This is a genomic window from Paenibacillus sp. lzh-N1 (genome assembly GCF_002872435.1).
GTDB classification, from domain to species: domain Bacteria; phylum Bacillota; class Bacilli; order Paenibacillales; family Paenibacillaceae; genus Paenibacillus; species Paenibacillus polymyxa_C.
The window spans coordinates 3,172,672-3,230,342 of the sequence record NZ_CP025696.1; the positions used below are offsets into that span (position 1 = coordinate 3,172,672).

Consider the following 57,671-nt stretch of genomic DNA (forward strand, 5'->3'; position numbering starts at 1 on the left):
TTATTTATAACCGTCTTCAACAGGATAAAAAGCTGGAAATTGATGCTACAGTTCAATATATGCTGGACAAGCAAAAGGAACGACTGTATTACAAGGATTTGGCTGTAGAAAGTCCTTATAATACGTATATACATCAAGGACTTCCACCAGGACCGATTGCAAGTCCCAGTCTGAAATCAGTAGTGGCGGCTCTACAGCCGAAATCTACAGATTATTTATTTTATGTGACCAAAAAAGATGGAACACATAAACATTTGTTTGCCAAAACGTATAAAGATCATTTGCATAACATTCAGGTAAGTAACCGTAAGACAAATTAGGAGGTGAGCCTATGGCTTACAAACCCGAACTGCTGGCAACTGCCAGCTCTCCGGAGGATGCCCGCCATATGCTGGAGGCTGGAGCTAATGCATTGCTGATTGGAGATGACCGCTTTGGCATGCGGTTGCCAGGAAATTTTACACCGGACCAAATCCGTGAGGTTGTGGAAGAAGCACGGAAGCATGCCGCACAGGTATATGTATCTATGACGAATTTGATGACGAACGAGCTATTGCCACTTCTTCCGAAGTATGTGCAAACCATAGCTGAATGCGGCATAGACGCCATTGAGTTTAACGATCCAGCAGTGCTCATGGCGGTGAAGGAACATGCTCCTCATCTGAAACTTTTCTGGAACGGAGAGATGATTTCTACCAACTTCGCAACCGCCAACTATTGGGGCGAAAAAGGGGCATCACGTGTCATCTTGGCTCGTGAGCTCAGTATGGATGAAATTACGGAAATGATTCCAAAGTTGAATATAGAAGCACAGGTTCAGGTACATGGAATGACCAATATTTATCACTCCAAGCGTAAGCTTGTTCAAAGCTATATGCTGCACCAAGGTCGCACGGTAGAAGGCGATCTCGGCAGAGGGCGTGGCTTGTTTCTGATTGAAGCAGAGCGGAAGGAAGAGAAGTTCCCCATTTACGAAGATATCAACGGGACACATATTATGAGTTCGGATGATTTTTGTATCATGGAGGACCTGCAAATTCTGATGGAGGCGGGTGTGCACAGCTTTAAGATCGAGGGCTTGTTGAAACCCACCGCTTACAATGAGGCAGTTGTCCGTGCTTATCGCAAAGCAATAGACAGCTATACAGCCGACCCGGATGCTTATGTTTATGATGAAAGCTGGCTGGATGAGGTTCGCCGTCTTCAAGACCCTGAACGGGAACTCTCCTTCGGATTTTTCTACAAAGAGCAGGTTTATTAATTACAAAATGAATTTACAGAGGGGGGAACGTCATGGGAACGATCACCAAAACGAGAAAATATACAGGTAAACGGAATCGTCTGGATAAGCCAGAGCTGTTGGCTCCTGCCGGAAATCTAGAAAAGCTGAAGTTTGCCGTTCACTATGGCGCAGATGCTGTATATATTGGTGGACAAAAATACGGTCTGCGTTCTAACGCCGATAATTTCAGTTTTGAAGAAATGCGTGAAGGTGTGGAATTCGCCAACAAGTACGGTGCTAAGGTGCTTGTGGCGACTAATATCTATGCTCACAATGAAGATATTGCCGGAATTGAGGAATACTTGCGCAATCTGTATGAAGTAGGAATTCATGCCGTTATCGTCGCTGATCCGGCCATTGTATCCGTGGCATTGCGGGCAGTTCCCGGATTGGAAGTGCATTTGAGCACACAGCAGTCCACGCTGAATTGGCAAGCGGTAAAGTTCTGGAAAGACGAGGGACTGCCGCGTGTGGTACTTGGACGTGAAACCAGCTTGGAGGAAATCGAAGAAATTAAAAAGCATGTGGACATCGAAATCGAAGCTTTTGTCCATGGTGCGATGTGCTCTTCATTTTCCGGTCGCTGCGTGTTATCCAATCACTTTACAGACCGCGATTCTAATCGTGGAGGATGTTGTCAGTCTTGCCGCTGGAAATATGATTTGTTTGAGGATGCCCGTCCAGGTGAGGTTTGGATATCTGAGGAAGAGGCACAGGATAACAATGTACTAAAACAGTTCCAGCTTGGCGTTAACCAACTTCCATTGTTTGAAGAAAGCGATAATGCTTTTTCTATGGGTTCCAAGGATCTGTGTATGATTGAAAATATTCCTGATCTGATTGATGTGGGTGTAGACAGCTTTAAAGTGGAGGGACGTATGAAGTCCATCCACTATGTAGCTACGGTCGTGAATGTCTACCGTCAAGCGATTGATTCTTATATGGCTGATCCGGAAAATTATGTACTCAAACCAGAATGGATTGAAGAAATTAACAAGGCAGCCAATCGTCCGTTAAATACAGGATTCTTCTATGATACACCGGATCATGAGGATCATATTTATGAGCCGGAAGAAAAAGCAGTCCCTTATGATTTTGCCGGACTAGTCATGGATTACGATGCCGCAAGTGGCATCGCAACGATTCAACAACGTAACCATTTTAAACCAGGGCATGAAATTGAATTTTTCGGGCCGAACGGAACGTTTTTCAAGCAAACGGTCGGAACGATCTGGGATGAGGAAGGCAACGAATTAGATGCTGCACGTCATCCGCTTCAACGAATCAAAATGAAGGTAGATCAGCCTGTATCGTATTTTGATATGATGCGTAAAAAGAAGTAAATAAGCCTTAAGTCACAGGTGAAAAGATTCAAAAGCCTCTCCTATCGGTTGGAGAGGCTTTTTTTTGAATAGTTTTCTAGGAAAAAAGTTTCACAAAATTTAGTTGATACTCAAAGGAAAGCTACATTCCTTGTCGAATAGTTCCGATAGAGATTATATAGATAATAGATACATAAAGGATGACGTGGAATAAGAAACTAATTATATGGTGGTAGGTGAGAGGAATGGGTTTTCGGAAAAAAGAGAGAAATGCAGCAAAAAGGCAACCTAAGAAAACGGATCCAATGAAAGGCTTGAAAGGAAGTAAAGTAACAACGGATAAAGGGGAGGAGACGGTTGTGATGTCTTCGAAAGATACTCCCTGGGTAGCTAAGGCCTTACGTAAATGCACATACAATTTAAAGCGTTTACTTAAGCCTGAAAGATACAGTAAGGATTTTATGCATTTGGTCAAAAACTATAATCCGATCCGTTCGGTTGGAATGAAGTTGTTTCTGATCTTTTTTGCAGCCATTATGTTATTCGTGGTCAGCCTGGGGATGCTCTCGTACTACAAAGCTAAAAGTACGATTGAACAAAATGCAGCTACAGCGTATCAACAAACAGTTCAGCAAACTTCGGAAAAGCTTGATATTATTTTAGAGCGCTTTCAAGACACATCGACACAGGTATTTTTCGATACTGAATTAAGTGATCAGTTGCAAAAGGCTGTAAAGCAAGATAAAAATCCCTTTGCATCTTTTGTTGCTATGGGCGAAGTAAACAAGAAATTAACGAATATTGCTTTTACAAATAAAGCGATTGATTCATTGTACCTGTACCCGGAAGAAACCAGTTTAGCTGCAATGGGTACCGGAACACAAAAGGATGTACGGCAGGAAGCATGGTTTAAGGATATTTTGAAAAACAAGGGAATGTTTTGGCTACCTACGCAGGTGAATGACAATGGCAGCAAGACCTTTCGTCTGGCACGCTCCATGAACAGCATGTCCGGGTTGGGAGGGACTTATGTTCTGGTTATGGATTTAAAGGCCAGTGCGGTGGAGGACGAGTTGAAAGGTGTTAATTTGGGCTCAGGCAGTATGATTAGCCTTGTGACAGATAAGGGTGAGTTTGTAGGCTCTAACAATGAGAGTTTGGCAGGAGGAAAGACAAAGCTGGATTACGTTTCCAAGCTTGAAGGGATCGAAGGGAATCAAATTATGGAGCAGGTAGCAGACGGAAAAGAGCAAAGTGTGCTTGCGGTTCATAATACACTGGGAACTTCCAAATGGATTCTCGTGGGTGTAGTGCCTGTATCTGAACTGGTGAGAGACGCCAGGGGAATACTTACCACAACCTGGGTATTTGCTGCGGTAGCGGCACTCATTGCATTGTTCATTGGTCTGTGGATGGTACGTCTTGTGGCTCGTCCATTGACACACCTGAAGGATTTAATGATTGAAGGCGCCAAAGGCAACTTGCAAATCCGAACGAAGTATAAGGCACAGGATGAGATTGGACAGTTGTCTGAAAGTTTTGATACGATGATGGAACAAATTACACTGCTGGTAGAACAGACGAATGCATCAGCACAGGAGGTACTGAATACAGCGACGGAACTGAGTGATGCCTCGAAGAAGACAGCCGTTTCAGCCAAAGAAATTGCAGCCGCAACGGAAGAGATTGCTCATGGTGCCACCAGTTTGGCAACAGAGGCGGAACGTGGCAGCGGGTTAACCGGGAATATATCCCAGCAAATGGATACGGTTATGACTTCTAATCATGAAATGAGTCTGGTCGCACAAGAAGTTGAACAGTCCAGTGAAAAAGGGACAGTTCAGCTGAGAAATTTATTGAGCAAAACTAAGGTTACGGAAGAAACTACGCATGCTTTGGTAGGCAAAGTAGATGAACTGAAGCAGACAACTTCCGATGTCTTTAAGGTGCTGGACGTATTACAGGATATTGCTAAACAAACGAACATTCTATCACTGAATGCGACGATTGAAGCGGCACGAGCTGGGACAGCCGGGCGTGGTTTTATGGTGGTTGCAAATGAGGTTCGTCAGTTGGCAGAGCAATCACGTCAAGCCATTCGTACGGCTACAGGTATTACCAATAATATCGTCAATGAGATGAATGAAACGGTACAGGCGTTATCTGAAGTGTACCCGCTGTTCCGGGAGCAGATGGGAGCCGTACAAGAAACGACGGACATTTTCCAATCGGTGCAGCAGCAAATGGGAGAGTTCGCGCTTCGGTTGGGAACAGTCACCGCATCCATTCATCATCTGAGTGAATCGCAGACTACTTTGTCCGAAGCAATGACCAATGTAAGTGCGGTAGCCGAGCAATCCTCGGCTACTTCGCAGGAAGTCGCTTCTCTCAGTAATGAACAGGCCAATATCGGTAATCAGCTGGTAGGCTTGTCTGATAAGCTGGAAGGAGTATCGGTGAATTTGAAAGAACAGCTTTCGAGGTTTACAGTGTAGGTGTTCTAAAATCAGGGGTATCAGGAGCGCAAATTATGAATACAAACACAAAGTTGGCTTGGGCGGTTCTAGCCATTACTATTTTTATAACGGTCTATTATTCGTTAGACGAAATTTTAGGTTGGAGCCCATATTCCTCACTAGATATCCCATAAATTCGGTAACCCATTCGACATTACATGTTGAGTGGGTTTTCTTTTTCCATCACCGGACATACTACTGGAAAAATGATGAAAGGAGGATAAATGTGTCTAGGCGTCATAGCAGTTTCATTCGTCAACGTCGAATTGCATATATAGCCCTGGGGATCATGGTATTACTACTGATTTTATGTTTCCGACTGGCTTGGATTCAGGGGACAGCGGGTATTCATTTGTCACTTTATGGGGGGCATTCGCTTAAAGAAATGTCAGTACGTCAGCGACAGGAAGGAATCGCTATTGATACTGGGCGGGGACAGTTTACAGACCGACACGGGCAGCCCTTGACTGGAGGAGTCGTATGGACGCCAGTGCTTTTTCCCGATGTAGATGGCCAAGCTGCTTTGCATGGACAAGAACTGGCCAAGCTACTGCATACGAGTAAAGGGCAACTGTTGACGCGATGGAAGGAACTGCAATCTCCACTCATATGGCGGGATGGACGCGGAGAGCCTGTACAAATCCATCCGAATGAAGCGGGCAGACTGCTGAAGTTAGCCCCTTCACTCATAGAGCTTGTACCGTATGCGCAGCGTTATAGGGATATGCCCAATGGCAAACAATGGCTTGGTTTTCTGTATGAACGTGGTGAACGAGCAAGTGAACTGCCGATGGGGGCAGCTGGCCTGGAAAGAACGCTCGAGCCACTGCTAAGCGGCGTTGGTGAGACGTTCGTCTCTCGGTCTGTAGATGCGCAACGTCGTCCATTGACTCATGTCCCGCTTCGTGTCAGTGCTCCATCCAATAGTCACTATCCATTACAGGTGCAGACTACAATTGATCTCCCGTTGCAGGAACAGATTGAGAAGCTGACAGAATCTAATCATTTGACAGAAGGTGCAGTGGTTGTGCTTGATGCAGGCAACGCGGATGTTATGGCGATGGTGTCTCGGCCTTTTTATAATCCCATTCATGTTGATCCGCAGCAAAAAACAGACTGGTCTAATCGTGCCCTCAAAGCGGTAACGCCTGGTTCTATTTTTAAGTTGGTTACGGCTGCGGCTGCACTTGAATCTGGTGTGGTTCAACCACAGGAGCAATTTCATTGTCATGGAGCCTATGGCAAGTACGGATTGTCTTGCTGGAAAGAAAAAGGACACGGAACCCTGAACCTGGAGGAAGGGCTTGCCGTATCCTGTAATAGTGTGTTCGCTCATCTCGGCGAACGGCTTAACGCTGAGCAAATTCAGTCCGCAGCCTCTGCACTGGGATTGAGTCGAACCGTGGGCTGGCAGGACCGGAATCTTGCAGGGCTACCTCAATTCAGACCGCTGGATCACGAAGAAAAGGGAGCCGTATTCGGCTCCCATACGAATGCATCTGATCCAGGCGTACGTGTGCAGACAGCTATCGGCCAGCGTGATGTGCTGGTGACGCCTCTCCAAGCAGCCAACCTCATCGTCACCTTGCTGCACGATGGTCAAGTACATGCACCGCGTATCGTAAAACGCATCAGCTACGCAGACGGAAGCACCTTGCTGGAGCTACCTGCTCACGCTGCTCCTTTACCCCAAGGCAGCCGCTCGATTCGCACATCCACGGCTCATACGCTGCGTGAAGCAATGGAACAGGTTGTGACACACGGTACAGGTGTCTCCTTGCGCAATAAAACCTGGAAGCTGGCCGGTAAATCGGGTACGGCCCAAGCTTTAAAAAACGGTCACCCTATAAATCACCAGTGGTTTATTGGTTACGGTCCGGTAGAGCGGCCACGTTATGCGGTTGCCGTCCTAGTGCAAAATGCTTCAGCGCATGCTGCAAATCAGGCCACAGTACTGTTCGGTCAAGTCATGGATCTGCTAGCTCAATCCTCCTGAGTTCCGCGAGTAGCTTCACGCTCTTCCTCCTGAATTTTGACGATAAACGGAGGCTCGTCAAATTCCTCAGTCGGAAACCGAATCCATTGCTGCAAATAACCTTGCTGCCACAATTCCTTGAGCAAAATGATCAGAATGGGGGATAGGATTAATCCAGCCAATCCGAAGATGGATAACGATATAATGGCAAAGGAAAGCATTAGATAGGCAGATGAAACGCCGATAGAATTACCAGTAATTTTGGGCTCTGCCAACTGGCGCACAATCACGGTGACAGCCATGACAATAAGCAAGCCTACAGCCAAGCCGGTATTGCCCGTGATGAACAAATACACTGCCCACGGAATAAAGATAACAGGCACACCCAACAACGGCAGAATATCAAACAAAGCTGCTACGAGCGCCAACGATAGGGCATTATCCACTTGTAAAATGAGTAAACCTATAAACACAAGCACGAAGGTAATTCCTACCAGTAGGGCTTGAGCCTTGAGAAAGGCGGAAATGGCTTTAAGTACATGATTTTTTAGAAAAAGGTACGCCGTTTTTAGTGTCTTCGGTGTTTTACTGCGGGCAATTCCTTTCCAGAGATTAATTTCCATACTCAAAAAGAACGCTAAAATGATGGCAACCGCAAAGTTGCCCATAAAAACAGTGAAAGAGCTGAGAAATTGAATGAAAAAAGATAACCCTAGCTGTGCCCATTTCGTAGCAATGGTGGTAGCAGTCGCAAAATAATCATTTACACGTTCGGTAACACCCGGAGGCAAGGCAGCAATTTTATCTTGAGATAGATGAAGAATCCGCGTGAATTCCGTTTGGATAATCTGGGTATAATGTGGGAGGTTTTGCGCGACTTTTGTAAATTGAGTAACCAGGATCAGGCCCAATCCGAAAAAAATAGCCAGTAATAAGATGATAAACAGCAATACGGAGAGTGCGGAGGCAAAGGGTTTTTTCATGCCTTTGCGATGAAAATAACGGGCAGCAGGTTCAATGCACCAAAACACAACGAATGAAAGGAACACAGGTGCTGCTAGCTGATACAGCTTGCTGGATACGAACATAATTAAATACACGGTTAATACGATCAGACCGATATCAAAAACAGTACGCCAATATTTTTTGTACAATGGAAGCATATGTATACAACGACTCCTTTAAGATTTTTATTTATTGTACACTAAATTGAATCTCAATGCTGACCATAAGCAAGGGCGAAATCTCGGCATGCTTACGTCATTGTGATAACATATAAGTAAGTGAGTTTTACTCAGGAGGCCTGCTTGGAAGTTCAGAATAGAAAAGTGGGGATAAAACGTGCAGACTTTGCTGTTATGGATGTTTTACATTTCAACTTTTTATGCTTTTATTCCGGCGCTGGTTAGTCGTATATTTGGTTTCCGGGTGTTTAGGCGTGGCAAAAGTGACCAAGAATATGCGCTAACCTTTGATGATGGTCCTGATCCAGTCTATACACCACAGTTGCTCGATTTACTCAAGCGTTTTGATGCCAAGGCTACTTTTTTTGTTGTAGGTATGAATGCCGAAAAACACCCTGAGCTTCTGAAGCGCATGCATGATGAAGGTCATCTGATTGGTATCCACAATTATGTGCACAAATCGAATTGGCTCATGCGGCCTGTTACGGTTAGAAGACAAATTACCCAGACAGAGTCAGTCATTCGTCGAGTAACTGGCGAAGGAACGACCTTTTATCGTCCACCTTGGGGGATTGTGAACTTTTTTGATATTTCCAAAAACAATGGTCGTCGAATCGTATTATGGTCCTCCATGTTTGGTGACTGGAAGGCCAGCATTGGAGCGAAACAACTAGCGGAAAGAATGCTCAAAAAGCTGAGGGGTGGCGAGGTGATGCTGCTCCATGACTGTGGTACGACATTGGGGGCTGACGCAGAAGCGCCACAGAACATGCTCATTGCACTAGAGAAGCTATTGAGGGTCGCCCAGAAACAGCAATTACGCAGCGTCCGCGTGGACACATTGTTTTGCCGTCAGTCTGGCAATCAATCCACTGTCTCTAGCTTGTCCAGTACAGATTGGATTAAAAGAACGATGGTATTCGGATGGCTACAATACGAGCGACTTTTTCATGCCTTGTTCCGTCTTCGTCCTGTCAGCAAGGATAATACGATCTTTTATTATCGTCGCCGTATCTATCATGGACCAAATATAAACATGGAGAACGGTAGGTGGCTGGAAAAAGGGGACCCTATAATTGAGCTTCATTTTGACAATAAAATGTTGTTTCAATTGGGAACGACGGCAAAGTCCTTGGTACATCTAGCGATTCAATTGATTCGGGTTGTGAAAAGACAACTGCCTGATCTTACCCAACGGGTTGTACATGATTCTGGTATGAAGGGTGTAAAGGCGATCTATGCAGTAAGTATGATTCATCGAGGGCCTGAAAAACTAGGCTTTCAAATTCAGGAGCTTCCCCAAGGACTGTTTAAGCATGTGGCTACTGTATATTTAAAGCTGTTATTTCGTATTATCCATCCTTCGGGTTCAGAGCAATTGAGTGAAAAAAAAGAGGTCATGGTACCGAAACTAATCGTGATGCCCATTGATACCTTGTTTGAACGTTTTCAACCGGGAGATTCGCACCGGTCAGACCAGGTTTTTGAACCAATTGATCAAAGGAATGTGGTTCATACACTCAACAGTGAAATGACCGAAGAAGGGGAGCCTATGCATACTTCGATTAGGGCTTCACAAACATCGGATACAGGATCAAGCAGTTGACCTTATAAAAAAAGCCTCTCGATCCTTTGTAGGAGTCGAGAGGTTTTTAGTGGTTCATACCATAATCTATCTTGGCAAAGCACTTAGATTTTCATAATTCCGCCGTTACTTGCGTTCGTCACCAGCTTGGAATAACGCGCCAGGTAGCCTGTCTTCACTTTCGGCTCGAAGCCTTTCCAGTTGGCACGACGACGGTCGAATTCTTCGTCCGTAATGTGAAGCTCAATCTTACGATTGTTCAGGTCCAGCTCAATGATATCGCCGTCCTCAACAAAAGCGATAGGTCCGCCTTCTGCTGCTTCAGGGGAAATATGACCGATGGAGATACCACGGGAAGCACCTGAGAATCGTCCGTCTGTAATCAGACCAACCTTGGCACCAAGCCCCATGCCCACGATTTGTGAAGTTGGAGCGAGCATTTCAGGCATACCAGGTCCGCCCTTAGGACCTTCATAACGAATAACAACAACATGTCCTTCGGCGATTTTACCGTTAGCAATGCCAGCCAGCGCATCTTCTTGTGAATCAAAGCAGATGGCAGGACCTTTGTGATAACCGCCAACAGAAGGATCAACCGCACCGACTTTAATAATGGAACCTTGTGGTGCCAAATTGCCGAATAATACAGCTAGACCGCCGCGCTCGGAATAAGGGTTGTCCAATTTGTGGATGACGTTAGTATCCAGAATTTCCTGACCCTCTACATTTTCACGAATGGTTTTTCCGGTTACAGTAATACAGTCACCATGCAATGCGCCTGGTTTCTTCAATAGTTCATTCAGTACTGCGCTTACGCCGCCTGCATTATGAACATCCTCAATGTGATAGTCGGAGGCAGGTGCCAATTTGGACAAATGAGGTACACGGTTTGCGACTTCATTGATGCGTTCAATAGGGTAGTCAACTTCAGCTTCATGGGCAAGTGCCAATGTATGCAATACTGTATTCGTAGAACCGCCCATTGCCATATCCAGTGCAAATGCATTATCAATAGCTTCTTTAGTCACGATATCACGTGGTTTCAGATCGAGCTTAATCAATTCCATCAATTGGCGTGCAGATTGTTTAACGAATTCTTTGCGCTCTTCTGCTACGGCGAGGATGGTGCCGTTACCTGGCATAGCCAGTCCCATCGCTTCTGCGAGACAGTTCATGGAATTCGCTGTGAACATTCCTGAACAGGAACCGCATGTTGGACAGCCGTATTGTTCTAGCTCAAGCAAGCTTTGATCATCGATTTTGCCCGCTTGGAATGCACCTACGCCTTCAAAGACGGAAGTCAGGGAAATAGAGCGTCCGTTCTTGTCTTTACCAGCTTTCATAGGACCGCCGCTGACGAAAATAGTCGGAATGTTAACACGCAATGCCCCCATCATCATACCAGGGGTAATTTTATCGCAGTTAGGAATACATACCATGCCATCAAACCAGTGAGCGGAAACGACAGTTTCCAGAGAATCTGCGATAATTTCGCGACTTGGCAAAGAATAACGCATACCGATGTGTCCCATGGCAATGCCATCATCTACACCAATAGTGTTAAATTCGAAAGGTACACCGCCTGCTTCACGAATGGCCTGCTTGACAATTTTGCCAAATTCCTGTAAATGGACGTGGCCCGGTACGATGTCAATATACGAGTTGCATACCGCAATAAACGGTTTGTCGAAATCTTCTTCCTTGACACCCGCTGCGCGCAGCAAGCTGCGGTGAGGAGCGCGGTCAAAGCCTTTTTTAATCATATCGGAACGCATTTTCGTCTTAGCTGTCATGATGCTGGTTTCCCCCCAAAGTATAAAAATGGTATGGCGTTCAATGAACGCCGTAATAGCGCAGATGTTTTCTAAAGAGTCTATCATAGTTGTGCGCATTTTTCTACATATATGAGGATTTTGAAAAAGTATTGAAGTGTTCTGTAAGCAACAATATATAGATATGAACAGTTTTATTTATCTATATATTGCATCTCCGAGGATTTGAATTGGATGCTTCGAAACTCTGATATTCTGATATGTTAGCTTATCGGATAAATAGGAAAAGCCCATTCCGCAATAAAGCGGATGGGCTCAGGATTGTTTTTATGTTAAAGGAGGGGGATATGAAACTATATTTTAATTTCTGCCACCTTTACGACCGATGTCTCTGTAGAAATTTTTGTCATGCGACTCAGCTGTAGCATCGCCGCCCTTTTTGCCGATTTCCTGATAAAATTCCTTATCATGTGAGTTTGCGGTTGCTTGTCCGCCTTTTTTTCCAATCTCCTGATAAAATTCCTTGTTGTGCTTCTTGGAAGTAGCTTCTCCACCCATACGGCCTGCTTCTTCGCGACTCATTTTACCCTGATTTTGATTACGTGCCATGACAAATCACTCCTTATGAAAAAGTTGTTTTTTGTTGCGCGTATCTTTTACTTACCACAACTTGCCTGTATGAAACAGGTACTATGCGTGAAGTAAAGAGGGGGAGACCCACTTCCATTTTCGTCAGTAAGCGGGTTGTCGCGTGCTGATTGTGAAATATAAATGGATAAAAAATTACGCAGACCGTCTAAAAAGATAAGGAGCTGGCTTCAACATCCACTCTACTTGTGGCTCAATCAGAGGCCGTGTTGCAGTTCGAACCCAAGGCATGGTCAACAGACAGCACAGACCTGTGGCGCACACTAGAATCAACATGACTTCCACAGGAGTATCTATATACTCGTAGACTCCTTTTGCAACAACGGAACGGACGATTAAGCCATGGAGCAAAAAGACATATAATGTACGCCGTCCCATCTCGGTTATACGCCCTATGACGGCTGGAACAAAGCTTAGAAACGCCATAGATGCTATCCATTGAACTCCATAAATGCCGATACGGTAAATCCCTGCGTACCATTCGGTATGGCCCAGTTCACCATAAGTCATGTTGCCATATAGCCAGCCAGCCGGGATGCCAAAATACGACGTTCCCGCCAGTACCATAAGCAAAAGAGATACAATGCCGGCGATTATACGGACAGGTGTTGTGAAGAAGCGTCGAACGTCCGCATAATTCAAATGATAACCTGCTACAAAGTAAGGCAAATAAACAAAGGTTCTGCATACGCTTAGCCATATACCGTCTACGGGGAGATATCCGACAAGAATACCCAGTAGCACGGATATACCCAGTTGGAAGACTGGTGGTATTTTCTGAAAAGACAGCATTAACAGTCTCCAGCAGATGTGGCTGGCAAGGAACCAAAGCAGCAGATAAGGAGCAAAAAAAGAATGATGGATATGGGGAACGTGAAAGATTACGACATCCAAGATTGAATAAAGGGATTGGAAAATCAGATATTGCATACCGATCTGAAGCAGAACTTTTTGTCCTGCGAGACCTGTCAAAGTGGTTCTGGCAAAGTAGCCTGTAACGAGTACAAACAACGGCATATGAAACATGAATATCCAGCTGAACCATTGTTGGGCAAGATGAAGTGAACCGACTAATGGCTCCAGGGCGTTTCCTGCAAATACGCATATAATCAACAGAAATCGCAAATTGAGAAAGAAGCTTTCCCCTTGTACATCATGGCTTGTCGTCATGTGTTTCCCTCCGAACGGCTTCTGCCGATTAAACTATTTAAAAAATAATTCTTTACAAGGAACAAGGTACGATACTCTGGACCTCAACATTGTGATTTTATTCACAACAGTAAGCGCTGTCATGTCCTTTTTATGTGGCGAAAGCTTGAACACGGAATAAAGATGGGCTCATGTCTGGAAACGTGTGCTCATTTGACCCTGTATGTGCAACGATGTTACCCTAACAGGGTTATAGCTATGCTATCGAATACAGCGAAACCTTTTATATTCAAGCTAAGAATTACGAGGTACGAAAGACGAAAGGAACTTTTATAATGAGAAGAAGAACAAGAAGATCATACAATTCTTATGGGACACGCGGTTCTCGGAAAATATGGAAAATTCTTTTAGGCATCCTAATTGTCATCGTGCTAATCGCGGGTTGGGGAGCATGGAAGGTATTTACGCCTTATCAGCCTGACGAGACGGCTGCTGCTGCATTAGCCGAAATAGCGGATACTGTGAAAGTAAATGAGCAAGAGCATTGGTTAAGTTTTGAGCCTGCCAAAAGAAGTGGATCAGGAGTCATTTTATACCCAGGGGCGTTGGTTAAACCCGAAAGTTATGCGCCCTTGGCACGCCGTTTGGCAGAAAAGGGACATCATGTGATTATTGCAAAAATGCCACTAAACCTTGCATTGATCTCACCGGATTTGGCGAATGAAGTGCTGAAGGCGTATCCGGAGGAAGCCTTTGTTATTGGCGGTCATTCGTTAGGTGGTGTGATGGCGGCCCGATATGCAGCTGCACATTCTGATCAGATCAAAGGTGTATTTTTCCTTGCTTCCTACCCGGATAACAAGGGTAATTTAAAGGATAAAAATCTGCCAGTTATTTCTCTGTTAGGAAGTGATGATGGTGTCATCCAGATGAAAAATGTCCAAAGTGGGAGAACTTATTTACCTGCCAACACGCTGTATTTTACAGTCGAAGGGGGGAACCATGCCCAATTTGGCAGTTACGGTGCCCAGAAAGGGGATAATCCTGCGAAAATTAGCGCCGTTGAGCAATGGAACCAGACGGTAACGGCTTTACAGGATTGGATGAAAGAGAGTGTGGATTCAGCTTCTAAGAACCCGTAAAGGAGGTGTAATGCATGTCTGAGCTGATCGTGCAGGGGAAGCGATACCCATGCCGTGGCATCTTATTCGATAAAGATGGCACGCTGCTGGATTTTATTCAGTTGTGGGGCCCCTGGGCTCGTTCTATACTGGATATGATGGAGCAGCATCTTGTCGTGGCGGGAGCCGGTTTTACAATGGAAAAAGGCAACGTTCTAGGTACTGTTCACGATCGGGAGGGACATGTGATCGGTTACGATCCTTCTGGCCCGCTGGCAATGGGAACGGTGGACGAAAGTACGGGTGTACTGGCTTGGCAGCTTTATACTGCTGGTGTTCCGTGGAATGAAGCTGTGCGGCTTGTCCGCGAATTTAATAAAACAGCGATGGCTGACGTCCGCCGACATCGGGCAGCGAAGGTGTTTCCGGGGTTACGGACCTTATTGGAGCAAAGTCGCCATGCCGGAATGAAGCTGGCGGTTGTGACCTCTGACAGTACAGAGGCTGCACAAGAGCATTTGGAGTGGATGGGGCTGACATCCTATTTTGACGAAATCATCGGACATGATAGGGTTACATACGGCAAGCCTGATCCGGAAATGGCTGAAACAGCTTGCGCGTTACTAGGACTGTCGCCGGCGGACGTGGTAGTGATCGGAGACAGTAATGGGGATATGCAGATGGGCAAGCGTGCTGGAGTACGGCTAGCCATTGGATTTGCGCCGGCATCGGAACGTTCCAGTCATTTGCTGGATGCGGATAAGGTGGTTCGTGGATATGAAGAGCTGGAGGTGCGTAGAGCATGAAAGTTAATACATTGGCGGAATGGATACAGCAATCACAGAATATTGTTTTTTTCGGCGGAGCAGGGACATCAACGGAAAGTGGTATTCCAGATTTTCGTTCGGCAGCAGGCTTGTATCAGAGTGAGGAAAAATTGCCCTACTCTCCTGAGGTTATGCTTAGCCGCTCTTTTTTTGTGAAGCATCCTGAAGTATTCTTCGATTTCTATCGCAGCAAAATGCTGCATCCCGATGCGAAGCCGAACGGCTGTCATCATTTTCTCGCGTCTTTGGAAAAGCAAGGCCGTCTTAAAGCGGTTGTGACGCAAAACATTGACGGATTACATCAGGCTGCAGGCAGTAGAAATGTACTGGAGCTTCACGGCTCGGTACATCGCAACTACTGTATGGAATGCGGCCGCTTTTACGGGCTAAATGAAGTGATGAACAGTTCCGAGGTTGTACCTAAATGTCCGGTAGATGGAGGGATTATCAAACCTGATGTCGTTTTATATGAGGAAGAGTTGAATCAGGATACCCTTATTCAATCCATTCAGGCCATTTCTCAAGCAGATCTGCTGTTAATTGGAGGAACGTCACTGACAGTTCATCCTGCGGCGGGCTTGATTACTTATTTTCATGGTAAACATACAGTGCTGCTGAATACAGACCCCACCTCGTATGATCACAAGGCGGATCTTTTGATCACTGAACCGATCGGTAAAGTTATGGAAAAACTTGCTCATCAATTGGGCTTGTAATCGTTTTCTTGTCAACGCCCGGATAAAAGCGCTATGATGATGGTTGTAATGGACATAACAATGTTTCGAGAGAGGCTGTGATAGCATGGTTTATTTAGCTGGCGAAGATCGTTATGAAAGTATGAAATATAACCGTACAGGGAGATCAGGTCTTAAACTGCCCGCTATTTCGCTAGGCTTGTGGCACAATTTTGGCGGGATTAACAACGCGGAGAATGGTCGCAGCATGATTACTCGCTCCTTTGATCTGGGCATTACGCATTTTGATTTAGCTAATAACTATGGTCCTCCCGCAGGTTCAGCTGAGGAATTTTTCGGACAAGTGTTAGCCAGTGATATGAAACCGTACCGGGATGAATTGGTCATCTCTACCAAAGCAGGCTACCATATGTGGGCAGGTCCTTATGGTGACTGGGGATCTCGTAAGTATATGATATCCAGTCTGGATCAGAGTCTGAAGCGATTGGGACTGGACTATGTCGATATATTCTACTCTCACCGCTTCGATCCGAATACGCCGCTGGAAGAAACGATGGGAGCACTGGATCATATCGTACGTTCCGGCAAAGCACTGTATGTGGGCGTGTCTAATTATAGTGCAGAGCAAACAGCAGAAGCAGCTCGCATTTTGAAGGAGCTTGGAACACCGATGTTAATCCATCAGCCGAGATACTCTCTGCTTGACCGCTGGATTGAAAATGGATTACAAGATGTACTGGACGAAAACGGGATAGGTAGCATTGCCTTTTGTCCACTGGCTCAGGGACTGCTAACCAATAAATATTTAAACGGAATTCCCGAGGATTCACGCGCGGCAAGCACATCGGTATTCCTGAATGAGAACCATGTGACGCCCGAAACTCTGCGCAAGGTGCGCGCCTTGAATCAGATGGCTGCTGCACGTGGACAAAGTTTGGCTCAATTCTCACTGGCATGGGCTCTACGCGGTGAACGTCTGACCTCTGTCCTGATTGGGGCTAGCCGTGTAAGCCAAATCGAAGAAAATGTTGAAGCTTTATCCAATCTGGAGTTTTCACAGGAGGAGTTGGATCGGATTGATTCGATTCTAAATGCCGGGAACGGACAAGACGGCGGCACAGCCTAATGACAAAAGATATTCCAGAGTTATCGGCCTAATTTCACATGCTCTTATAAATATATACTTAACAGCCCGCATCCATTTGAAGGATGCGGGCTGTTTGCGTTATGGCTGGGAGCAGGGGAAACCAATGCCCTGTCCAGCATCCCCTGTAAAAGAAGATCAACCGTCTGTTGGAAGCAGCAGCTTCGTAAAGCCTCTTAAAGCTTACTTTACGACTGTGGATACTGCTTAACCTTGCTTCGGTACTCGGTTGGAGACTGCCCACAGAAGCGTTTGAATTGACGTGAGAAATATAGAGCATCGGTTAATCCTACAGATGCAGCCACTTGTTCAACCGACAGCTCAGGACGTTCGCGCAGCAGTTGACGTGATTTGTCGATCCGTAGCTTAAGCAGATAGGTGACGGGGGAGATGCCCGTTTCCTTTTTGAATATCCGTGATAAGTATGCACGGTTATAACCAAGTCCTTCAGACATTTGCTCAATGGAAACGGGGTGTGCGTACTGAGTGGACATGTATTGAACCATCTGCTTGACTGTACGTCGAATTTGCGAATCCGCCCCAGATGGATCAGTCCAGTCACTAAGGTAATTGCTTGCTTCTCCCATAATCAGGTACAAATAGCCCAAGGCTGAAAGATGAGAACTAGATTTTCTGCTGTAAAAGGCCAATTGCATTTGCTCCAGATAACCGGGAATGGGACTTTGATCAGCAGCATGGAAAACAGGCTGATGAACACGCAGTCCTGCCTCCTGCACCACCTGCTCCGTATGGTGTCCGGTAAAGGCAGACCAACGATAACGCCACGGTTCCTCTTCATCAGAGGTGTAGCTCACCAGCTGACCGGGATGAATAAGGAAAAAATCGTTTTTTTTAAGCTGATACGTGTGCTGTTCTGTTCGAAAGATGCCTTTGCCCGACTCTACAAAGTGAAGCAGGTAATAATCATAGATTTTCGGTCCCACGGCATGGCCGGATTTGGTCTGGCTCTCTCCTGCAAAAAGCACATGCAGCGGGCTATTTTCATAAAACACCGGATTAGAGGCGACAGCATAACTATATGAATGCGCTTGCAAAATAGGGTCATCCTTCCTGCATTTGTGAATAGTTTAGTGGATGCGGTATACTTACATTGTACATGTCCAAGTCACATTTATCCATAGCTTAAACACATGGATGCATTACATTGTGTGACGCTTTCATTTATACTGAAATCATAAGAGATGTCAACCTGATTAAGATATTACAGGGAAATCAGGGAGACTTTTACTAACGGTGAATGAGGTGGAAGCGGGTATGAACTCTACTGAATTAAAGAAACATTTTATTGAAAAATATGGTGAAAGCAGCAATGAACTGCTGATATTTCATGCACCTGGCCGTGTCAATCTCATTGGAGAGCATATCGACTATAATGGTGGTTATGTACTCCCGGCTGCGCTGGAATTTGGTACGACGTTGATTCTTCGTGCACGCAATGATGATCAAATTCATTTTGCTTCGACAAACCTGTCGTATGAAGTGTCTATCCCCCGCGGAGAGATAGGAAAAAGCAAAACGGATGAGTGGGTGGACTATCCGGTGGGTGTACTGGTGGAGTTGGCTGAAAAGGGTGTTTATCCGTCTAGAGGATACGACCTGCTCTATCATGGAGAAATACCGAACGGAGCCGGATTATCCTCCTCAGCCTCGATTGAGGTCGTGACAGGCTACGCTTTCCTGACTACCGAAAAGCAGAAAACCGACACAGTCGAAATCGCTTTGTTGTCCCAGCGGGCAGAAAACAATTACGTGGGTGTCAATTGCGGTATTATGGACCAGTTCGCTGTAGCGAACGGAGCGGCTGATCATGCAATCCTGCTGATGTGCGATACGCTGGAGTACCGTAAAGTGCCATTCCGCACAGGAGCTTATAAGCTTGTAATCGGCAATACAAATAAGCGCCGCGGTTTGGTGGATTCAGCCTATAACGAGCGTCGCAGTCAATGTGCGGAAGCACTGTCCATTTTGCAGCAGCAGGAGCCGTCACTGGAATACCTCGCACAGCTGGATGAGGCTCGGTTTGGAGAGCTTCAGCATCATATTGCTGATGAAACAGTCCGTCGCCGGGCACAGCATGTGGTGGAGGAAAACGCTCGTGTGCTGGCCTCTGTCGAAGCTCTCGCGGCGAATGAACTTGCAGCTTTCGGTCAGTTAATGAACGCTTCTCACGATTCATTACGTGACTTGTATGAGGTCAGCTGCACTGAGCTAGATGTTATGGTCGAAGAAGCACGACGCATTCCTGGCACGCTGGGTGCTCGTATGACAGGGGCTGGGTTTGGAGGTTGTACGGTTTCATTGGTTCATGAGGATGATGTGGATCGTTTTGTAAAGGAAGTCGGTGAAGCTTATCAGACCCGTACAGGGCTGGAAGCCAGCTTTTATGTATGCAAGGCAGGGGACGGAGTTAAAGAACTGAAGGAGGACGAATAACATGGCCATTTTAGTCACAGGTGGAGCTGGATATATTGGTTCACATACCGTAGCAGAATTGTTGGATTTGGGAGAAGAAGTTGTTGTGCTGGATAACTTGCAAACCGGACACAAAGGAGCATTGCTTGGAGGCAAGTTGTATGAAGGCGATTTGAGGGATAAAGAACTTCTATCCAAACTGTTCTCTGAAAATAATATCGACGCAGTTATTCATTTTGCAGCCAACTCGCTGGTTGGGGAAAGCATGCAAAATCCTGGAAAGTATTATGACAACAACGTATTTGGTACGTTGAGCTTGCTGGAGGCGATGAAAGATGCTGGCGTAAGCAAGATCGTATTTTCCTCGACTGCGGCTACCTACGGCGAACCGGAAAAGGTGCCGATTGAAGAAGGTGACCGTACAGAGCCAACCAACGTATATGGTGAAACAAAGCTGATGATGGAGCGCATGATGTCCTGGTTTGATAAAGTATTAGGCATCAAATACGTATCTTTACGGTATTTTAATGCGGCTGGTGCGCATGAGAGTGGCAAGATCGGTGAAGATCACCGTCCAGAAAGCCATCTGATCCCATTGGTGCTCCAGACAGCGTTAAAACAGCGTCCACATATCGCTGTATTTGGTGAGGATTATGCGACACCGGACGGAACGTGTGTCCGTGATTACATTCATGTAAGTGATTTGGCGGATGCTCATGTGCGCGCAGTGAATTACTTGCGTGAAGGTAATGACAGCAACATATTTAATCTGGGCAACGGGCAGGGCTTCTCTGTAAAGGAAGTTATTGAAACGGCACGCAAGGTCACTGGGCTCGACATTCCAGTTGTTACAGAACCCCGCCGTGCAGGCGATCCAGCAATATTGGTTGCCTCTTCTGACAAGGCCCGTTCGGTGCTGGGCTGGAGCCCAAAACGTACCCAACTGGAGGATATTATTAGCGGAGCATGGGGATGGCATCAGTCACACCCTCAAGGCTACGGCGACGAATAGACGGGAGACGATGACATATGAGCGAGCGCCAATCCGTAGATAAAGACCAAGACCGGGAACTTTCCCGGCACTTGGCCCATGACATCGACGAAACTGTACAGCAATCGGCTCTATATGCGGTGGAACAACTGGTTGCATTCGCGCAAAAAAAGGGCTTGATCGGTCTGCAAGATACAGATTACAGCCGTAATCTGTTATTAGAGCAGTTCGGGTTTTCGGAGCCTTATTCTGGTGGGGAAGCAGGGGGCATTATTGCCCCCGAAGCTCTCCAGCCTGTGCTTAATGTATTGATAGATTATGGTTTTGCCATAGGGCTTATCCCTGAAAACACGGATACGTATCGTGATTTGCTGGATTCCAAAATCATGGGGCAGCTAATGGCGAGACCGTCTGAAGTCATCCGTGACTTTCATCAAACGGAGGCTGAACTTGGTATAGAAGCGGCTACAGATGCTTTTTATCAATTATCCATTGATTCGAACTACATTCGTATGGATCGGGTAGCCAGCAATGTGTACTGGAATCAGTCAACACCTTACGGAGATATGGAAATTACGATTAATTTGTCCAAGCCAGAAAAGAGTCCTAAGGAAATTGCAATGGCGAAGCTTTTGCCGCCGCCTGTTTATCCCAAATGTCAATTGTGCCGTGAAAACGTTGGATACGCGGGGAGGGTAAATCATCCGTCCCGTCAAAATTTGCGTATCATTCCGGTAGAATTGAATGGGGAACCGTGGTTTTTTCAATATTCACCTTATGTGTATTACAACGAGCATTGCATTGTGTTCCATCATGATCATGTACCCATGAAGCTTACAAAGGATACGCTACGGCGGTTGCTGGCCTTTACGAAAGCGTTTCCGCATTATTTCATTGGCTCTAATGCGGATCTGCCCATTGTCGGAGGGTCGATCCTGACTCATGATCATTTTCAGGGTGGTCGTCATACATTCCCAATTGAAAAAGCGGGTGTGGACGGCGTATACCATAATGAAGCATTTCCGCAGGTTACGGCAGGTATTGTAAACTGGCCAATGTCGGTCATTCGTTTTACGTCAACAGATGCCGAGGCACTGTTGGAGGCGGGGAATGCTGCTTTTGAAGCCTGGAAAGGTTATAGTGATCCATCGGTAGACGTTCTCTCTCATACCGAGCTGGAGGGGGAAACGATTCCGCATAATACAGTAACTCCGATTGTGCGACGGGATTCCGAAGGAAGATATCAGATGGATCTCGTACTGCGCAACAATCGAACGAGTGAAGAGTACCCTGAAGGTATTTTTCATCCCCATCGCGAGATGCATCATATCAAAAAGGAAAATATCGGTCTAATCGAAGTGATGGGGCTTGCCATCTTACCAGGGCGACTCAAGGATGAACTGGATGGAATTGCTGATATTTTGTGTGGGAACGATGAATTGGCTGTGGCTATGCAGCAAGAAGAACATCCACTGTTTAAGCATGCAGACTGGATTTACCAGTTGAATACCCGGTTTGGTCGTCTGTCTGACAAAGAGACGGCTGTCCGTATCGTGCAAAATGAGGTCGGACTGAAATTCAGTGAAATTTTAGAGCACGCAGGAGTGTATAAACGGAATCCATCCGGTCAGCAAGCGTTTGGCCGTTTTATGAAACAATTGGGATATACCTTGGGAGAATAAAGTAGCTTGTGTTGCTACATAATACAATACGAGAACCCTCCCAAGATGTGAAATATAACCATACTCCTTAAGGAGTATGGTTTTTTTTCTGAAAACAAAGCAATTTGTTTCCTGTAACCATAAAGGTTATAATAGAGTAGTTTCTTAACATTAAACTTTAGAAATATTGGAGGCGAGCGTTTGCGATGAAAGCATTCGAATTTTATAATCCTACACAATTGATCTTTGGTAAAGGACAATTGGAGGCTCTCAAGCGTGAAGTTCCTAAATACGGTAAACGTGTACTGCTTGTATATGGCGGCGGCAGTATTAAGCGCAGCGGTTTGTACGATAATGTAATAAAATTGCTTGGTGAAATTGGTGCAGAGGTAACAGAACTGGCTGGTGTAGAACCGAATCCTCGTTTGTCTACGGTACATAAAGGCGTTGAATTGTGTAAAACAAATCAAATTGATCTTGTACTGGCTGTAGGCGGTGGTAGTGTACTGGATTGCTCCAAAGCTATTGCTGTCGGTGCAAAATATGATGGCGACATGTGGGATTTTGCAGAGCGTAAAGCGGCTCCACAAGCAGCCTTGCCATTAGGTACGGTTCTGACCATGGCGGCAACCGGTTCTGAAATGAACGCAGGTTCTGTTATTACAAACGAAAAAACTCAGGAAAAATTGGGATGGGGCAGTGTACATGCGTTTCCTGCGTTTTCCATTCTTGATCCGGTGAACACATACTCTCTGCCACAAAATCAAACGGTTTACGGAATTGTGGATATGATGTCACATACGCTCGAGCATTATTTTCATTTGGAATCCAATACTCCGGTTCAACTGGGCTGGTGTGAAACGATTTTGCGTACGGTCATAGATGCGGCTCCGGGACTGGTCAACGATCTGGAAAACTACGAGCTGCGTGAAACGATTATGTATTGTGGTACGATGGCACTAAACGGCTTCCTGAACATGGGGCTGACAGGTGACTGGGCTACTCACAATATTGAGCATGCTGTGTCTGCTGTTTATGATATTCCGCATGGTGGAGGACTGGCTATTCTGTTCCCGAACTGGATGAAACATAACTTGCATGTGAAGCCTGAACGTTTCAAACAGCTGGCTGTGAATGTGTTCCATGTGAACCCAGAAGGCAAGAGTGACGAAGAAGTAGCGCTGGAAGGTATTCAAGCATTGCGTGATTTCTGGAAATCGATTGGTGCGCCAAGCCGTCTGGCTGATTATGATATTGATGCGTCCAAAATTGATGTAATGGCTGATAAAGCTGTGAAATTCGGACCTTTCGGAGGCTTTAACAAGCTCAATCGCGAAGATGTAGTCGAAATTTACAAAGCATCCCTGTAAACAGCATTTGGATCATAATAGGCACGTTTGTGCGTCATTAGACGTACGAACGTGCTTTTTTGGGTTTAATTTGGAATATTGGAGGTAAATTTTGAAACTTTTTAAGGTTGAATACGTAAACATAGTTATAGACTGGAAACCAGACTGAAAAGTACGTGGAAGGAGGAGTCGCATGGAAACCTTATTTTGGTGGTTGTTGGCAGGAGGCGCAATCTTTACTGTGGTTAGTGTGTTGATCGGGGATGTACTCGGTAGCTGGCTGGATGGGGCGTTAGAGTTGCCGGGCCTTGATTGGTTCAGACCTGTCGTTCTACTTGGGGCTATGACTGCTTTTGGCGGGGCTGGAGTACTACTGACAAAGTATACTGGGCTGACCATGGGCTGGGTTGTTGTGCTAGCTTTAGGGATTGCACTTGTTATTGGAGTGCTAGTGTTTTTTGCATTTATCAAGCCCATGGCGAATTCAGAGGTATCCAGCGGCTTCTCGATGCGTGAACTAACTGGCAGAATCGGTGAGGTTACCATTCCTGTACCTGAGGTTGGTTACGGGGAAGTTATGATCCGCTTGGGTGCAGGCAACACCATACATACAGCATCTAGCTTTGATCACAAACCGCTAGCTGCGGGAACCCGTATTGTCGTGGTTGAGGTCGCAGAGGGCGTCGTCCGCGTAGCGTACCTGGACACATAGACGGCGCATTCGCTTAACTTGAAGGGAGCGTGATCGGGAGTGTCAAATTTGCAAGATATTGTGTTGGTCCCTGGAATTGTTGTCATTGTTATCGTCATATTAGGGATTGCTTTTTGGGCCCGTTACAAAACGGTAGGACCGGATGAAGGAATGATTGTGACAGGTTCTTTTCTGGGAAATAAAAATATTTCCGAGGATGAATCTGGTCGCAAGATTAAAATTGTACGTGGTGGGGGCGCCTTCATTTGGCCTATTTTCCAGCAGTCCGAATTTATCTCTCTGTTGTCTCACAAATTGGACGTAACCACACCGGAAGTATATACAGAGCAAGGAGTGCCCGTGATTGCGGATGGTGTAGCGATTATCAAGGTCGGCAGTTCCATTGAGGATGTAGCCACAGCAGCCGAACAGTTCATCGGAAAGCCACTGGAAGCTCTTAGGGGAGAGGCTCAAGAAGTGCTGGAGGGACATTTGCGGGCAATTCTCGGCTCCATGACAGTAGAGGAAGTATACCGCAATCGGGATCGGTTTGCGCAGGAAGTACAGGGCGTGGCTGCGCGCGATCTGAAAAAGATGGGCTTGCAAATCGTTTCATTCACTATCAAAGACGTGCGCGATAAACATGGGTATCTGGATGCGCTCGGTAAGCCGAGAATTGCTGCTGTGAAAAGGGATGCAGAGATTGCAGAAGCCGAGGCAGTGCGGGATGCCCGAATTCAGAAGGCACGAGCAGAACAGGAAGGACAGAAGGCCGAGCTGTTGCGGGATACGAATATTGCCGAGGCAGCCAAGGAGAAGGAACTGAAGGTGGCTTCGTTTAAGAAAGAACAAGATACAGCCAGGGCAGAAGCCGATCAGGCTTATCACATTCAGGAGGCCCGTGCCAAGCAGACTGCCGTCGAGGAACAGATGAAAGTCGAGTTGGTACGTAAGGAACGGGAGATTGATATTCAAGCCAAGGAAATACAGGTACGTGAAAAGCAATATGATGCGGAAGTGAAAAAGAAGGCGGAAGCCGATCGGTATGCAGTAGAACAAGCGGCGGAAGCCGACAAATCGCGTAAAATGCGTGAGGCGGAATCGCTGCAATACTCGATTGAAACACAGGCTAAAGCGTCAGCTGAACAAAAACGTCTAAACGGGCAAGCAGAAGCGGATGCAGAACGGGCCAAAGGTACAGCCGATGCAGATGTCATCCGTTTGCGTGGTCTCGCGGAAGCTGAGGCCAAAGAAAAACTGGCGGAGGCGTTCCAGAAGTTTGGAGAGGCTGCCGTGCTCGATATTATCGTGAAAATGCTGCCGGATCTGGCAGGACGCATTGCCGAACCGATTGCATCCATTGATAAACTGACTGTTGTGGATACGGGTAAAGGGGAAGGAGCAACGCGTGTCAGCAATTATGTCACCGAACTGATGGCGACGGCTCCTGAGATGCTTAAGAGTGTATCCGGTATTGATGTAGAGCAGTTGATCAAGGGACTAACCACTGGAAAAAATGGTCTTCATTCCGTACCGTCCTCCGGTGATGCGAACAAGCTACACAATCCAGCCTCGGTTGAGGTGGCACTAACGGATAAAGAATAACGATAAGCCTTTGGGGAACAGATTCTCAGCCCCCAAAAGACCGCTTTTCATCACAGCATTTCCTGGAAATTGTGATGAAAAGCGTTTTCTTTTTATTGACCTTTAGCGGAATATTTGGTACTTTAACGTGGATTCCTCTGAGCTTCATGCTATAATTCTTAGGATCAAGGTTCTGATAAAAGAGGTGCGGATGTGAGCAGCCTAAAAGTGGCCAAAGCGCTGAATAACAATGTGATTATAGGGATGCATCCCGAGCATGATGAGGTTGTCGTGATTGGAAAAGGAATCGGTTTCAATCGCAAACCCGGCGATCTAATGCCGTTGGATTCAGTTGAAAAATTATTTATATTAAAAAGCCATGAAGAGCAGGAGCAATACAAACGATTGCTTCCTGAGCTGGATGAAAAGCTCATTGAGGTCATCGGTGAGGTGCTTCATCTTGTTCAGCTTCAAGCCAAAAAGCCTCTTAATGAGCACATACTAATTGCTTTAACTGACCATATTGCCTTCTCCATCAACCGTCATAAACAGGGGATTACGATTCATAATCCGTTCTTGTATGAAACTAGGGAAATATATCCTCAGGAATACAAGATGGCTGAGCAGGCTGTTGCTTTGATTAAGGATAAGATGGACGTGGATCTGGGAGAAGATGAAATCGGATTCGTAGCTCTGCATATTTATAGCGCGATGACAAACCAGCATATCTCCGAGGTTAGGAAAGATTCTCGTCTGATTGCTGACATGGTTCAGGTCGTCGAGACGACGCTGGATTACCGAATTCCTCTCCAATCCCTTGATTATTCTCGTCTGTTGACTCATCTGAGATTTGCGATTGAACGTGTACGTCGAGGAGAGATTGTGCAGGAGATTTACCGATTGGACAAGCTTTTGAATGAAGAATATCCAGAAATGTATATGCTGGCCTGGAAACTTACGAAGATTATGGAGAAAAGGCTACGTAAACCGGTGTATCCAGCTGAAGTTAGCTATTTGACGATGCATCTGCAGCGTTTGTCCCAACGCAAGCAGGGAGAGCAACAAACCGTGATAAAGCCCGAATAAAAAAGTATTGCCTCGCATTTAGCGTGGTGCTATAATCAATTTTGCAATGAGGAAGACAACAACTAAACATTTTAACGTGTTACTGATTCGATCAGGCATGAGTTGTTTTAAGTTATGATTGTTTACAGCCTAGTGGGGTAAGCTATATCCCAAGGTTGTGTTCAAACATACTTAAATCGGCTCATGCCTTTTTTGTTGTTTTACCTCTGTTCTAAATTTCAGAGAAGGATGTGGAAGGTATGTTTAAAAAGCTTTTCGGCGTTTTACAGCGTGTCGGTAAAGCGTTAATGCTTCCGGTAGCCATTTTGCCAGCTGCGGGGCTTTTATTGGGTATCGGCAACATGCTGGTCAACCCTGATTTTCTCCAGTACATCCCTGCATTAAATGCGGGCTGGGTTCAATCGGTAGCGACCATCATGATGAATGCCGGACAAATTGTTTTTGATAATCTGGCGCTGTTGTTCGCAGTCGGCGTAGCCGTCGGTCTGGCGGGCGGCGAGGGTGTAGCAGGTTTGGCTGCGATCATCGGTTACCTCGTAATGAACATTACGCTGGGTACAGCTGTGGGAGTCACACCTGGTCTGATTGCTCAAAAAATACCGGGTTATGCGAATGTGTTGGGTATTCCTACACTGCAAACCGGGGTGTTCGGCGGGATTATCATCGGTATACTGGCCGCTGCTATGTACAACCGATTTTTCAAAATCGAGCTTCCTTCGTACCTGGGCTTTTTCGCGGGTAAGCGCTTCGTTCCAATTGCAACGGCAGTATCTTCACTGATTGTTGGACTGGCACTGGTTCTGATCTGGCCTCCAGTTCAGCAAGGGCTTAACGCAGTATCTCACTTTATGGTGTATTCCAACCCGACCTTGTCGGCGTTCCTGTTCGGGGTTATCGAACGTGCGCTCATTCCATTTGGTCTGCATCACATCTGGTACTCACCGTTCTGGTTTGAGTTTGGTGAATATGTAAACAAAGCAGGTCAAACCGTTCACGGTGACCAGCAAATCTTCTTTAGTCAGCTTCGCGACGGCGTGGCACTGACAGCAAGTACGTTCCAAGTAGGTAAATTCCCATTCATGATGTTCGGATTACCGGCTGCAGCACTTGCGATGTATCATGAAGCAAGACCAGAACACAAAAAATATGTAGCAGGTATCATGGGTTCAGCAGCCTTGACTTCGTTCCTGACAGGTATTACGGAGCCACTGGAATTTTCCTTCCTGTTCGTAGCTCCATTGCTGTTTGCAGTACACTGTGTATTTGCAGGTTTGTCATTCATGACGATGCAAATTTTGAATGTTAAAATCGGCATGACGTTCTCTGGTGGATTTATTGACTTCCTGATTTTCGGGATTATTCCAACCCGTACGCCATGGTGGTATGTAATTATCGTCGGTCTGATTTTGGCGGTTATTTACTACTTCGGATTCCGATTCATCATACGGAAATTCAACTTGAAGACACCAGGACGTGAAGAAGCTACAGAAAATGTGGATGGTGCAGCAAGCGGTAGCAGTGACGAGCTTCCACATAACATTTTGGCTGCTTTCGGTGGTTCATCGAATATCAAGCATCTGGATGCATGTATTACACGTCTTCGGATTGAAGTTAATGAGAAATCAAACGTTGACAAAGCTCGTCTGAAACAACTTGGCGCCTCGGGTGTCCTGGAAGTGGGTAACAATGTACAGGCGATCTTCGGTACCCGTTCTGACACCATTAAAACTCAAATGGCTGATATCATGGCAGGACGTACACCTGCACCTGCGCCTTCAGAACCAGCTCCACAAGAGGAAAAGGAAGCCGGAGAACAAAAGCAAACGATTGTTGTGGAAGATATCGTGATGCCAGTTAACGGCGAATTGGTTGACATTTCGACAGTTCCCGATCCAGTATTTGCAGAACGTATGACAGGTGATGGCTTTGCAGTTGTGCCTAATGATGGAACAATTGTTTCTCCTGTCTATGGTAAAGTATTCAATGTTTTCCCAAGCAAGCATGCGGTTGGTATTCAATCCGATGGTGGTAAAGAAGTGCTTGTTCATATCGGGGTGAATACTGTGAAGCTTAAAGGTCAAGGATTTGACGTTTTGGTGAACGAAGGCGATCTTGTGTCAGCCGGCCAACCGATCATGAAAGTAGACCTGGAATATGTGAAGGCCAACGCTAAATCGATCATCTCACCTGTCATTTTTACCAACCTTCCAGAAGGTTCTTCGGTAACTTTAAATAAAACTGGAGTATTGAAGGCTGGCGAAGATGGTATAATTACGATAAAATAAACTCTATGTGTTTCGGATTAGTTGAATAGGCGGCTTAAGCCGCCTGGTCATCTGCCCGGTATACTGCGTGTAAACAAATATTATCTTTAGGAAAGTGGGAGGAACAAATTATGCAAACAACTTTTAGAATCACGGATGAAGACGGTATCCATGCACGTCCTGCAACTGCGCTGGTAAATACAGCTAACAAATTCAGCGGTGCTGAATCTTTCGCCGAAGCTAACGGTAAAAAAGTAACTTTGAAATCCATTCTGGGTGTATTGTCTCTGGGTCTGGAACAAGGGGATACTATTAACATTATCTGCGAAGGCGCTGAAGCTGCTGAAGCATTGAAAGCTCTTGAAAATGTAATCGTTAACGAAGGGCTGGGCGAAGTTCATGCTTAAAATTTCCGGGATTGCCGCTTCGGCAGGCATAGCCATTGCCCGGGCGTTTATCTTGGAGCATCCGAATTACGCTGTAGAGAGACGCGCGGTTGGTGATGTTGAAGCTGAAATCGCAAGATTGGATGCGGCTTTGGCAGAATCTCAAACCGAATTGGAATCGATTAAGGAGAAAACGCTTCGGGAACTGGGTGAGAAAAAAGCAGAAATTTTTGCATCTCACTTGCTCATCCTGAATGATCCTGAATTGATCGATCCGGTTAAAGCTAAAATCAGAGACGAGCAGCTCAATGCTGACTATGCTTTGAATGAAGTAGCTACACAATTTGTTTCCATGTTTGAAAACATGAAAAGTGCATATTTGCAAGAACGCGCATCGGACATGCGTGATGTAACCAAACGGGTGCTTAATCATCTGCTTGGTGTTCATTTTGTCAGTCCTGCAGAAATTGCCGAAGAAACGATTGTACTTGCAGAAGATTTGACACCTTCCGACACAGCTCAGCTGAACCGTGAATTTGTTAAAGGCTTTGCAACGAACATCGGTGGACGCACTTCGCACTCGGCTATTATGGCTCGTTCATTAGAAATTCCTGCTGTTGTAGGAACGAAAAATATATTGTCTCAAGCTAAAAGCGGCGATTTGATTATCGTCGATGGTCTGGATGGTCACGTATTCGTGAATCCTACCGAAGAAATCGTTGCGGAATACCGCGCTAAACAGGTGGCATATGACAAGCAACGCGAAGAGTGGCGTAAGCTGCGTGGCGAAGCTACGGTTTCCGTTGATGGTGTCCATGTCGAACTGGCAGCCAATATTGGTACGCCTAACGATGTAGCTGGTGTTCTGGACAACGGTGGAGAAGGCGTTGGCTTGTACCGTACGGAGTTCTTGTACATGGGACGCGACAAGCTCCCATCCGAAGATGTACAGTACACAGCTTACAAAACGGTTCTGGAAAGAATGGAAGGCAAACCGGTTGTAGTTCGTACTTTGGACATCGGTGGAGATAAAGAACTTCCTTATCTGGATCTGCCGAAAGAAATGAATCCGTTCCTCGGATTCCGTGCTATTCGTCTGTGTCTGGATCGCCAGGATATCTTCCGCACTCAATTGCGTGCTTTGTTGCGTGCAAGTGTACACGGTAACCTGCGCATTATGTTCCCAATGATTGCTACGCTGAACGAATTCCGTGAAGCTAAAGCTGTTTTGTTGGAGGAAAAAGAAAAGTTGGTAGCCGAGGGTGTATCCGTATCTGAAGAAATTCAGCTGGGCATCATGGTAGAAATTCCTTCCACAGCGGTATTGGCTGACCAATTCGCAAAAGAAGTGGATTTCTTTAGTATCGGTACTAACGATCTGATTCAATACACCATGGCAGCAGATCGTATGAACGAACGAGTTTCTTACCTGTATCAACCATATAACCCATCCATTTTGCGTCTGGTGAAAATGGTTATTGATGCCGCTCACCGTGAAGGACGTTGGGTTGGTATGTGTGGTGAAATGGCAGGAGACACCACAGCAATTCCGTTGCTGCTGGGTCTGGGACTTGATGAGTTCAGCATGAGCGCAACTTCCATTCTGCCAGCACGTAGTCAAATCTCTAAGTTGTCCCGTGCGGACATGGAGAAATTGGCTGCAAAAGCTCTGGATATGCAAACAGCTGAGCAGGTTGTTGAATTGGTTCAAAGCATCGAAGCATAAGGAAGGGTATCACATTTTTCAAAGGTTATATCTTTTTCCAACAAAAATTGCTGTATACATACAGCAGCCGGTATCTCAACAGATACCGGCTTTTTTGTATGCTTTGAATTGTTGGGTTGAATTTAATCTTAACTACATGCGCAATTCAGCACAGGTTTACGGGCTGCAGTGGTTTCATCCAGGCGCGTGACTGGAGTGGTATAGGGGGCATTGAGCACCAGCTCAGGGTTCTCCTCGGCTTCGCGCGCAATATGAATCATAGTGTCGACAAAAGCATCAAGCGTCTCTTTACTTTCTGTTTCCGTCGGCTCGATCATGATGCATTCCTCTACATTCAGCGGAAAATAAATGGTAGGTGGATGGTAACCGAAATCAAGCAACCGTTTGGCTACATCAAGCGTGCGCACTCCAAACTTCTTCAAGCCTCGCCCCGACATGACAAATTCGTGTTTACAATGCCCGGGATAAGGCAGGTCAAAATACGGAGCCAGCCGATGCATCATGTAGTTGGCATTGAGTACAGCACATTCGGACACTCGCTTCAAGCCATCAGGGCCGTAGCTACGGATATAGGCATAGGCACGGACGAGAATGCCGAAGTTGCCATAAAAGGCTTTGACCCGCCCAATAGAATCTCGCTGCTCCCGATCCCAGCGGTACATACCCTGCGGATCACGTACGACAAGCGGCTTGGGCAGAAAGGGAATCAGTCGCTGCTTTACGCCGACGGGTCCAGCGCCCGGGCCCCCTCCACCGTGCGGAGTACTCATCGTTTTGTGCAAATTGAGATGCACCACATCAAAGCCCATATCCCCAGGGCGGGTAATCCCCATGATAGCATTGGAATTTGCGCCGTCATAGTAGAGCAGGCCACCTGCGTCATGCACAATTGCGGCAATATCAGTGATTTGCTTCTCGAACAGACCAAGCGTGTTCGGATTGGTCAGCATGAGCGCAGCGGTGTCGTTGCCTACGGCTTGACGTAGCGCATCCAGATCCACCAGCCCTTCAGGGGTGGAGGGAAGGGTGATTGTTTCGAAACCCGCGACGGTTGCACTGGCGGGGTTCGTTCCGTGCGAGGAATCCGGCACGAGCACCTTGGTACGTCGCTCGCCACGTGCTTCGTGGTACGAGCGGATCATCATCAGCCCGGTCCATTCGCCATGGGCGCCAGCAGCGGGCTGAAGCGTAACGGCATCCATGCCGGTCAACGCAGCCAGATCATTTTGGAGCGTATGCAGTAGCTCCATAGCCCCCTGGATGCTATCCTCCGGCTGATATGGGTGAATTTTAGCAAAGCCTGCGTAACGGGCAACATCCTCATTCACCTTCGGATTGTATTTCATCGTACACGAGCCAAGCGGATAAAATCCGTTGTCGACGCCGAAATTGCGCTGGGACAGGGCGGTATAATGGCGAATAACATCTACTTCGTATACCTCGGGTAATGCCGCAGGTTCGCTGCGCAGCGCATAATCCGGCAAAAGCTCTGCCACCGGGCGACGGGGAACGTCGCAATCGGGAAGGGAATAAGCGATGCGACCCGGACGGCTCAATTCAAAAATGAGCGTTTGATCGTGTTCCTTTAACAGTTCTTGTTTCTGATCCTGTCCGGTGTGTGTCATAGCAATCCCCCCAAGGTGTGTACAAATTGGTCAATCTCTTCTTTGGTTCTTTGCTCCGTCACGGCAATCAGCATGTGACCAGCAAGTTCCTCATAGTCCCGGCCCAAATCGTAGCCAGCGATAAATCCGGCAGCTAGCAGCTCGGCCTGGAGTTTGCTCATATCTGTACCCTCAGGCAGTTTAAGGGCAAACTCATTAAAGGTTGGTGCGTTAAACGAGGTAGATAAACCTTTCAAGCTCAGCAATTGCTCTAACGCATAACGGCTTTTATGCAAATTTAGCTCGGCTACTTCCTTGATCCCCTGTCTACCCATGACAGACAAATATACAGATGCAGATAAAGCGAGCAACGCTTGATTGGAGCAAATGTTAGACGTGGCCTTTTCGCGGCGGATATGCTGTTCCCGCGCTTGCAAGGTCAGCACGAAGCCGCGTTTGCCGTTACGGTCTGTGGTTTGGCCTACGATACGTCCAGGGATACGGCGCATATGCGCCTGGGAAACGGCAAAGTAACCGCAGGTCGGACCACCGAGGGAGGATGAGATCCCAAGTGGCTGCGCGTCTCCTACAACAATATCCGCGCCTTGCTTACCAGGGGTCTCTAGCAAGCCTAGTGCCAGTGGATTGGCACTAACAACCATAAGCCCTTGATGCGCATGGATGAGGTCAGCCATCGGCTTCAGATTTTCCACGGCTCCGAAAAAGTTGGGATTTTGGATCAAAACAGCCGCCGTCTGTTCCGATACGGCCGTGGCTAGCGCATCGACATCCGTTACGCCATCCGAACAGCCGATTTCCACAATGTCCAAATCCAATCCGCGTGCATAGGCTGCCAATACCTGACGTGCCTCTGGATGGACAGACCTTGATACGATAAGCTGTTTACGACGCGTGGCGGAAGCGGCCAATGAGCCCGCTTCCGCCAGAGCTGTAGCCCCATCGTACATGCTGGCATTAGCTACCGCCATACCTGTCAATTCGCAAATATACGACTGGAATTCAAAAATGGCTTGCAACTCGCCCTGGCTTACTTCCGGCTGATAGGGGGTGTAGGCTGTGTAAAATTCGGAACGTGAGGTGATGTGTTGGATAACGGATGGAATATGATGATCATAAATACCTGCACCAAGAAAGCTAGCATGTGTATCTGTATTGGCGTTTCGTCCGACCAGCTCGGTCATGTGGCGGGTTAAGGCTCTTTCGTCGAGCCGAGAGGAAAGAGGGAGTTCCCCTTGGTATCGAATAGCCTCTGGAATGTCGCTGAATAAATCATCAATGGATGATACGCCCACCACACGCAGCATTTCGGTTTGGTCTTGTTCGGTCATGGGGAGATAGCGATGCTGCTTCATAGGTTCTGGCTCCTTTCGAAAAGCAAAATTTAGATAGTAAATTAGCTAATACATAGTCGTAATTGGAAAATCCAGAATTTTATATCTGACATGATCGCTTTTTTAGAATGAAGAGGATTAAGATCGGCGTAGCCGTTTATAAAAGGGGGCTGGGACCACTTCCGCACGCAGGCGTTTACCACGAATTTCGACCTCCAGCGGTGTCGATAGGGTGCTAAAACGACTGTCCACCAGGGCCAGCCCCAGATTACGCTTCAAGGTGGGCGATTGAGTACCCGTTGTGACCTCACCGATGTGTTGACCTTCAGCGAACACCGGATAATGAGCGCGCGGGATACCGCGGTCAATCATTTCCAGCCCGATTAACTTGCGAGGAATTCCTTGTTCTTTTTGACGTTGCAGTGCTTCCCTGCCGATAAAATCTCCTTTATTCAGCTTGACGAAGAAACCTAACCCAGCCTCAAGCGGTGAAATTGTGGCAGATAACTCCTGTCCGTACAACGGTAGCCGTGCCTCGAAGCGCAGCGTATCGCGAGCACCAAGTCCAGCGGGAATCAGTCCATACGATTCACCGCAACGAAGCAAACCATCCCACACGGCGGGTGCTTCCTCAGCAGGGATATAAAATTCAAAACCGTCTTCGCCGGTATATCCAGTTCGCGAGACAAGTGCTTTTGCTCCGAACAATTGCACGTTCTCATGGAATCGGAAAGATGCCAGATTCGTAATATCTGTATCTGTCACGGCTGCGGTAATACGTGCTGCTTCCGGTCCTTGTAATGCCAGCAATGCTATCGCATCAGACACATTCTCCAGATGAACCGATGCTGGTACGTGGCGTATGAGCCAATCCCAATCTTTGTCGATGTTGGAGGCATTCACAACGAGCATGTAGCGCTCTGGTCCTTTGCAATATACAAGCAAGTCATCGACTGCGCCTCCATCGGGGTAACACAGGAGTGAATATTGTGCTTGGCCCGGTTCCAACTGGCTGACATCATTTGTGGTTACCTGTTGCAAAAAAGCCTCAGCTTCTTTGCCTTCAACCAAGAACTCGCCCATATGCGATACATCGAATAAACCTGCACGTTGTCGGACGGCCTCATGCTCCTTTTGAATGCCGCTAAACTGAACGGGGAGTTCCCACCCGCCAAAGTCAATACAACGAACCCCGGGCTGCGTCCCGTAGGACGAATATAATGGTGTTCTTCGCAAATTAGACATTTTTTCACTCCTATCCAGTGTAATCGGCTAAACAAAAAAGACAGGCTAAAAGAAACGTATAGACGGCAGTCCATACTCTTCTTTCAGCTCTGTCCTTGATACCAGAAAGTTACCCCGGTGTGAACCAGGTTTCCCCTTGGGTGATCCGCTCTTTTCACGGATGCTCTCCAGAGATGCGTCCGGCAGAGGTCCTTTTGCCTGAGAGATTCACCTGCAATGCAAGTTTACTCCTTCGGCGCTACCTTTTGGATCAACGGTATGTTACCCGGTTTTGCAGATAACAACTTGATCCGATTCGCGTGCCCAACTGTCTCACAAACGACAACAGCGATGCGAATATTTTTGGTAGTCTCTCCCTCCGCGTTCATCCGCGTTTGCAGTTGTCGAGGTATTTTCAAAAGCAATTACTATAACCCATTAATACGCAAATCCATTCAAAATGTCAATAAAAATGTCATATAAAACAATATGAAAAACATTTATTGTATAAATAAGGATATGTAAGCGTTTGTTACAAGTTATCATTTTTTTATAGACTGCGCTATATGAGTTGGTATGGAGTATTTTTGTTAGTATTATTGACATGGATGTTCTTGTTGTCATAATCTTAACTTGTCTAATACAGGTGATCAAAAGCATTTTATTCATGTGGAAGTGAGGCGAAGCAGGATGAGTGAAGTGAAACAGCAACTTTGGTATACAGACGAACATGAGTGGGTTCAGCGCACAGTGGATGGGACGTTGCGGATCGGCATTACAGACTTTGCACAGCATCAATTGGGTGATATTGTTTTTGTGGAATTACCTGGGGCGGGAACAACGATTGGACAGGGGACGGAGATTGGTACAATTGAATCGGTGAAGACCGTATCCGATCTTTTTGCTCCGGTGACGGGAACCGTTTTGAAAGTAAATGAAGCTCTGGAAAGTACACCTGAGCTGGTGAATGAATCACCCTATGAAGAGGGTTGGATGATCGAAGTAGAGATGAGCAATGGTGTCGAGGAAGCTCTGGGCAAGTTGCTGTCTGCGGAGCAGTACGAGCAGTTGATTTCGGATGAGCAATAATGAGCAATACAGCATGAAATAATAGCGCTTTATTCTGATTTTTTATATGGATATTGAATTAAATAAGAGCATCGTAGTCCGCTCAGTTTTTGTATAAAATAGTCGCTATGACCTGACATAGCGGCTATTTTTTTGTTGTCTTTTAGAAGGCGTATTTACGTTGCTTGCGCAGGCTTAGAAGAGAGCCTCTTTATACAATTGCACAGATTTACAACAGTGTTTTTTCGACTAATTTCTATTGTTATCGGCCATATTAAGAAGAATTATGCAGGTATAATGCCTTGTCGTTACTTTAAATTTAAATGTTGTCATCAACGTTCATGACGAAAGTACGTTTTCATTTCGTTGATGAAGATAGCGCTGTCATTTAGTATGAATTTTAAGAAAAGGTAGTGATGCTATTTACTCACAAGGAGGATATGAATATGAGCACTGTGGACACAAAGTCCAGTTCAAACGGTGGCGCTCGTGTCGCCGTACAGCGTTTTGGCCGTTTTCTCAGCGGTATGGTTATGCCTAATATGGGAGCCTTTATCGCATGGGGATTAATTACGGCCCTTTTTATTCCGACCGGGTGGTTCCCGAATGAGGGTTTTGCACAACTGGTTGATCCGATGAAAAATTATTTGCTGCCGCTGCTGATCGGTTACACGGGAGGCACGATGATTCACGGACAGCGTGGAGGTGTGATCGGTGCCATTATGACGATGGGGGTCATTGTGGGGGCCGATATCCCGATGTTCCTGGGCGCGATGGTAGCTGGTCCGCTGGCTGCATGGATATTGAAGAAGTTCGATAAGGCCATTGAGGGCAAAGTCAAATCAGGTTTTGAAATGCTGGTCAATAATTTCTCGGCTGGGATTATCGGTGCCATTCTAGCATTACTAGCGCATGTGGCGATCGGCCCGGTCGTGCAAACCATCAGTCAAGTGTTGTCGACAGGGGTACAGTTCCTCGTAAACGCAGGGCTACTGCCGCTTGTCAATCTCATTATTGAGCCTGGAAAAGTATTATTTCTCAACAACGCACTGAATCATGGAGTATTGAGTCCGATTGCGCTGGAGGAAGCTGCAAGAACAGGAAAATCCGTTTTGTTCATGCTTGAATCCAATCCTGGCCCGGGACTCGGTATTTTGCTGGCCTATTGCCTGTTCGGTAAAGGCTCTGCGAAGTCGTCTGCTCCTGGTGCAGTCATTATTCATTTTTTCGGCGGGATTCATGAAATTTATTTCCCTTATATTTTGATGAAGCCGATTCTGATTCTCGCTGCTATAGCAGGGGGCGTTGTGGGAACCTTCTGTTTTATGTTGACAGGTGCCGGACTGGTTGCTGCTCCTTCACCAGGCAGTATCATTGCTTATTTCCTGATGACACCCAAAGGCGGATATTTGCCGATGCTGAGCGGTGTGATCGCAGCTGCGGTCGTATCCTTTGCGGTTGCCGCAGTATTACTCAAAACTGGTAAGCCAAAGGAAGAGGGGCTGGAGGAAGCTGCATCCCGCCTGAAAGATATGAAAAATCAAAGCAAGGGTGCAAGCGCTAACGCCACTGTAATGGAAGATAACCGCGCATCCGATCGTGCTGCCGAGATTGCCGCAGATCGAACGCTTAAGGATAAATCCGAGGTGAATAAAATTGTCTTTTCCTGTGATGCAGGTATGGGTTCAAGCGCCATGGGAGCCTCAATTTTGCGCAAAAAAATGAAACAGGCGGGCGTGGGCGTTACGGTAACGAATACGGCAATCAGTGAAATTCCACAGGATGCGGATATTGTCATTACACAAAAAACGTTGACAGACCGGGCTAAAACGGTAGCCCCGAATGCTGAGCACATTTCCATTGACAATTTCCTGAAGAGCCCTGAATACGAAGCGCTGGTTGAACGGTTGAAATCCGATTCTTAATCCCCATAAAGTCAGGCTGGCTGTATACAGTTTGTATTTCCTGCTGGAAGGGATGAGAGCTTGGGAAGGAACGGTATGCGCTTATGAATATTACGAAACGACAATCTGACATCGTAGAGTATCTTTTGGAGCAGCCCCAAGAGGTTACGGCCGGGGAAATTGCTGAGAAGATCAATGTCAGCACAAGGACGGTTCATCGGGAACTTGGCGCAGTTGAGTGTTGGTTGGCGGCTCATGAGGTAAAGCTGGAGAAAAAATCAGGGATCGGTATTTTTGTGGATGCCGACCCGATTCAGCTTGCAAGTCTGCGGGAGCAATTGCTGCATACGAAGTCAGACGAATACTCGGCTGAGGAGAGAAAAATTGTAGTTCTGTGCATGCTGCTGGATACACAGGAGCCGATCAAGCTGCTGGCGCTAGCATCGGATTTGAAAGTCACAGTAACTACGGTCAGTCATGATCTGGACGAATTACAAGGCTGGATCGCAGATCGAGGGCTCGTGCTTGTGCGCAGACGGGGATACGGTGTCGAGATTACAGGCCGGGAGATAGACAAAAGACGGGCGATTTCTGAGCTTGCTCTCGAATATTTGGATGAATCGGATCTGTTTTCCGGCCGAAAGGAGCTTCGTCCCGTGACACGTGTCACAGAAAAATTGATGGAGATGATTGGCAGGGAGAACCTGCTAACCGTGGAAAATGCCCTCTGGCAGCCTCATGACCAATGGCTGAAAAACATGGTGGAAAGCAAATATATGGAACTGCTGATTCAAATTTGCGTTTCTCTGGCACGTCTGCGCCTTGGGTACTTTGTGGATCATTGTCTCTCTCTCCCGTATTCGAAAACAGATTCAGAGGAGAATATCATGCTGCGCACAGCTATGGTGGAGCGCATATGCGCAGAATTGTCAGCAGCGCTGGATATTGAATTTCCAGAACCGGAACGATGTTATTTCAGGCTGCTGTTCCGTGATGCTGAGGATCATTCCACCCGCTTGCTGCCACTGGATGATCTTGTACTGCTGGAGTCGGTTCATGAGTTGATTCGTCGTGTAGAGGCAGAGACAGGCACACCATTAGCAGAGGATCGTGTCCTGCGTGAAGGGCTGATTGCCCATATGACTCCAGTATTCAAACGTTTGAGGGAAGGGAGAGCGATCCGCAACCCTCTCCTTCAGCAAATCCGCAAGGATTACGGCAGCTTGTTCGACTCGGTCAAAAAGGCTGCGGCGGATATGACAGAAATGGAAGTACCAGATGAAGAGATCGGATTTCTGGTCATGCATTTTGGCGCTTCGTTGGAGCGGCTGCGACAATTGCAGCGGGAGGTTCGAGCAATCGTAGTCTGCACGAGCGGAATTGGGTCTTCCAGACTTCTGGCAACAAGACTGGCCAAGGAGCTGCCACAGATCAAAATCGTGGATAGGGCCTCATGGTACGAGGCAACGCGGATTCCCAAGGAGGATTATGATCTGATCATTTCGACAGTGGAGCTACCGCTTGAGCCGGATCGGTATCTCAAAATCAGCCCGCTGCTGACGCAAGAGGAGAGTGACCGCCTGCGTCATTTCATTCAGCATATTACACTCAATCAACTCAGTGATCATCGTCAGGAACAGGCTGTACTCTCCGGCCAGGGCATGGAGTGGCTTACTGGTCTACGGAAAAGTCTTGAGGAGATTGTGCACATTGTACAGCAATTTCAAGTGTATCCACTGGAAAATCAAGGGATGGATATGCCAGCTACCATAGAGGCTATATGCATGTTGGAGGCAGGGCGGGGAAATGTCACAGAGCCTTCTGTTGTTGCTGAACAGCTTATGGAAAGAGAGCGCCAAGGTAGTCAGGTGATTACTGATACCTCCGTTGCTTTAATTCATACACGCAGTCCCTATATTCGCCAGCCTTCGCTGACCTTGTATAGGCTGGCTGAGCCGCTGTTGGCGGATGTAGACGAACAAGTGGAATGCGTTCTGCTGATGTTGGGACCTCGTGAGTTACCGAAAGAAAGCTTGGAGGTATTGAGCGAGATTAGTGCATTACTGCTGCAGGAAGACATGATTACACTACTGGAACACGGTAGTAGAGATCAGATTGCCAATTATATATCGACTGAGCTGGCTGAATTTTTTCACAGTAAATTAGGGACAGGGAGGAACCTACCGTGAGTATTATGACGATAGACAAAATAAAAATGAACGCAACCGCCAAAGACAAATATGAGGCGATTCGTATGGCAGGACAAATCCTGCTGGATGCAGGACATATTACAACTGAGTACATTGACAAGATGCTTGAACGCGAGGAGATTGTATCCACCTATATCGGGAACGGGTTGGCTATTCCACATGGTACCAAGGAATCTAAGACACTTGTTCAATCCACTGGCATCTCCATCGTTCAGTTCCCGCAAGGCGTAGATTTCGGGGAAGAAAAAGCATACATGGTGATCGGCATTGCAGCCCAAGGCGGCGATCATATGGAGATTTTGACAAGTATCGCTGTGGTATGTGCGGAGGAAGAAAACATGGACAAACTTCGCAACGCGGTGATCCCACAGGAAATTATAGATCTGTTCGAAAGTGAGCTGGAGCTATGAGAGCCGTCCACTTTGGAGCAGGAAATATCGGTCGCGGCTTTATTGGGCTGATTCTGTCGCGTGCAGGCTATGAGGTTGTTTTTTCAGATGTCAACGAGACACTTGTATCTGAGTTACGACGCCGCAAGCAATATACTGTTGAGTTGGCGAATGATACGAAGGATACGGAGACGGTAACGAATGTAACCGCGATTGACGGCAGAGATGCATCCGCTGTAGCGGATGCAGTAAACCATGCTGATCTGGTAACGACCGCAGTCGGGGTTAGCATCCTCAGGCATATTGCAGCAGGTATTGCCGAGGGGATAGCACGGCGGGTAGAGCGTGGAGCAGGCCCGCTGCATGTGATTGCTTGCGAAAATGCAATTGGAGGCAGCGCCCAACTGAAAGAGCATATTTTTGCGCTACTGAATGAGGCGACTCGTGCCAAGGCAGAGGCTTCGGTATATTTCCCTAATGCTGCTGTAGACCGGATTGTGCCGATCCAGCATCATGAGGATCCATTGCATGTGCAGGTAGAGCCTTTTTACGAGTGGGTGGTGGATCGCTCGCAGATGGCAGCTGACCATGAAGAAATCGAAGGCATTCTTTACGTGCAGGATCTGGAGCCTTACATTGAACGCAAGTTGTTTACGGTGAATACGGGGCATTGCGTGGCGGCCTATATTGGTTATACCGCAGGTTATGCCACGATCCAGGAGGCCATGAAGGATACCAAGGTGGTAGATTCAATCCAAGGGGCGCTGGAGGAAACAGGAGCGGTGCTTGTAAAGCGATTCGGCTTGAATCAAGGGGAGCATAAGAAGTACATCTCTAAGATTCTGGATCGCTTCCGCAATCCTAATCTGACAGACGAGGTTACTCGGGTCGGACGTTCACCGCTTCGCAAGCTGTCTCCCAATGACCGTCTTGTACGTCCCGCGCTGCAAGCACAGGAGTATGGTATCCGGACCGATCATCTGGCGTTAGGAATGGCTGCTGCCTGCAAATTTGATATTACGGAAGACCCCGAAGCAGTTGAGCTTCAGCAGGTGATTCGCAGCCAAGGGGTGAGTGTAGCGCTGACACGTTATACGTCCATACCTGCAGATGACCCGTTACATCGGCAGGTATTGGAGCAATATGATATTATAAGTTCGTAAAACAACGTAATAACACGCACTTATTTCAATCATCCTCTTGAAGACCAAACATCTACATGAGCACAAAAATGTTCTGTGGAGTTGAGCTTCAAGAGGATTTTTATATGCGTGATTTACATCACATAACAACCTGATTAAATTATATATATTGATAATGATTATCATTATCCATAAAATATCATTAATAGTATATATATTAGGGGGATTATAGTGAAACCGATTTATATTACCTTAGGGTTTTTATTTTTGGCACTTGGAGTTATTGGCGTAGTGGTGCCGTTGCTGCCGACTACACCGTTTCTGCTGCTGGCAACCTTTTTCTTTATGCGGGGGTCTGAAAGGATTCATCGGTGGTTTTCAAATACGTCTCTGTATCAAAAATATCTGGAAAGTTTTGTTCAAACCAGGTCGTTGAAGCTGTCCACAAAAATTACGTCATTGGGCTTAGCGTCAGCTATGCTGATTACAGGATTTATCTTTACCCCTAATATATGGGGCAAAACGCTCATCGTCTTAGTCATCCTTTTTAAATATTATTACTTTATATTCCGAGTCGGAACTGTGAGAGCAACTGAGGCAGAAACTCCGTCTTTAACTGAAAGCGCCCCTACCCCCAAAAAAAAGTCTAAAATGGTCGACAGTCGTCTGTTAGGCCTGGTGGAGCATTCTCGAAAATATATCATCTTGGGTGTGCTTGTACAGTGGATCGGTCTTTTAGGGAGTATAGCCGCTGTTTTGTCTATGGCCTTTGTGATGCAGCAAGCATGGGAGGGACAAGTGAGTCGCAAGCTGATTCTATTCATGACGGTCATTGTTATGGCTGCCATTGCAGTTCGCTTTCTGAGTAATTATGCAGCCAGTATGTTGTCCTATCGGGCTTCAATCAATGCTAAAAAAACGCTGCGCTCACAGATTTACGGCAAGCTGCTAAAGCTGGGGCCCTCTTATACAGATCATACTTCCACTTCGGGGGTTATTCAGGTTGCTGTAGAAGGGGTGGAGCAGCTTGAGACCTATTTTGGAAGATATATGCCTCAGCTATTCTATAGTCTGCTTGCGCCTGTAACGTTGTTCATCACCCTCTCTTTTGTCAGCTTCAAAGCGGCTATTATTCTATTAATCTGCGTTCCCTTAATTCCAGTGTCCATTATTGTCATTATGAGGATGGCTAAAAAGCTGTTTCGAAAATATTGGGGCAGCTATGTCAATTTGGGTCACAGCTTTTTGGAAAATGTACAAGGTCTGACCACGCTCAAAATTTACGGGACAGACCAGGATAAACATCAGGAGATGAACACAGCGGCTGAGGATTTTCGCAAAATGACGATGAAAGTCCTGACTATGCAGTTAAACTCCGTGGCTGTCATGGATCTTATCGCATTTGGTGGTGCCGCCGCAGGTGTGCTGGTCGCGGTAAGCGAATATTCCTCAGGTCATATTGGCTTGGCGGGAGCGCTCATCATTGTTTTGCTGTCGGCAGAGTTTTTCATTCCGCTGCGTCTGCTCGGTTCCTACTTTCATATCGCCATGAACGGAATGGCAGCAAGCGACAAAATATTTCAAATGTTGAGTACAGAGGATTTTATACAAGGACAACAAAGCATAGAAGCCACAGACATTCAACTGGAACGGGTAAATTTTGCTTACGATGAAAGAGATACCTTACGAAATATATCCATGAATATCGCTCAAGGCAGCTTTGTTTCCATTGTTGGAGAATCAGGTTCAGGTAAAAGTACGGTAGCCGGATTGATCGTTGGACATCATGAGGGCTATCAAGGAAGCCTGAAGATCGGAGGAACCGAACTGACCTCCATTACGGAAGAAAGCCGCATGCGTCATATGACCTGGATCGGTTTTAACAGCTACATTTTTAAAGGCACTGTAGAAGCGAATTTGAGAATGGGGAATGAGCACGCGGATGAGCAACAAATGCTGGAAGCGTTGCGGCAAGTGAAGCTGTATGATTTTATTCTCTCCGAAGGGGGACTGGAAGCAGAGATAGAGGAGCAGGGAGCGAATTGGTCTGGAGGACAGCGCCAACGGCTAGCACTGGCCAGAGCGTTGCTGCACGATAGTCATGTGTATATTTTTGATGAGGCTACCTCTAACATTGACGTTGAGAGTGAGGAAGGCATCATGGAGGTCATACATGCACTGGCAGGTCAAAAAACAGTGATTCTCATCTCTCACAGACTGGAAAATGTGATCCAATCTGACTGCATTTATGTGCTGCAAAATGGTTTGGTGGCAGAATCCGGAACGCATCAGGAGCTGTTGAGCCAGCAGGGACATTATGCGGAGATGTATCTCAGTCAGCATAGGATGGAACAGTTTGTGAAAGGAGGTGCTGTATATGCGTAGACACGGTTTACGGATTATGGGTCAATTGTTGGTCTTGGCAGGGCCTCTTTTACCTGTGCTGCTCATAACGATTGTTACAGGAGTGCTTGGTTTTGTATGTGCTATTGGCATTATTGTGTATGGGGCCCTTGCCCTACTGACAGCAACGGGCATCACGACAGGCTACAGCATGACATTTTTGCTGACTGCCATCGTGCTATGTGCTGTATTACGCGGTGTATTTCGTTATGGCGAGCAAATGAGCGGTCATTATCTCGCCTTCAAGCTGCTGGCCGTGCTGCGAGATAAGGTGCTTCAAGCCTTGCGCAGATTGGCTCCAGCCAAGCTTGAAGGCAAGGACAAAGGGAATCTGATTTCGCTGATTACAAGTGATATTGAACTGCTGGAAGTATTTTATGCGCATACGATAGCGCCTGTTATGATCGGCATTATCACTTCACTGCTTATGGTGTTTTTTATAGGCTCTTATGAGCCTTTACTAGGCGGGATCGCTGCGCTTGCTTACATAACCGTCGGTTTATTCATTCCTCTGCTTACGTCACGTATGGGCAAGCGCCAAGGGATGGAATACCGGAGCAGCTTCGGCCAGCTGAGTAGTTATTTTTTGGACAGCTTACGCGGGATGAAGGAAATTGTTCAATATGGGCAAGGGGAACAACGATTAAATGAAATTAACCGTCGTACGGATCAGTTGGATGCCAAGCAGAAGGACTTGAAGCATCACGAAGGCATCACAAGAGCGGTCACAGATGCGGCTGTAGTCGGATTTTCATTCTTGATGCTACTAGCTGGATTGTATGGCATGTCTAAGGGGCAGATGGATTTTACAAGTATGCTGATTTCAGTCATTGCCCTGTTTAGTTCATTTGGTCCGGTGGTCGCGCTGAGCAATTTGTCCAACAATTTGCTTCAAACGCTGGCAAGCGGGGAACGAGTGCTGAGTCTGCTGGAGGAGACCCCGGAGGTAGAAGAAAATATGGATGGAATGACTGTTGGCTTTACTGGAGCGCAGATAGACAAGGTGACTTTTGCATACGATGGTCAAACGGTGCTGAAGGACGTAAGTCTCACGATACCGCCCAAGCGAATTATAGGTATTCAGGGTAAAAGCGGCTCCGGCAAGTCAACGTTGTTGAAGTTGCTGATGCGATTCAGGGACCCGCAACAAGGTGGAATTTTGCTATCTGAACACGATTTAAAGGACATTGAGACCCGACATTTGAGAAGCTTGCAGAGCTACGTCGATCAGCATACGTTCCTGTTTGATGATTCCATTGCAGCTAATATCAAAATTGGAAAGCCTGATGCTATACATCAACAGGTTGTAGAGGCAGCCCGTAAGGCATCAGTGCACGATTTTATTATGACATTGCCTCAAGGATATGACAGCCGAGTTGGAGAGTTGGGGGACAGGCTGTCTGGTGGAGAACGTCAGCGCTTGGGACTGGCCAGAGCCTTTGTTCATGATGCGCCCCTCTTACTGCTGGACGAACCAACTAGCAATTTGGACAGTTTGAACGAAGCGATTATTTTAAAATCGTTAAAAGAACAGCAGCAAGATAAAACAATTATCCTTGTATCGCATCGAAGCTCTACCATGCGAATGGCTGACGAAATTTTTCAAATGGATAACCGCCGACTCTCCTGAAAATGGTACATGGTTTAGCATGCTTTTTTTCAGTCTAGTCTATAAGTGATAAAAGCTAGAAAATAAATGTGATGCTTTGGAGGCGAAAGCTGTAGCCTGTTCATCGTTTTGTCATAAAATGGAGTGTGCGTGTTGAAATGAGAGTGTCATCCTTATTTAATTCATCCAGCTTTTCAAGCTTGTCTTATTTTGATAGCCTATGAGGTGAGGATTTTGCAAATCCTGAGGTATATTGACAAGTCATAAACATCATAAATGATGGATGAACAGAGGCTATAAGCCGATGTATAAAAATGGGTGGTGAACAGGAATGTCTGATTTCAATCAGCTCAAGGGACTTGAGCACACAGCATATCCCATATATGAAGGCTATGATTTGGGTCTTACTTATACGCCTGCGGGCAGCAAATTTAAGGTATGGGCACCGACTGCACAGCAGGTTCATATAGCGTTGTATACCGACGCAGGGGTGTACGATCAGGAAGGAATCGTTCAGGAGCACGGTGGTGGTCAGGAATTTCTAATGAGCCGTGATGATCAAGGTGTATGGTCTATCGAACTGGAAGGCGACTGGAACAGATATTATTACATGTACAGGCTGGAGTGGGTGGACCACACCATTCATTATGCTGCCGATCCATATGCCAGAGCGGTATCAGCCAACGGGCAACGTACGGCTATCATTGATTTGGATCGAACCAACCCGGATGGATGGGAACAGGATGAGGGGCCTGTACTTGAGCGTGCGACAGATGCCATTATCTATGAGCTTCATGTGCGTGACTTTTCGATGGACCCCCATTTTAATACGGGTATAAAAGATTTATCTGCCGCTCAGGGGAGGTTTGCAGCCTTTACGTATACGGGATTAACGGATTCCGAGGGTAACCGTATCGGACTGGATCATTTGCTGGAGCTGGGCATTACACATGTTCATTTGCTTCCCGTGGCTGACTTTCATACGGTGAATGACTTTTCGGAATTAGGAACTGAATATAACTGGGGCTATGATCCGCAGCACTATAATGTGCCGGAGGGGTCCTACTCTTCCAATCCAGCTGATCCGGAGGCGCGTATACGCGAGTTGAAATTGCTGGTACAGTCTCTGCATGCGGCTGGCATCGGTGTCATTATGGACGTCGTGTACAATCATACGTATTCGGTGGAAAAGGGTCCGTTTGAGCCAGTTGTACCAGGATATTATTACCGTACAGATGAGCAAGGGAAGCTCACCAATGGATCAGGTGTAGGTAATGAGGTGGCAACCGAACGTCCGATGGTGCGCAAGTATATCAAGGATTCACTACGCTATTGGGCAGAGGAATATCACATAGATGGCTTCCGGTTTGATTTGATGGCGTTGATTGATACACCGACTGTAGAGCAGCTTACCCGAGAACTTCGCTCTGAGATACGTCCCGATCTGCTGATCTATGGTGAGCCTTGGACAGGAGGAGAGTCCCCTCAGCCTTTGCTTACATTAAAAGGAACGCAGCGGGATAAGGGTTTTGCCGTTTTTAACGACAATTACCGTTCTGCCATTAAGGGAGATAGCGACGGTGCAGGAAGCGGGTTTGCTACGGGGGCGGAAAATCAGGAGGAACGGGTACTTCAAGGTGCTTTTGGAGCTATTTATGATTTCACAGCTCAGCCATCAGAGACCGTCAATTATGTAACGGCCCACGATAATCTCAATTTGTGGGATAAAATTTTGACGGTGAGACATTTGCGGGAGCATTGTCGTTTTCCGCAATGGGAGCAGGGGAACCCCAAAGATGGAAGGACAGCCGAACAAGCCGTAGCCGAAGCAGACCCGTATCAGGAGATGGATGAAAGTAACCTACTTGAAAACGAAACTGTACGTAAGTCCCTGTTAGCTAACGGAATGGTTCTGACATCGCAAGGCATTCCTTTTTTCCATGCAGGGGATGAACTGCTGCGTTCCAAATATGGAGACCATAACAGCTACCGAAGCTCTGATGTGGTGAACGCCATCCGTTGGAATCACAAGGCGAGGTTTCGACCTGTGTTTGATTACTACAAAGGCTTAATTGCTTTGCGGCGCAGTCACCCGGCATTCCGTATAGATCAGCGTGAGCTGGTGGAGCAGCATATGGAAGTCCTGCAAAGCAGTGGACATGTGGTGGCTTTTGCATTGAGGCATCATGCTAACGGCGATGCCTGGAATCATATTGTGGTGATTTATAACGGTTCGGATACAGAACAGACCATATTATTGCCTGCGGAATCGGATCGATGGCATGTAGTCGTGGATGCACACGGGGCCGGGATTGAAACACGGTATGAAGTGGTAGGTCATCGTGTGACGGTATCGCGCTGGTCGATGATGGTGTTGTACGATCAGGATGGACCTCCCCAAGCCTCCTTTTTGACAGAGCATGATCATCAAGCTAACGAGCAAGTGGATAACAAAACGAAAGGCTTGGATGAGGGGGCAAATCAAGAGATTGCAGGTACAGCAATGACAGATGCCCAGCTAGGAAACGATAGAGAGGTTATTCCATTCCGCACAATTGAATTGATCTACGAGCGTGCAGATCGGCAATACTCTGGCTGGAATGTGTGGGTATGGGGCACTGGGTACCGTGACGGACATGTTGAATTTCAAGATTTAGATGACGGCCGGGCAATAGCTCGCATTCGGGTGGCTCCTGATGTACAGCGAATTGGCTACATTGTCCGCCTGAATCACTGGGATGCCAAGGATGTGGAGGCAGATCGATATATTGATGTAGATCTGACCCGGTCTGTGATGCAGGTATTGATTCATAGTGGCAGAGAGGAATATTTATTACTGGTTAACGATAACCGGGCAGGATAACCTTGTATGTCTGGTTGCCATATATACACGAGAAAATAGCATTTTTCGATCGTTTCGAGAAATGTTATTTTTTTATGCAAATGTGCGTCACTTTCAGAAAAAAGGGGTAAAATAGAATTATGGACTTGTTTAGTTTTGCCAGCTTGCTGGCTCATATTCTGTAGTACGACTGGTAAACCAAGCAAGATTCTTGGAGGAAAATCATTTGTAAGGTAACCTGAAGGAGGTTGTATATCATGAGTTCTAATGGAGGAAGTATTCAACTAACCGCCCAGCCGAGAACAGAGAAGAAGGGTTCGGCCATTCGTGGATTAAGGTTAAAAGGACGGATTCCAGCTGTGGTTTACGGCTCTGAAATCGAGGGAACCCCTGTACATGTCGATGCCAAGGAATTTAATAAAGTAGTCAGAACCGGACGTTCAGAGGTTTTTAATCTCACAGTAGAAGGCGGAGAAACGATCCCAGTAATTATTAAAGATTATCAACAGCGTGACAACCAATGGTTGCATGCCGATTTTTTAAAAATTTCCAAAAACAAACCGCTTCGCGTGCGTGTTTCTATTGATTATCAGGGAACCCCTGTAGGTACAAAAACAGGCGGTATCCTGCAAGTTCAAGAAACAGAAGTCGAAGTTGAAGGTTTGCCTTCTGACTTGCCGTCCACAATTGAAGTGGATGTATCCGCACTGGATATTGGCGACAAGCTGAGCGCAAGCGACTTAAAGCTTCCTAAAGGTGTGACGCTGCATGTCTCTGAAGAGGAGCTGCTGGCATCCGTGATCGTGCCGCGTGCAGTCGAGGTAGAGAATGCTGCTGTGGAAGGTGATGCAGCGGCAACTGAAGGCGCTGAAGAGGCTTCCGAAAACAAGGAATCTTAATGAAGTCAGCAGGCATATTGAACGTTGGCTGATTAAAGAAGATGATCAAACCGTGAGCTAAAAACCGTTCCCTGTTAGGGGGCGGTTTTTCTCTTTAAAGCACGACCATCATTCAATACGCGTTCTGATATGACGATATATATAGTATGGCATTTACATTTTTATTTTATAAATACCTAATATATATCTAAGGAGCGCGTACGCAATCATGGACAGAACGAATGAATTGTTGTGGCAAAGAAACAAATTGGTGATCATTATTTTTTGGATTATGACTTTGAGCAGCATCATCCCGGCAGTATCTAATCCCTCGATGTGGGTATCTAGTGGTGTAGGATTTGTAGTCGCGGCAGTTTTGACAATTCTGAATATGAAAAAGAAAGGAATCCGTCTTATTCCTTGGATTATTACATTTTATAGTGCATTAATATGTATATTTGTGAACTTGTCTAGCGTGGATGTAGTAGTTTCGATCTTTATCTGCTCATTGTTGTTGCTCTACCCATCTTACCGATATTTTCTGGTAACCATGACCTTAAATCTGTGTAATATTTTTGTACAAATTACGATCGGTACGCCCGCAACTCCCCAGGCTACCGGTTCTTTGCGTTATGTGCATGAGTTTATCATTGTTTTACTGATTGGTTTGCTACTGTTAGTGGTATCGGTGTTAAATCAAAAGCAGTTTCAGAAAACGGAAGAGCAAAATAAAGATATGGAGGCCACAAGGCAACGGATTGAATTCCTGTTTGAGCAAGTTAGACAAGCTGTAGCTGGATTGCATAGCTTTACAGAACGATTCAGGAATCAAGTGGATGCTACAGGCAACGTGACGAATGAAGTCGCTATCGGGTTTCAGGAGGTTGCTAAAGGCGTAGAAATGCAAGCTTCGAATATCACTGAGGTAACCGATAACTTGGCTCAGTCTGATCGGCACGTGCGCGAGGTTGCCGATCATTCCCGAGAGCTGAAGCAGCTCTCCGAGGATACGAAAAATGCCGGGGGTAGAGGGAGCAGTCAACTACTTGCACTAACATCTCAAATTAAGGATTTGGGTCGGGTGATGAGTCGTACCAAAGAAGAATTAGATGAGTTTAAAGTGCAGAGTGACAATATGTCTTCCATGCTTAAAGATATTACTCAAATCTCAAAGCAAACCAATTTGCTGTCCTTGAATGCATCCATTGAGGCTGCCAGAGCGGGAGAGCATGGGAAAGGATTTGCGATTGTGGCTGGAGAAGTGCGTAATTTGGCTGAAATGGTTGGAAACACCTCAGTGGCGATGGAAGGTATTTTGGAGCAGCTGAGAACTCAGATGGATTCTGTTGTAAGTCAATTTGACATGGGACAGGAAAGATTACAGCAAAGTATGGAGTCGGCACATTCGACCGAAATTGTACTGGAGGATATCCTGCAAAATGCCAATAAAGTATTGGTGCAGGCCGTGGAGGTAGAGTCCAGTACGAATAGTATGCAGCAATTTTCGTCTCAGGTCGTTCAAGAGATGATGGAATTTTCCAGTGTGACTGAACAAGCAAGTGCAGCGTCAGAGCAAATTTTGGCTGGAGTAGAGGAGCAGCAAAATATAACCTCCAATATGGTGGCGGGATTTAGTGAGCTGGAGGCATTGATTATTCAGTTGAGAGAGCTGGTGCATGATCAGAATGAGGGCGGCAGTTCTAGCAAAAATCAGCAAAAGTAAATAACCGAAAAGCTTCATCAGCGGACTAGAGATCCGGGGCTTATCGCTAACAAGCGGTATCCCCGGTTTTTTACTGTGTTTAAGAAGAAGGGAAATGAGGTGGGAAGTTTTAGAAGCTATAATTAGATGGAAGTTGATGGTATAATTTGTGGCAGTTTAAATGCTTTGTAACAAGGGGGAGTGGCTATGATGATGGGAAAGCAAGCACCTAAATTAAAAGCTGGAGACGAGATACGCATTCTTTCGCCATCCAGAAGCTTGTCTATGGTTTCTGAGGAAAATCGCCTGATTGCCCAGCATAGGCTGGAGGCGCTTGGGTTTAAAGTGAGCTTTTCACAGCATGTGCTGGAAAACGATGATTTTGCATCTTCTTCGATAGAGTCTAGAGTAGCTGACTTGCACGAAGCTTTTGTCGATCCGAAGGTAAAGGGCATCCTGACCTCAATTGGGGGCTATAATGCCAATCAGCTCCTTGCCCATCTGGATTATGATCTGATCAGCGCTCATCCTAAACGATTATGTGGTTATTCGGATATAACGGCGTTAAGCCATGCGGTTTATGCTAAAACGGGGCTTATCACATATGCAGGCCCTCATTTTTTGACGTTCGCCATGTTGCGAGGAAATGAGTATACGATGACTTATTTCCAAAGGTTAATGTTGGAAGAGGGCAGCATTCAAATCCAATCTTCACCGGAGTGGAGTGACGATACTTGGTATCTGGATCAGGATAAAAGAAGCTTTCACCATAATGCGGGTCCATATGCGATTCATGAAGGAGAAGCAGAGGGTACGATTGTGGGTGGAAACTTGTGTACCCTGAATTTGTTACAGGGAACCCCATACATGCCAAGTCTAAAAGGAACCATAGTGTTTGTTGAGGATGATTACGAAAGCTCTCCCGCTACATTTGACCGGGATTTGCAATCATTGTTGCACCAGCCTGGATTTGATCAGGTTAAAGGAATCATCATAGGACGATTTCAGAAGGCATCGCATATGACAGAAGAATTGCTGCGGCAAATCATTCGCTCGAAAAGAGAATTGGCCTCTATACCGGTGATTGCAGATGCTGATTTTGGCCACACCACGCCGCAGTTTACATATCCGATTGGCGGAAAGGCGCTTATTCGTGCCCGTAATGGCAGGGTGAGGATTGAAATATGTGAATAATGATAGAGTGATAGAATTTATCGAACTGGGGGAGAAATTCCTATGGAGCTTAAATATTTGTTAATCGGCGTGTTAAGCCTATTGGGTAGTGGAGTGATATATACAATGGAGCGCTTTATATCCGTCATTCAATGGGCTGCGAATTCCGTCCCTGTTAAATTGAATAGTTCAGGTATATCTAATTCAGAACCTGATATGCCGAGTTTTATTGACAATATATTTGTTATTATTTTATTCGTATGTGGCTTGATGATACTCGGGTATGGTGTGTACGAACGACGTACACGATAACACAACCTATGTAGGCATATCCGTTTTTATTTGGGAGGAACGCGTGTGAACGCCTTGTTGGAAATGCTGATGCAGCTATTTGAGCGCGCGGCATTGTTGCTGATTTGTTTGTTTTTTATTACACGTATCCCCCTATTTAAGGAAACCTTGCAGAAGAACAGTCATTCTCCGGCAGAGCTGACGTTACTAACATTGATTTTCTGTATGTTTGCACTGTTTGGTACCTACACCGGGATTGAAGTCGAAGGCTCGCTGGTTAACGTTCGAATCATTGCAATTATGGCGGGCGGAATTTTATTTGGACCCTGGGTTGGGATCATTACAGGTATTGTATCTGGGATTCATCGTTATCTGATTGATATCGGGGGAATCACCTCGATTCCGTGTCTGATTACAAGTATTCTGGCAGGTGGGGTGTCAGGATATATCGGTCGCCGGGTCAATCGTTCCAAGAGATGGCTGGTCGGTATCGCCGCAGGTATGGTCTGTGAAGCGTTGACGATGCTGCTCATTCTGGTGATGGCCCAACCTCATGGTCTTGGTGTCGACATCGTTTCCAAGATCGGTCTACCCATGATTATCGGAGAAGTCAGTATCGGTTTAATCGTACTATTAATCCAGAGTGTGGAAGGGGAAAAGGAGAATATCGCGGCCAGACAGGCCAAGCTGGCATTGGATATTGCCAACAAGACGTTGCCTTATTTTCGTTCCATTAATGCGGAATCCTTGCATACGATTTGCTCAATTATAAAAGAAGACATCAAGGCAGATGCGGTGGCGATTACGGATACCAGAGATGTGCTGGCTTACGTCGGTTTTGGCGAAGAACGCTATCATATCGGGGATGAAATCATTAGCGATGTGACTAAATCGACGATCCGTAGCGGTAAAATCACGATCCGCAACCATATCGCTGACGACAAAACGCCCCAAATCCAGTCTCTGCTCATTATCCCGTTAGAGGAGCGGGGAGAAGTAACCGGAACCCTGAAGATTTACTACCGAAAAGCTTATAAAATTACGTATCCGCTGCAGACGATGGCGATTGGCTTGTCTCAGATCATTTCCACGTTAATGGAAGTGTCGCGTGTGGAGCAAATTAAGGAAGCGGCGAATAAGGCCGAGTTAAAGGCACTCCAGACGAAGATCAATCCTCATTTTCTATTCAACGCATTGAACGCCATTGCCTCAACGACGCGCACCAAACCGGACAAGGCGCGAGAACTGATCATCAATTTGTCAGGCTATCTGCGTTATAATTTGGAGTTGAATGATGATTTGATCGAAATTCACAAGGAGCTTCAGCAGGTGTCGGATTACGTAGAAATTGAAAAAGCGCGCTTCGGCAATCGGCTTCAGGTGGAGTATGTAATGGATGAGGTGTCAGTGCGTATTCCGAGCCTAATTATCCAACCCCTGGTTGAGAATGCAATTAATCATGGAATCCTCAAGAAAAAGGGACCAGGTACAGTAACCATTTCTGTAAAGGATCGTGGCGAAAAAGTGCGTATTTCTGTGGCTGATACCGGGGTGGGTATACGGGACGATGTTGTGGATAACCTATATCATGATCAAGTTCCAGCTAAACAGATCGGCTTGTACAATGTGCACAGAAGACTCAAGCTTATGTATGGTGAAGGAGTAATTATTCTTAAACATGATCCAGGCACCGAAGTTTATTTTGACATACCAAAGGAGAAGTCATGAAGGCCATAATTGTAGAAGACGAACTTCCAGCACGTGAAGAGCTGGAGTATCTTATTCAGACTCATAGCAGCATTGAGGTGACCGATAGTTTTGAGGATGGGCTGGATGTGTTCCGGTTTCTGCAAGATCAGGAAACGGATGCGATCTTTCTGGACATTAACATTCCTTCATTGGACGGGATGTTGTTGGCACAGAACATTAGCAAATTTGCTAAAAAGCCCTATATTATTTTTACGACCGCCTATAAAGAACATGCGGCGCAGGCTTTTGAACTGGAGGCGTTCGACTACATTCTCAAGCCATATGATGAAAAACGGATCGCATCCATGCTGCATAAGCTCGAAAATGCTTATGAGCAGCGAAACGCTCAAATACAGGAGCCTGTTCAGGCTGGGCAACCCCGAGCTGCTGAAACCAGTACCGTTGCTGCTCCGGGACGTATTAATCTGCTGAAAAATGACAAAATTATCGTAACGGATGCGAACGATATTTACTATGCGTGTGCACAGGAAAAGGTAACTCGTGTCTTTACAAGGCACGAAGAATATACGATGCCGATGAGCATTTCGGAATTTCATGCCCGGCTGCCGCAGCAGGACTTTTTCCGTTGTCACCGATCGTACACGGTGAATCTGTCGCAGATCCGTGAGATTGTACCTTGGTTCAATCATACGTATCTCCTGCGCTTGCGTGGACTAGAAGCAGAAATTCCGGTGAGTCGCAGTAAGGCCAAGGAATTCCGGCAAATTATGCGACTTTAAAGGCATTTCATTCCGCTATATGTGCATTTCATTCCTCAAACGATTTCTGGCTGACATGCAGGGTTATAATAACCGTGTAGACAGGATCCTTACAGACTTGCTCTTTCACAGACGCAAAGCGTACTGGATTCACGGTTATCATTATAACAAATGTATGCTGTAGAGCCGGAATGAAAAGAGGAGATCAATATGAAATCAAACAGCGGAAATCGCCTGCTGGTCGTACTTGGAACGATTATTGTCCAGATGGGCTTAGGTACCATTTACACATGGAGTTTATTTAATCAACCATTGGTGGACCGCTTTGGCTGGAACCTCAGTTCGGTCGCTATTACATTTTCAATTACCAGTTTTGCACTGGCGTTTGCTACGTTATTTGCAGGCAAGCTACAGGATAAATGGGGACTACGTCGTCTGATTTTGTGTGCAGGTGTCGTGTTAGGGGCAGGGCTCATGCTCAGTTCACAGGTAACTTCGTTATCCTTACTGTACATTTTGGCGGGTATTGTCGTAGGTTTTGCGGATGGAACGGCATATATTACATCACTGTCGAATCTGATTAAATGGTTTCCTGAGAAAAAAGGACTTATTTCCGGTATTTCAGTTGGGGCCTACGGAACAGGCAGTCTGATATTCAAGTATATCAACGGTTCGCTGATTCAGTCTGTTGGCGTATCGCAAGCGTTTCTGTATTGGGGAATGATCGTGCTGATCATGATCGTCGGGGGTTCTTTCCTGGTGAAAGAAGCAGTAGTCATGAATAAGCCTTCGGTACAAAATGGGGCTGTACAGCGGGACTACACCGTTAAAGAAATGCTGCGCACCAAGCAGGCATACCTACTGTTCGTCATGTTCTTTACCGCTTGTATGAGTGGTCTCTACTTGATCGGAGTGGTCAAAGATATCGGCGTACGGATGGCTGGTTTGGATGTAGCAACAGCCGCTAATGCGGTCGCTATGGTCGCTATTTTTAACACGGCGGGTCGGATTATATTAGGTGCGCTATCCGATAAGGTGGGTCGTCTGAAAGTGGTAGCAGGCGCACTTTTAACAACAGCAATTGCAGTTACAGTACTGAGTGTGATACCCCTGAATTTTGGTTTGTTCTTTGCCTGTGTAGCAGGGATTGCTTTTTGCTTCGGCGGCAATATTACAGTCTTTCCTGCCATCGTAGCTGATTTCTTCGGTTTGAAGAACCAAAGCAAAAACTATGGTATTGTGTATCAGGGCTTTGGCCTTGGTGCGCTGGCGGGGTCATTTATCGCTGCCTTGCTCGGCGGATTTATCCCGACCTTTACCACAATTGCTGTGCTGTGCGTTGTATCGTTCCTGATTGCCCTCACCATTCGCACCCCAGAACAAGGTAAAGGCAAACTGCGCAGTGAACGGAAGAAAAATGCCAACGGTGTACGCAGCATGAAGCCAGGTACAAAATTAGGTTAAACGATTTGAGAAAATAGGACCAGATGAATGCCAAAAGACCTGTCATCATTCTCTAAGGGAGATTATGGCAGGTTATTTGTTTTTCCAATAACCTATTTTACGCTATAATAAAAAGATGTGTAATAAGCCGATATATACAAAAGACATAAGCTAAGAACCTGACAGGAGGACGAGTCATGATCGTGGATACAAGCGGGAATCTGCTTGCCCGCAATACGAAGCTGCGAAATACATATCAAATTCGAAGCGCCTTGTCCCGCAGTGAGCTGGCCATCGTGTATACGGCAAGGCTGTTGGATAACCGAGAAAAGGTCATTGTGAAGGAATTTTTTCCGAATGCACTGGCTTTACGGGGGACAGATCGAAAAACGGTCACTTGTAGCGCTACGATGCAATACAAATACGTGGAATTTATGCATTATTTTTTGCGTGAAGGGCAAATGTTAAAGGAGTTAAGTCATCCGGGAATTGTCGGTTATATAGATCATTTTGAGGAAAATGGAACTGCTTATCTGGTCATGGAATACTGTGCAGGCAAAACGCTGGATCGAATGATG

At 46.3% G+C, this 57,671-nt stretch carries 44 protein-coding genes and 2 riboswitches (2 of these 46 only partly in view); of the genes, 36 read left to right on the top strand and 8 right to left on the bottom strand.

The window, feature by feature from the left end; all coding sequences use genetic code 11:
• From mltG to C0638_RS14495, 5 genes are all read left to right on the top strand, one after another.
• Positions 1–320, top strand: partial view of an endolytic transglycosylase MltG gene (mltG, locus tag C0638_RS14475; protein WP_013372604.1) — the 3' end only. It extends 709 nt beyond the left edge of the window; 320 of the gene's 1,029 nt are visible here — the last part of the coding sequence; its start codon lies off the left edge, out of view; its stop codon occupies positions 318–320.
• Between the two features lie 11 nt (positions 321–331).
• A complete protein-coding gene (locus C0638_RS14480; RefSeq protein ID WP_013372603.1) occupies positions 332–1,261 on the top strand; it encodes a peptidase U32 family protein in 930 nt (309 codons plus the stop codon).
• 32 nt (positions 1,262–1,293) lie between these two features.
• Positions 1,294–2,625: a peptidase U32 family protein gene (locus C0638_RS14485; protein WP_013372602.1), complete on the top strand. Its 1,332-nt coding sequence runs from the start codon at positions 1,294–1,296 to the stop codon at positions 2,623–2,625.
• A 224-nt stretch (positions 2,626–2,849) separates the two neighbouring features.
• On the top strand, positions 2,850–5,099 hold the full coding sequence (locus C0638_RS14490) for a methyl-accepting chemotaxis protein (protein ID WP_058710648.1): 2,250 nt from the start codon (positions 2,850–2,852) through the stop codon (positions 5,097–5,099).
• A 247-nt stretch (positions 5,100–5,346) separates the two neighbouring features.
• Positions 5,347–7,116 (top strand): peptidoglycan D,D-transpeptidase FtsI family protein, encoded by a 1,770-nt coding sequence (locus C0638_RS14495; RefSeq protein WP_058710649.1) that lies wholly within the window; start codon positions 5,347–5,349, stop codon positions 7,114–7,116.
• Here the strand turns inward: C0638_RS14495 and C0638_RS14500 are convergent.
• Positions 7,104–8,258, bottom strand: a complete 1,155-nt coding sequence (locus C0638_RS14500; protein WP_013372599.1) for an AI-2E family transporter — start codon at positions 8,256–8,258, stop codon at positions 7,104–7,106. The two genes, C0638_RS14495 and C0638_RS14500, sit on opposite strands and share 13 nt — an antisense overlap.
• Before the next feature lie 178 nt (positions 8,259–8,436).
• Here C0638_RS14500 and C0638_RS14505 point away from each other — a divergent pair, with 178 nt between their 5' ends.
• Positions 8,437–9,885 (top strand): polysaccharide deacetylase family protein, encoded by a 1,449-nt coding sequence (locus tag C0638_RS14505; protein ID WP_058710650.1) that lies wholly within the window; start codon positions 8,437–8,439, stop codon positions 9,883–9,885.
• A gap of 83 nt (positions 9,886–9,968) precedes the next feature.
• On the opposite strand, the gene ilvD is transcribed toward C0638_RS14505, so the two are convergent.
• From ilvD to C0638_RS14520, 3 genes are all read right to left on the bottom strand, one after another.
• Entirely contained in the window at positions 9,969–11,657 is a 1,689-nt protein-coding gene (gene ilvD / locus C0638_RS14510) for a dihydroxy-acid dehydratase (protein ID WP_016324645.1), read from the bottom strand.
• 339 nt (positions 11,658–11,996) lie between these two features.
• On the bottom strand, positions 11,997–12,245 hold the full coding sequence (locus C0638_RS14515; protein ID WP_013372595.1) for a KGG domain-containing protein: 249 nt from the start codon (positions 12,243–12,245) through the stop codon (positions 11,997–11,999).
• Between the two features lie 174 nt (positions 12,246–12,419).
• A complete protein-coding gene (locus C0638_RS14520; protein WP_058710429.1) occupies positions 12,420–13,454 on the bottom strand; it encodes an acyltransferase family protein in 1,035 nt (344 codons plus the stop codon).
• Positions 13,455–13,768: 314 nt separating this feature from the next.
• Here C0638_RS14520 and C0638_RS14525 point away from each other — a divergent pair, with 314 nt between their 5' ends.
• From C0638_RS14525 to mgrA, 4 genes are all read left to right on the top strand, one after another.
• The gene (locus C0638_RS14525) at positions 13,769–14,575 is read left to right on the top strand and encodes an alpha/beta fold hydrolase (protein ID WP_058710428.1); all 807 of its coding nucleotides are present in this window, start codon (positions 13,769–13,771) and stop codon (positions 14,573–14,575) included.
• 14 nt (positions 14,576–14,589) lie between these two features.
• On the top strand, positions 14,590–15,360 hold the full coding sequence (locus C0638_RS14530; protein ID WP_013372592.1) for an HAD family hydrolase: 771 nt from the start codon (positions 14,590–14,592) through the stop codon (positions 15,358–15,360).
• A complete protein-coding gene (locus C0638_RS14535; RefSeq protein ID WP_040103078.1) occupies positions 15,357–16,097 on the top strand; it encodes an NAD-dependent protein deacylase in 741 nt (246 codons plus the stop codon). The genes C0638_RS14530 and C0638_RS14535 overlap by 4 nt, the downstream gene beginning before the upstream one ends.
• Positions 16,098–16,182: 85 nt before the next feature.
• The gene (gene mgrA, locus C0638_RS14540; protein WP_025676133.1) at positions 16,183–17,202 is read left to right on the top strand and encodes an L-glyceraldehyde 3-phosphate reductase; all 1,020 of its coding nucleotides are present in this window, start codon (positions 16,183–16,185) and stop codon (positions 17,200–17,202) included.
• A gap of 206 nt (positions 17,203–17,408) precedes the next feature.
• Here mgrA and C0638_RS14550 read toward each other — a convergent pair whose 3' ends face one another.
• Positions 17,409–18,275, bottom strand: coding sequence for an AraC family transcriptional regulator (locus C0638_RS14550; protein ID WP_025676132.1), 867 nt, complete (start codon positions 18,273–18,275; stop codon positions 17,409–17,411).
• 220 nt (positions 18,276–18,495) lie between these two features.
• Between C0638_RS14550 and C0638_RS14555 the strand changes: the two genes are divergently transcribed.
• The 10 genes from C0638_RS14555 (at position 18,496) to ptsP (ending at position 31,391) form a co-directional block, all read left to right on the top strand.
• A complete protein-coding gene (locus C0638_RS14555) occupies positions 18,496–19,674 on the top strand; it encodes a galactokinase (protein WP_040103840.1) in 1,179 nt (392 codons plus the stop codon).
• A 1-nt stretch (position 19,675) separates the two neighbouring features.
• Positions 19,676–20,665, top strand: coding sequence for a UDP-glucose 4-epimerase GalE (gene galE, locus C0638_RS14560; RefSeq protein ID WP_013372586.1), 990 nt, complete (start codon positions 19,676–19,678; stop codon positions 20,663–20,665).
• 17 nt (positions 20,666–20,682) lie between these two features.
• Entirely contained in the window at positions 20,683–22,326 is a 1,644-nt protein-coding gene (locus tag C0638_RS14565) for a UDP-glucose--hexose-1-phosphate uridylyltransferase (protein ID WP_013372585.1), read from the top strand.
• A gap of 185 nt (positions 22,327–22,511) precedes the next feature.
• Positions 22,512–23,675, top strand: coding sequence for an iron-containing alcohol dehydrogenase (locus C0638_RS14570; protein ID WP_025676130.1), 1,164 nt, complete (start codon positions 22,512–22,514; stop codon positions 23,673–23,675).
• A 172-nt stretch (positions 23,676–23,847) separates the two neighbouring features.
• Positions 23,848–24,366: an NfeD family membrane protein gene (locus C0638_RS14575; protein ID WP_013372583.1), complete on the top strand. Its 519-nt coding sequence runs from the start codon at positions 23,848–23,850 to the stop codon at positions 24,364–24,366.
• 48 nt (positions 24,367–24,414) lie between these two features.
• Positions 24,415–25,950: a flotillin lipid rafts scaffold protein FloT gene (locus C0638_RS14580; RefSeq protein WP_025676129.1), complete on the top strand. Its 1,536-nt coding sequence runs from the start codon at positions 24,415–24,417 to the stop codon at positions 25,948–25,950.
• Positions 25,951–26,142: 192 nt separating this feature from the next.
• Positions 26,143–27,015 carry a glucose PTS transporter transcription antiterminator GlcT gene (glcT, locus tag C0638_RS14585; protein ID WP_013372581.1) on the top strand — a complete coding sequence of 291 codons (873 nt, stop codon included), beginning with the start codon at positions 26,143–26,145 and terminating at the stop codon, positions 27,013–27,015.
• A 239-nt stretch (positions 27,016–27,254) separates the two neighbouring features.
• Positions 27,255–29,300 (top strand): glucose-specific PTS transporter subunit IIBC, encoded by a 2,046-nt coding sequence (gene ptsG, locus C0638_RS14590; protein WP_025676128.1) that lies wholly within the window; start codon positions 27,255–27,257, stop codon positions 29,298–29,300.
• A 110-nt stretch (positions 29,301–29,410) separates the two neighbouring features.
• Positions 29,411–29,686, top strand: a complete 276-nt coding sequence (locus C0638_RS14595; RefSeq protein WP_013372579.1) for an HPr family phosphocarrier protein — start codon at positions 29,411–29,413, stop codon at positions 29,684–29,686.
• A complete protein-coding gene (gene ptsP, locus C0638_RS14600) occupies positions 29,679–31,391 on the top strand; it encodes a phosphoenolpyruvate--protein phosphotransferase (RefSeq protein ID WP_017426742.1) in 1,713 nt (570 codons plus the stop codon). The genes C0638_RS14595 and ptsP overlap by 8 nt, the downstream gene beginning before the upstream one ends.
• 128 nt (positions 31,392–31,519) lie before the next feature.
• Here the strand turns inward: ptsP and gcvPB are convergent, their stop codons facing one another.
• The 3 genes from gcvPB to gcvT all read right to left on the bottom strand — a co-directional run bounded on the left by gcvPB (position 31,520) and on the right by gcvT (position 35,592).
• Complete coding sequence (gene gcvPB, locus C0638_RS14605; RefSeq protein ID WP_058710427.1) at positions 31,520–33,016, bottom strand: aminomethyl-transferring glycine dehydrogenase subunit GcvPB; 1,497 nt, start codon at positions 33,014–33,016, stop codon at positions 31,520–31,522.
• Complete coding sequence (gcvPA, locus tag C0638_RS14610) at positions 33,013–34,368, bottom strand: aminomethyl-transferring glycine dehydrogenase subunit GcvPA (RefSeq protein ID WP_058710426.1); 1,356 nt, start codon at positions 34,366–34,368, stop codon at positions 33,013–33,015. The genes gcvPB and gcvPA overlap by 4 nt, the downstream gene beginning before the upstream one ends.
• A 117-nt stretch (positions 34,369–34,485) precedes the next feature.
• On the bottom strand, positions 34,486–35,592 hold the full coding sequence (gcvT, locus tag C0638_RS14615; protein WP_058710425.1) for a glycine cleavage system aminomethyltransferase GcvT: 1,107 nt from the start codon (positions 35,590–35,592) through the stop codon (positions 34,486–34,488).
• Between the two features lie 79 nt (positions 35,593–35,671).
• A riboswitch (glycine riboswitch) is annotated at positions 35,672–35,768 on the bottom strand.
• A riboswitch (glycine riboswitch) is annotated at positions 35,769–35,868 on the bottom strand. It lies immediately after the preceding riboswitch.
• A gap of 393 nt (positions 35,869–36,261) precedes the next feature.
• Here gcvT and gcvH point away from each other — a divergent pair.
• The 16 genes from gcvH to C0638_RS14695 form a co-directional block, all read left to right on the top strand.
• The gene (gene gcvH / locus C0638_RS14620) at positions 36,262–36,660 is read left to right on the top strand and encodes a glycine cleavage system protein GcvH (protein ID WP_058710424.1); all 399 of its coding nucleotides are present in this window, start codon (positions 36,262–36,264) and stop codon (positions 36,658–36,660) included.
• A 425-nt stretch (positions 36,661–37,085) separates the two neighbouring features.
• Positions 37,086–38,564: a PTS mannitol transporter subunit IIBC gene (locus C0638_RS14625; protein WP_058710423.1), complete on the top strand. Its 1,479-nt coding sequence runs from the start codon at positions 37,086–37,088 to the stop codon at positions 38,562–38,564.
• 83 nt (positions 38,565–38,647) lie between these two features.
• Positions 38,648–40,732: a BglG family transcription antiterminator gene (locus C0638_RS14630; RefSeq protein WP_058710422.1), complete on the top strand. Its 2,085-nt coding sequence runs from the start codon at positions 38,648–38,650 to the stop codon at positions 40,730–40,732.
• Entirely contained in the window at positions 40,729–41,163 is a 435-nt protein-coding gene (locus tag C0638_RS14635) for a PTS mannitol transporter subunit IIA (protein ID WP_013372570.1), read from the top strand. Before C0638_RS14630 ends, C0638_RS14635 begins: the two co-directional genes overlap by 4 nt.
• Positions 41,160–42,305, top strand: coding sequence for a mannitol-1-phosphate 5-dehydrogenase (locus C0638_RS14640; protein ID WP_058710421.1), 1,146 nt, complete (start codon positions 41,160–41,162; stop codon positions 42,303–42,305). The genes C0638_RS14635 and C0638_RS14640 overlap by 4 nt, the downstream gene beginning before the upstream one ends.
• Positions 42,306–42,515: 210 nt before the next feature.
• Positions 42,516–44,669 carry a DUF454 family protein gene (locus C0638_RS14645; RefSeq protein WP_082689608.1) on the top strand — a complete coding sequence of 718 codons (2,154 nt, stop codon included), beginning with the start codon at positions 42,516–42,518 and terminating at the stop codon, positions 44,667–44,669.
• Positions 44,662–46,317 (top strand): amino acid ABC transporter ATP-binding/permease protein, encoded by a 1,656-nt coding sequence (locus C0638_RS14650; RefSeq protein WP_058710420.1) that lies wholly within the window; start codon positions 44,662–44,664, stop codon positions 46,315–46,317. Before C0638_RS14645 ends, C0638_RS14650 begins: the two co-directional genes overlap by 8 nt.
• 310 nt (positions 46,318–46,627) lie before the next feature.
• Entirely contained in the window at positions 46,628–49,159 is a 2,532-nt protein-coding gene (pulA, locus tag C0638_RS14655) for a type I pullulanase (RefSeq protein WP_058710419.1), read from the top strand.
• A gap of 236 nt (positions 49,160–49,395) precedes the next feature.
• Positions 49,396–50,037: a 50S ribosomal protein L25 gene (locus tag C0638_RS14660; RefSeq protein ID WP_013372564.1), complete on the top strand. Its 642-nt coding sequence runs from the start codon at positions 49,396–49,398 to the stop codon at positions 50,035–50,037.
• Positions 50,038–50,245: 208 nt separating this feature from the next.
• Positions 50,246–51,739, top strand: a complete 1,494-nt coding sequence (locus C0638_RS14665) for a methyl-accepting chemotaxis protein (RefSeq protein WP_058710418.1) — start codon at positions 50,246–50,248, stop codon at positions 51,737–51,739.
• A 186-nt stretch (positions 51,740–51,925) separates the two neighbouring features.
• The gene (locus tag C0638_RS14670) at positions 51,926–52,912 is read left to right on the top strand and encodes a S66 family peptidase (RefSeq protein WP_058710417.1); all 987 of its coding nucleotides are present in this window, start codon (positions 51,926–51,928) and stop codon (positions 52,910–52,912) included.
• A 42-nt stretch (positions 52,913–52,954) separates the two neighbouring features.
• Positions 52,955–53,203 (top strand): hypothetical protein, encoded by a 249-nt coding sequence (locus tag C0638_RS14675; RefSeq protein WP_013372561.1) that lies wholly within the window; start codon positions 52,955–52,957, stop codon positions 53,201–53,203.
• A gap of 45 nt (positions 53,204–53,248) precedes the next feature.
• Positions 53,249–54,910: a sensor histidine kinase gene (locus tag C0638_RS14680; RefSeq protein ID WP_199771157.1), complete on the top strand. Its 1,662-nt coding sequence runs from the start codon at positions 53,249–53,251 to the stop codon at positions 54,908–54,910.
• Positions 54,907–55,671, top strand: coding sequence for a LytR/AlgR family response regulator transcription factor (locus C0638_RS14685; protein ID WP_013372559.1), 765 nt, complete (start codon positions 54,907–54,909; stop codon positions 55,669–55,671). Before C0638_RS14680 ends, C0638_RS14685 begins: the two co-directional genes overlap by 4 nt.
• 189 nt (positions 55,672–55,860) lie before the next feature.
• Positions 55,861–57,114 (top strand): L-lactate MFS transporter, encoded by a 1,254-nt coding sequence (locus C0638_RS14690; RefSeq protein WP_040103093.1) that lies wholly within the window; start codon positions 55,861–55,863, stop codon positions 57,112–57,114.
• A gap of 176 nt (positions 57,115–57,290) precedes the next feature.
• A protein-coding gene (locus C0638_RS14695; protein WP_058710416.1) for a serine/threonine protein kinase crosses the window boundary here: on the top strand, positions 57,291–57,671 show its beginning. Its footprint extends 531 nt past the window's final position; the window shows 381 of its 912 coding nt (coding positions 1–381); its start codon is at positions 57,291–57,293; the stop codon falls past the right edge of the window.

What these genes read in the sequence shown, in the direction of transcription:
- C0638_RS14625 (WP_058710423.1), top strand. Translation starts at nt 37,086, where the DNA reads ATGAGCACTGTGGACACAAAGTCCAGTTCAAACGGTGGCGCTCGTGTC.
- C0638_RS14525 (WP_058710428.1), top strand. Translation starts at nt 13,769, where the DNA reads ATGAGAAGAAGAACAAGAAGATCATACAATTCTTATGGGACACGCGGT.
- gcvT (WP_058710425.1), bottom strand. Translation starts at nt 35,592, where the DNA reads ATGTCTAATTTGCGAAGAACACCATTATATTCGTCCTACGGGACGCAG.
- C0638_RS14690 (WP_040103093.1), top strand. Translation starts at nt 55,861, where the DNA reads ATGAAATCAAACAGCGGAAATCGCCTGCTGGTCGTACTTGGAACGATT.
- C0638_RS14640 (WP_058710421.1), top strand. Translation starts at nt 41,160, where the DNA reads ATGAGAGCCGTCCACTTTGGAGCAGGAAATATCGGTCGCGGCTTTATT.
- C0638_RS14565 (WP_013372585.1), top strand. Translation starts at nt 20,683, where the DNA reads ATGAGCGAGCGCCAATCCGTAGATAAAGACCAAGACCGGGAACTTTCC.
- galE (WP_013372586.1), top strand. Translation starts at nt 19,676, where the DNA reads ATGGCCATTTTAGTCACAGGTGGAGCTGGATATATTGGTTCACATACC.
- C0638_RS14575 (WP_013372583.1), top strand. Translation starts at nt 23,848, where the DNA reads ATGGAAACCTTATTTTGGTGGTTGTTGGCAGGAGGCGCAATCTTTACT.
- C0638_RS14570 (WP_025676130.1), top strand. Translation starts at nt 22,512, where the DNA reads ATGAAAGCATTCGAATTTTATAATCCTACACAATTGATCTTTGGTAAA.
- C0638_RS14515 (WP_013372595.1), bottom strand. Translation starts at nt 12,245, where the DNA reads ATGGCACGTAATCAAAATCAGGGTAAAATGAGTCGCGAAGAAGCAGGC.
- C0638_RS14670 (WP_058710417.1), top strand. Translation starts at nt 51,926, where the DNA reads ATGATGATGGGAAAGCAAGCACCTAAATTAAAAGCTGGAGACGAGATA.
- C0638_RS14665 (WP_058710418.1), top strand. Translation starts at nt 50,246, where the DNA reads ATGGACAGAACGAATGAATTGTTGTGGCAAAGAAACAAATTGGTGATC.
- C0638_RS14500 (WP_013372599.1), bottom strand. Translation starts at nt 8,258, where the DNA reads ATGCTTCCATTGTACAAAAAATATTGGCGTACTGTTTTTGATATCGGT.
- C0638_RS14595 (WP_013372579.1), top strand. Translation starts at nt 29,411, where the DNA reads ATGCAAACAACTTTTAGAATCACGGATGAAGACGGTATCCATGCACGT.
- C0638_RS14660 (WP_013372564.1), top strand. Translation starts at nt 49,396, where the DNA reads ATGAGTTCTAATGGAGGAAGTATTCAACTAACCGCCCAGCCGAGAACA.
- C0638_RS14530 (WP_013372592.1), top strand. Translation starts at nt 14,590, where the DNA reads ATGTCTGAGCTGATCGTGCAGGGGAAGCGATACCCATGCCGTGGCATC.
- ptsP (WP_017426742.1), top strand. Translation starts at nt 29,679, where the DNA reads ATGCTTAAAATTTCCGGGATTGCCGCTTCGGCAGGCATAGCCATTGCC.
- C0638_RS14685 (WP_013372559.1), top strand. Translation starts at nt 54,907, where the DNA reads ATGAAGGCCATAATTGTAGAAGACGAACTTCCAGCACGTGAAGAGCTG.
- C0638_RS14630 (WP_058710422.1), top strand. Translation starts at nt 38,648, where the DNA reads ATGAATATTACGAAACGACAATCTGACATCGTAGAGTATCTTTTGGAG.
- C0638_RS14480 (WP_013372603.1), top strand. Translation starts at nt 332, where the DNA reads ATGGCTTACAAACCCGAACTGCTGGCAACTGCCAGCTCTCCGGAGGAT.
- gcvH (WP_058710424.1), top strand. Translation starts at nt 36,262, where the DNA reads ATGAGTGAAGTGAAACAGCAACTTTGGTATACAGACGAACATGAGTGG.
- gcvPA (WP_058710426.1), bottom strand. Translation starts at nt 34,368, where the DNA reads ATGAAGCAGCATCGCTATCTCCCCATGACCGAACAAGACCAAACCGAA.
- C0638_RS14675 (WP_013372561.1), top strand. Translation starts at nt 52,955, where the DNA reads ATGGAGCTTAAATATTTGTTAATCGGCGTGTTAAGCCTATTGGGTAGT.
- C0638_RS14650 (WP_058710420.1), top strand. Translation starts at nt 44,662, where the DNA reads ATGCGTAGACACGGTTTACGGATTATGGGTCAATTGTTGGTCTTGGCA.
- C0638_RS14535 (WP_040103078.1), top strand. Translation starts at nt 15,357, where the DNA reads ATGAAAGTTAATACATTGGCGGAATGGATACAGCAATCACAGAATATT.
- ilvD (WP_016324645.1), bottom strand. Translation starts at nt 11,657, where the DNA reads ATGACAGCTAAGACGAAAATGCGTTCCGATATGATTAAAAAAGGCTTT.
- ptsG (WP_025676128.1), top strand. Translation starts at nt 27,255, where the DNA reads ATGTTTAAAAAGCTTTTCGGCGTTTTACAGCGTGTCGGTAAAGCGTTA.
- C0638_RS14485 (WP_013372602.1), top strand. Translation starts at nt 1,294, where the DNA reads ATGGGAACGATCACCAAAACGAGAAAATATACAGGTAAACGGAATCGT.
- gcvPB (WP_058710427.1), bottom strand. Translation starts at nt 33,016, where the DNA reads ATGACACACACCGGACAGGATCAGAAACAAGAACTGTTAAAGGAACAC.
- C0638_RS14555 (WP_040103840.1), top strand. Translation starts at nt 18,496, where the DNA reads ATGAACTCTACTGAATTAAAGAAACATTTTATTGAAAAATATGGTGAA.
- C0638_RS14490 (WP_058710648.1), top strand. Translation starts at nt 2,850, where the DNA reads ATGGGTTTTCGGAAAAAAGAGAGAAATGCAGCAAAAAGGCAACCTAAG.
- pulA (WP_058710419.1), top strand. Translation starts at nt 46,628, where the DNA reads ATGTCTGATTTCAATCAGCTCAAGGGACTTGAGCACACAGCATATCCC.
- mgrA (WP_025676133.1), top strand. Translation starts at nt 16,183, where the DNA reads ATGGTTTATTTAGCTGGCGAAGATCGTTATGAAAGTATGAAATATAAC.
- C0638_RS14520 (WP_058710429.1), bottom strand. Translation starts at nt 13,454, where the DNA reads ATGACGACAAGCCATGATGTACAAGGGGAAAGCTTCTTTCTCAATTTG.